Annotated in this window: 57 protein-coding genes (2 of these 57 only partly in view); 32 read left to right on the top strand and 25 right to left on the bottom strand. The window is 54.9% G+C overall.

What is annotated here, in order from left to right:
* The 14 genes from P0119_07290 to P0119_07225 all read left to right on the top strand — a co-directional run.
* Positions 1–1,786, top strand: partial view of a secretin N-terminal domain-containing protein gene (locus P0119_07290; protein ID MDF0665867.1) — the 3' portion only. It extends 560 nt beyond the left edge of the window; the window shows 1,786 of its 2,346 coding nt (coding positions 561–2,346); the start codon falls outside the window, past its left edge; its stop codon occupies positions 1,784–1,786.
* Complete coding sequence (locus tag P0119_07285) at positions 1,783–2,289, top strand: type II secretion system protein (protein MDF0665866.1); 507 nt, start codon at positions 1,783–1,785, stop codon at positions 2,287–2,289. The genes P0119_07290 and P0119_07285 overlap by 4 nt, the downstream gene beginning before the upstream one ends.
* A gap of 1 nt (position 2,290) precedes the next feature.
* Entirely contained in the window at positions 2,291–2,665 is a 375-nt protein-coding gene (locus P0119_07280) for a prepilin-type N-terminal cleavage/methylation domain-containing protein (protein ID MDF0665865.1), read from the top strand.
* 83 nt (positions 2,666–2,748) lie between these two features.
* Entirely contained in the window at positions 2,749–3,477 is a 729-nt protein-coding gene (locus tag P0119_07275) for a LysM peptidoglycan-binding domain-containing protein (protein ID MDF0665864.1), read from the top strand.
* A gap of 80 nt (positions 3,478–3,557) precedes the next feature.
* Positions 3,558–4,772 (top strand): type II secretion system F family protein, encoded by a 1,215-nt coding sequence (locus tag P0119_07270; GenBank protein ID MDF0665863.1) that lies wholly within the window; start codon positions 3,558–3,560, stop codon positions 4,770–4,772.
* A gap of 64 nt (positions 4,773–4,836) precedes the next feature.
* Positions 4,837–6,564: an ATPase, T2SS/T4P/T4SS family gene (locus P0119_07265; GenBank protein ID MDF0665862.1), complete on the top strand. Its 1,728-nt coding sequence runs from the start codon at positions 4,837–4,839 to the stop codon at positions 6,562–6,564.
* A 169-nt stretch (positions 6,565–6,733) separates the two neighbouring features.
* On the top strand, positions 6,734–7,564 hold the full coding sequence (locus tag P0119_07260) for a hypothetical protein (GenBank protein MDF0665861.1): 831 nt from the start codon (positions 6,734–6,736) through the stop codon (positions 7,562–7,564).
* Between the two features lie 10 nt (positions 7,565–7,574).
* On the top strand, positions 7,575–8,195 hold the full coding sequence (locus P0119_07255) for a PilN domain-containing protein (protein MDF0665860.1): 621 nt from the start codon (positions 7,575–7,577) through the stop codon (positions 8,193–8,195).
* Between the two features lie 3 nt (positions 8,196–8,198).
* Positions 8,199–8,771 carry a type 4a pilus biogenesis protein PilO gene (gene pilO, locus P0119_07250; protein MDF0665859.1) on the top strand — a complete coding sequence of 191 codons (573 nt, stop codon included), beginning with the start codon at positions 8,199–8,201 and terminating at the stop codon, positions 8,769–8,771.
* Positions 8,772–8,773: 2 nt separating this feature from the next.
* Entirely contained in the window at positions 8,774–9,388 is a 615-nt protein-coding gene (locus tag P0119_07245) for a hypothetical protein (GenBank protein MDF0665858.1), read from the top strand.
* A complete protein-coding gene (locus P0119_07240; protein ID MDF0665857.1) occupies positions 9,388–10,101 on the top strand; it encodes a type II secretion system protein in 714 nt (237 codons plus the stop codon). The genes P0119_07245 and P0119_07240 overlap by 1 nt, the downstream gene beginning before the upstream one ends.
* Before the next feature lie 138 nt (positions 10,102–10,239).
* The gene (locus P0119_07235) at positions 10,240–11,550 is read left to right on the top strand and encodes a glutamate-5-semialdehyde dehydrogenase (protein MDF0665856.1); all 1,311 of its coding nucleotides are present in this window, start codon (positions 10,240–10,242) and stop codon (positions 11,548–11,550) included.
* Positions 11,551–13,341 (top strand): hypothetical protein, encoded by a 1,791-nt coding sequence (locus P0119_07230; protein MDF0665855.1) that lies wholly within the window; start codon positions 11,551–11,553, stop codon positions 13,339–13,341. It abuts the gene before it with no gap.
* Positions 13,342–13,510: 169 nt separating this feature from the next.
* Positions 13,511–13,687 carry a hypothetical protein gene (locus P0119_07225; protein ID MDF0665854.1) on the top strand — a complete coding sequence of 59 codons (177 nt, stop codon included), beginning with the start codon at positions 13,511–13,513 and terminating at the stop codon, positions 13,685–13,687.
* Positions 13,688–13,725: 38 nt separating this feature from the next.
* On the opposite strand, the gene P0119_07220 is transcribed toward P0119_07225, so the two are convergent.
* Positions 13,726–14,292: a metal-dependent hydrolase gene (locus tag P0119_07220; protein MDF0665853.1), complete on the bottom strand. Its 567-nt coding sequence runs from the start codon at positions 14,290–14,292 to the stop codon at positions 13,726–13,728.
* 30 nt (positions 14,293–14,322) lie between these two features.
* The gene (locus P0119_07215; GenBank protein MDF0665852.1) at positions 14,323–14,787 is read right to left on the bottom strand and encodes a tRNA (cytidine(34)-2'-O)-methyltransferase; all 465 of its coding nucleotides are present in this window, start codon (positions 14,785–14,787) and stop codon (positions 14,323–14,325) included.
* A 110-nt stretch (positions 14,788–14,897) separates the two neighbouring features.
* On the opposite strand from P0119_07215, the gene P0119_07210 reads away from it, so the two are divergent.
* The 5 genes from P0119_07210 to P0119_07190 all read left to right on the top strand — a co-directional run bounded on the left by P0119_07210 (position 14,898) and on the right by P0119_07190 (position 22,937).
* Entirely contained in the window at positions 14,898–16,841 is a 1,944-nt protein-coding gene (locus P0119_07210; GenBank protein ID MDF0665851.1) for a sigma 54-interacting transcriptional regulator, read from the top strand.
* Between the two features lie 288 nt (positions 16,842–17,129).
* Positions 17,130–18,287 (top strand): efflux RND transporter periplasmic adaptor subunit, encoded by a 1,158-nt coding sequence (locus tag P0119_07205; protein ID MDF0665850.1) that lies wholly within the window; start codon positions 17,130–17,132, stop codon positions 18,285–18,287.
* A gap of 10 nt (positions 18,288–18,297) precedes the next feature.
* Positions 18,298–21,597 carry an efflux RND transporter permease subunit gene (locus P0119_07200; protein MDF0665849.1) on the top strand — a complete coding sequence of 1,100 codons (3,300 nt, stop codon included), beginning with the start codon at positions 18,298–18,300 and terminating at the stop codon, positions 21,595–21,597.
* Positions 21,598–21,936: 339 nt separating this feature from the next.
* Entirely contained in the window at positions 21,937–22,371 is a 435-nt protein-coding gene (locus P0119_07195; GenBank protein ID MDF0665848.1) for a hypothetical protein, read from the top strand.
* Between the two features lie 431 nt (positions 22,372–22,802).
* Positions 22,803–22,937 carry a hypothetical protein gene (locus tag P0119_07190; protein MDF0665847.1) on the top strand — a complete coding sequence of 45 codons (135 nt, stop codon included), beginning with the start codon at positions 22,803–22,805 and terminating at the stop codon, positions 22,935–22,937.
* Between the two features lie 199 nt (positions 22,938–23,136).
* Here the strand turns inward: P0119_07190 and P0119_07185 are convergent, their stop codons facing one another.
* On the bottom strand, positions 23,137–23,550 hold the full coding sequence (locus P0119_07185) for a hypothetical protein (GenBank protein ID MDF0665846.1): 414 nt from the start codon (positions 23,548–23,550) through the stop codon (positions 23,137–23,139).
* A 466-nt stretch (positions 23,551–24,016) separates the two neighbouring features.
* Positions 24,017–25,450: a toll/interleukin-1 receptor domain-containing protein gene (locus P0119_07180; GenBank protein ID MDF0665845.1), complete on the bottom strand. Its 1,434-nt coding sequence runs from the start codon at positions 25,448–25,450 to the stop codon at positions 24,017–24,019.
* A 553-nt stretch (positions 25,451–26,003) separates the two neighbouring features.
* Between P0119_07180 and P0119_07175 the strand changes: the two genes are divergently transcribed.
* Entirely contained in the window at positions 26,004–26,960 is a 957-nt protein-coding gene (locus tag P0119_07175) for an IS5 family transposase (GenBank protein ID MDF0665844.1), read from the top strand.
* 173 nt (positions 26,961–27,133) lie between these two features.
* Here the strand turns inward: P0119_07175 and P0119_07170 are convergent, their stop codons facing one another.
* The 11 genes from P0119_07170 to rplU form a co-directional block, all read right to left on the bottom strand.
* Positions 27,134–27,292, bottom strand: coding sequence for a hypothetical protein (locus P0119_07170; GenBank protein ID MDF0665843.1), 159 nt, complete (start codon positions 27,290–27,292; stop codon positions 27,134–27,136).
* A complete protein-coding gene (locus tag P0119_07165) occupies positions 27,289–27,819 on the bottom strand; it encodes a zeta toxin family protein (protein ID MDF0665842.1) in 531 nt (176 codons plus the stop codon). The genes P0119_07170 and P0119_07165 overlap by 4 nt, the downstream gene beginning before the upstream one ends.
* Positions 27,820–28,116: 297 nt before the next feature.
* Positions 28,117–28,344: a type II toxin-antitoxin system MqsA family antitoxin gene (locus P0119_07160; GenBank protein MDF0665841.1), complete on the bottom strand. Its 228-nt coding sequence runs from the start codon at positions 28,342–28,344 to the stop codon at positions 28,117–28,119.
* The gene (locus P0119_07155; GenBank protein MDF0665840.1) at positions 28,341–28,622 is read right to left on the bottom strand and encodes a DUF4258 domain-containing protein; all 282 of its coding nucleotides are present in this window, start codon (positions 28,620–28,622) and stop codon (positions 28,341–28,343) included. Before P0119_07155 ends, P0119_07160 begins: the two co-directional genes overlap by 4 nt.
* A gap of 102 nt (positions 28,623–28,724) precedes the next feature.
* Positions 28,725–29,717, bottom strand: coding sequence for a biotin synthase BioB (gene bioB / locus P0119_07150; GenBank protein ID MDF0665839.1), 993 nt, complete (start codon positions 29,715–29,717; stop codon positions 28,725–28,727).
* Between the two features lie 117 nt (positions 29,718–29,834).
* Positions 29,835–31,235, bottom strand: coding sequence for a tetratricopeptide repeat protein (locus P0119_07145; GenBank protein ID MDF0665838.1), 1,401 nt, complete (start codon positions 31,233–31,235; stop codon positions 29,835–29,837).
* Positions 31,236–31,238: 3 nt separating this feature from the next.
* Positions 31,239–31,661, bottom strand: a complete 423-nt coding sequence (gene rsfS, locus P0119_07140) for a ribosome silencing factor (GenBank protein ID MDF0665837.1) — start codon at positions 31,659–31,661, stop codon at positions 31,239–31,241.
* 742 nt (positions 31,662–32,403) lie between these two features.
* Positions 32,404–33,525 carry a glutamate 5-kinase gene (gene proB / locus P0119_07135; GenBank protein MDF0665836.1) on the bottom strand — a complete coding sequence of 374 codons (1,122 nt, stop codon included), beginning with the start codon at positions 33,523–33,525 and terminating at the stop codon, positions 32,404–32,406.
* Entirely contained in the window at positions 33,507–34,532 is a 1,026-nt protein-coding gene (obgE, locus tag P0119_07130) for a GTPase ObgE (protein ID MDF0665835.1), read from the bottom strand. Before obgE ends, proB begins: the two co-directional genes overlap by 19 nt.
* A gap of 121 nt (positions 34,533–34,653) precedes the next feature.
* Positions 34,654–34,917 (bottom strand): 50S ribosomal protein L27, encoded by a 264-nt coding sequence (gene rpmA / locus P0119_07125; GenBank protein MDF0665834.1) that lies wholly within the window; start codon positions 34,915–34,917, stop codon positions 34,654–34,656.
* A gap of 21 nt (positions 34,918–34,938) precedes the next feature.
* The gene (rplU, locus tag P0119_07120) at positions 34,939–35,253 is read right to left on the bottom strand and encodes a 50S ribosomal protein L21 (protein MDF0665833.1); all 315 of its coding nucleotides are present in this window, start codon (positions 35,251–35,253) and stop codon (positions 34,939–34,941) included.
* A 210-nt stretch (positions 35,254–35,463) separates the two neighbouring features.
* On the opposite strand from rplU, the gene P0119_07115 reads away from it, so the two are divergent.
* The 4 genes from P0119_07115 (at position 35,464) to P0119_07100 (ending at position 37,591) form a co-directional block, all read left to right on the top strand.
* Positions 35,464–35,808: a PilZ domain-containing protein gene (locus P0119_07115; GenBank protein MDF0665832.1), complete on the top strand. Its 345-nt coding sequence runs from the start codon at positions 35,464–35,466 to the stop codon at positions 35,806–35,808.
* A gap of 134 nt (positions 35,809–35,942) precedes the next feature.
* Positions 35,943–36,857, top strand: coding sequence for a branched-chain amino acid transaminase (locus P0119_07110; protein MDF0665831.1), 915 nt, complete (start codon positions 35,943–35,945; stop codon positions 36,855–36,857).
* A 312-nt stretch (positions 36,858–37,169) separates the two neighbouring features.
* Entirely contained in the window at positions 37,170–37,370 is a 201-nt protein-coding gene (locus P0119_07105; protein ID MDF0665830.1) for a type II toxin-antitoxin system HicB family antitoxin, read from the top strand.
* Positions 37,370–37,591, top strand: a complete 222-nt coding sequence (locus P0119_07100; protein MDF0665829.1) for a type II toxin-antitoxin system HicA family toxin — start codon at positions 37,370–37,372, stop codon at positions 37,589–37,591. Before P0119_07105 ends, P0119_07100 begins: the two co-directional genes overlap by 1 nt.
* Before the next feature lie 169 nt (positions 37,592–37,760).
* On the opposite strand, the gene P0119_07095 is transcribed toward P0119_07100, so the two are convergent.
* Both P0119_07095 and P0119_07090 read right to left on the bottom strand, forming a co-directional pair.
* On the bottom strand, positions 37,761–37,979 hold the full coding sequence (locus P0119_07095; protein MDF0665828.1) for a hypothetical protein: 219 nt from the start codon (positions 37,977–37,979) through the stop codon (positions 37,761–37,763).
* Between the two features lie 183 nt (positions 37,980–38,162).
* Entirely contained in the window at positions 38,163–38,804 is a 642-nt protein-coding gene (locus P0119_07090; GenBank protein MDF0665827.1) for an HNH endonuclease signature motif containing protein, read from the bottom strand.
* A gap of 355 nt (positions 38,805–39,159) precedes the next feature.
* Here P0119_07090 and P0119_07085 point away from each other — a divergent pair, with 355 nt between their 5' ends.
* The 3 genes from P0119_07085 (at position 39,160) to P0119_07075 (ending at position 39,955) form a co-directional block, all read left to right on the top strand.
* Positions 39,160–39,381, top strand: a complete 222-nt coding sequence (locus tag P0119_07085; protein MDF0665826.1) for a transposase — start codon at positions 39,160–39,162, stop codon at positions 39,379–39,381.
* A 77-nt stretch (positions 39,382–39,458) separates the two neighbouring features.
* Complete coding sequence (locus P0119_07080) at positions 39,459–39,740, top strand: hypothetical protein (protein MDF0665825.1); 282 nt, start codon at positions 39,459–39,461, stop codon at positions 39,738–39,740.
* Entirely contained in the window at positions 39,728–39,955 is a 228-nt protein-coding gene (locus P0119_07075) for a DUF2283 domain-containing protein (protein ID MDF0665824.1), read from the top strand. Before P0119_07080 ends, P0119_07075 begins: the two co-directional genes overlap by 13 nt.
* A 352-nt stretch (positions 39,956–40,307) precedes the next feature.
* On the opposite strand, the gene secG is transcribed toward P0119_07075, so the two are convergent.
* From secG to gap, 4 genes are all read right to left on the bottom strand, one after another.
* Positions 40,308–40,673, bottom strand: a complete 366-nt coding sequence (secG, locus tag P0119_07070; GenBank protein MDF0665823.1) for a preprotein translocase subunit SecG — start codon at positions 40,671–40,673, stop codon at positions 40,308–40,310.
* A gap of 9 nt (positions 40,674–40,682) precedes the next feature.
* Positions 40,683–41,465 (bottom strand): triose-phosphate isomerase, encoded by a 783-nt coding sequence (gene tpiA / locus P0119_07065; GenBank protein ID MDF0665822.1) that lies wholly within the window; start codon positions 41,463–41,465, stop codon positions 40,683–40,685.
* 39 nt (positions 41,466–41,504) lie between these two features.
* A complete protein-coding gene (locus P0119_07060) occupies positions 41,505–42,704 on the bottom strand; it encodes a phosphoglycerate kinase (GenBank protein ID MDF0665821.1) in 1,200 nt (399 codons plus the stop codon).
* Between the two features lie 93 nt (positions 42,705–42,797).
* Positions 42,798–43,811: a type I glyceraldehyde-3-phosphate dehydrogenase gene (gap, locus tag P0119_07055; GenBank protein MDF0665820.1), complete on the bottom strand. Its 1,014-nt coding sequence runs from the start codon at positions 43,809–43,811 to the stop codon at positions 42,798–42,800.
* Between the two features lie 143 nt (positions 43,812–43,954).
* On the opposite strand from gap, the gene P0119_07050 reads away from it, so the two are divergent.
* Positions 43,955–46,375, top strand: coding sequence for an endonuclease MutS2 (locus P0119_07050; protein MDF0665819.1), 2,421 nt, complete (start codon positions 43,955–43,957; stop codon positions 46,373–46,375).
* Positions 46,376–46,626: 251 nt separating this feature from the next.
* Here the strand turns inward: P0119_07050 and P0119_07045 are convergent, their stop codons facing one another.
* Both P0119_07045 and P0119_07040 read right to left on the bottom strand, forming a co-directional pair.
* Positions 46,627–47,007 carry a hypothetical protein gene (locus tag P0119_07045; protein ID MDF0665818.1) on the bottom strand — a complete coding sequence of 127 codons (381 nt, stop codon included), beginning with the start codon at positions 47,005–47,007 and terminating at the stop codon, positions 46,627–46,629.
* Positions 46,974–48,884, bottom strand: coding sequence for a C1 family peptidase (locus P0119_07040; GenBank protein MDF0665817.1), 1,911 nt, complete (start codon positions 48,882–48,884; stop codon positions 46,974–46,976). The genes P0119_07045 and P0119_07040 overlap by 34 nt, the downstream gene beginning before the upstream one ends.
* 479 nt (positions 48,885–49,363) lie before the next feature.
* Between P0119_07040 and P0119_07035 the strand changes: the two genes are divergently transcribed.
* Positions 49,364–49,531, top strand: a complete 168-nt coding sequence (locus P0119_07035; protein ID MDF0665816.1) for a hypothetical protein — start codon at positions 49,364–49,366, stop codon at positions 49,529–49,531.
* 318 nt (positions 49,532–49,849) lie between these two features.
* On the opposite strand, the gene P0119_07030 is transcribed toward P0119_07035, so the two are convergent.
* Together P0119_07030 and P0119_07025 are read right to left on the bottom strand one after the other, a co-directional pair.
* Positions 49,850–50,239 (bottom strand): hypothetical protein, encoded by a 390-nt coding sequence (locus tag P0119_07030; GenBank protein ID MDF0665815.1) that lies wholly within the window; start codon positions 50,237–50,239, stop codon positions 49,850–49,852.
* 342 nt (positions 50,240–50,581) lie between these two features.
* Positions 50,582–52,606 (bottom strand): caspase family protein, encoded by a 2,025-nt coding sequence (locus P0119_07025; GenBank protein ID MDF0665814.1) that lies wholly within the window; start codon positions 52,604–52,606, stop codon positions 50,582–50,584.
* 746 nt (positions 52,607–53,352) lie between these two features.
* Between P0119_07025 and P0119_07020 the strand changes: the two genes are divergently transcribed.
* The 3 genes from P0119_07020 to P0119_07010 form a co-directional block, all read left to right on the top strand.
* Entirely contained in the window at positions 53,353–54,951 is a 1,599-nt protein-coding gene (locus P0119_07020; protein MDF0665813.1) for a PLAT/LH2 domain-containing protein, read from the top strand.
* A gap of 290 nt (positions 54,952–55,241) precedes the next feature.
* Complete coding sequence (locus tag P0119_07015) at positions 55,242–56,636, top strand: autotransporter outer membrane beta-barrel domain-containing protein (GenBank protein ID MDF0665812.1); 1,395 nt, start codon at positions 55,242–55,244, stop codon at positions 56,634–56,636.
* A gap of 863 nt (positions 56,637–57,499) precedes the next feature.
* On the top strand, positions 57,500–57,671 hold the 5' end (the start) of the coding sequence (locus tag P0119_07010; GenBank protein MDF0665811.1) for an autotransporter outer membrane beta-barrel domain-containing protein. The gene runs 1,178 nt beyond the window's last position; the window shows 172 of its 1,350 coding nt (coding positions 1–172); it begins with the start codon at positions 57,500–57,502; its stop codon lies off the right edge, out of view.

The following is a 57,671-nucleotide window of genomic DNA, read 5'->3' as shown; positions in this document are numbered from 1 at the left end:
GCCTGTAACGCTAAAATTCAAGAACGCCGGCATCAAGGAAGTCTTGGAGAGTGTGGCGAAGGTTGGCGGGTATACGTTGGTTTTCGACAAGGATGTAAGGAACGACCGTATTTCTATTTCGATTCAGGACACGTCCTTTGATGAAGCACTACGCCTGATTCTCAATAGCAACGGTTTGTTTTCCCGTCAGATATCTCCAACTGTCTTGATCGTCAGCCCTGATACCAAGCAGAAACAGGAACAGTATCAGGATTTGATGATCCGAACCTTTTACCTTTCGAACGCCAAATCCAAAGACATGTTGTTGCTCCTGAAAAGCATGCTCGATTCGAAACGCATGCATGCGAATGAGCAGTTGAACACGATCGTAATCCGTGATCAGCCTGAAAAAATCCAGATGGCTGAAAAAATTATCCTGGCCAACGATCGCCAGGAAGCAGAAGTGCTTTTTGACGTCGAAGTGCTGGAGGTCGACCGAACCGTCAATCAGACCTATGGACTGACATATCCGAAACAGGTCGCCTATGCCATGGTCCCCCCAGGGCCTGCTGGCCTTATTGCGGGGACACTTGCCCAGCAGTTCACCCTGCGTCAGTTGACCAACTTAGGCCCGGATAATTATCTCTTCAAGGTCCCAACGAATGTTCAGTTGGATTTTTTCAAACAGATAACGGACGCCAAGACGCTTGCCGCGCCGAAGATCCGGGTCGTGAACAATAAGAAAGCGGAGATCAACATCGGCGACAAACAGCCGATCCTCCTGTCCACGACGAACGTCCTGCCCGGTCAAGCCACCACGGGTGCCGTGCCGACGACATCGACCGTGACATCGATTGAGTTTCGGGATACCGGCGTCAAGCTGACGGTGGAACCTTCTATCAGGGTGGGGGGCGAGCTCGGATTGAAAATGAAGATTGAAGTGATTCGACTGGGCGAGCAGGTCACGTTGCAGGCGTCTCCGCCCATTACGCAGTTCAAGTTCGGCAATCGGTCTGCCGAGACGATGCTCAGCATCAAGGATGGGGAAACCATTATCCTGGGCGGGCTCTTGCAAGAGGAAGATCGGAAAACCAGAGTGACGATCCCGTGGCTTGGCGACCTTCCTTGGATCGGGAATCTCATCAGTTCGTTCAAGACCGACCGAGTTACCACGGAAGTGATTTTGACGATTACGCCGCATATTGTGCAGAACATGATCCCTCCGACACTCGACGCGCAAGCGTTCTGGTCCGGCACGGAATTCACCTATGCAACCGAGCCGATGTACCCGGTACCTGGGCGGAAGGTATCCACGTCATTGGGAACGGGGTACGGAGAGCATCCCGTCGCAGGCGACAGGGTGGCGAAAGACGCCGGAGAAAGGAACCTGGCCCGTTCCTTGGCTCAACTGGCTGTCTCCGATCCACTGCTGGCCATCCACCCGGATGAATCAGCTGTTCAAGCCGGTCGGGAAATCAGGTTATCGATCGTGGATGGCCGGATCGGTGCGTCGGACCGCAACCTATTCAGGTTCGAATATGACCCGAAGGTGCTTCAGTTCAAACGGCTTAGTGCGGCGGAACTTGTCACCTCGTCGGACCTCCCTCCTGGAGATCAGGGAAAAGCTGTAGGAAGTATCGCATTCCGGCTGGCCCGTCCGAACCAACATGCTCCGCGGTCCGTGAGCATTATCCTTGTCGCAAGGGCGCCCGGGGTGTCGCCGGTTCGCGTTGAACTGACTGATCCTGATGGTGCGGCACAGACATCATCCGGAATAATCGGGACAGGCGTGGTGAGAGTGCGGTGAGCGAGGGCGGGTTCACACTCATCGAGATTCTCGTCACCATGGCAATCATTGTACTCTTGGCTTCGGTCGCCATGCCGTTGAGCAAGATATCAACGAAAAGAGCCCAGGAGATTGAGCTGCGCCAACATCTTCGGACCATTCGCGGCGCAATCGATCTGTTCAAAATGGAATGGAATCGCGATGGAGATGTCTTACTTGGAGCGGTCTGTCTGAAGAATAGGTTGGTGTGTAAGGAAATCACAGGGCAGTACGGCTATCCGAAGTCCCTCGATACTCTGTTAGGAGTACAGCTGTCGGGAGAAGAGGCGACGGTTCGAGGCACCACGGTAAGGCGCTATTTACGGGTGATGCCAATCGACCCACTCACAGGTAAATCCGATTGGGCTCTGCGTTGTTACAAAGATCGTCCGAAGCCGTCTAGCTGGTGCGGTGAAGATGTCTACGATGTGATGACACAAAGAGAGGGGTTGGCACTCGATGGTACCAAGTACCAGGATTGGTAAGGTGGGTAGATGGAATGCAAAGGGTTTTACACTGGTTGAAGTTATGATCACCGTGTCCATTATCGGCATTTTGGCTACTATTGCCGTTCCGTCCTATCAATCATCCTCGATCAAAGCTCGGGAGACGGTGTTGCGGCAAGATCTTTTCACGCTGCGCGACTTGTTGGACCATCATCGTGCGGACAAAGGGAAGTACCCTCCGGCTTTGGATGGTCTGGTAACTGCAGGATATCTGCGAGCCCTACCTAAAGACCCCTTTACGAATTCGCCGAGTTCTTGGCAACAGATCGTTGAACCAACAGAGGGTGGCATCTTTGATGTGTATTCGGGGTCGGACCTTGTTGGGACAAACGGGACTCCATATAACCAATGGTGAACAGGCGCGTGAGATCGCCTCAGAGTAGATTCCGCCCCTGGCACGAAGCGTTTCGAGTGAGGGGAGAATGGGGGAATAGGTTCGTGGGGATCCTGTTGCTTGGAATGTCGGCCTGTAGTCAGCTCGAGCCCACCATCATGAAAGAACCGGAGATGTCGGATCTCCAACTCACGGTAGATACCCTCAAGACCTCCTTGCGGGATGCCCAGCGAACGGTTGCCGAGTTGAGAGCAGAGGCCGGCGCACGGCGTCAGGAATTGGCTGATGTGCAGATCGTCCGAGCGCAGATCGAAGGGCGGATTCGGGAGGCGGAACGTCGGTTGACGGAAGCTCGTCATGTGATTGATCTCCAGCGGGAAGAACTAAGCAGCGCTCGATCCGAACGGGAAGAGGTGGGGCGGACCAGAGCCGCACTGCAGAATCAACGGAAGCAGCTTCAAAAGCAGTTATCGAAAGTTGGGAGGCAGGTGAAGGGAAATGTGTCTCCCGTGACTATGGTTTCTCCAAACGCTGGGCAACTGGAGTTGGCGACTGTCGGCCCCCAGCAGGATGCTCTGTCGGCAGCTCTGGAGGAGGGCACACTGGTTGTCTCGGGATCGGCGCCCGAGGTATCGAGTTCATCCTCGGTCGACGATCCACAGCGGAGTTCTCCATCGGCAACTGTCGGATCTCGCATACAGGTAGTAGTCAAGTCTGGGGATACGTTGTGGAGTATCGCACGCCGACATCACACTTCTGTCAGACGCCTCATGGTTCGCAACGCGCTGCCGAACGACCGTATTCAAGTTGGTCAAGCTCTCTTGGCTCACTGAGCCCCCTAGTGAAGTGTCCGAGGGCGAACGAATGTGGTGGCGCACGATGGACTAGCGGCAAATCCTGAAGGTCCAGATTGATGGCAGTATTTGCGTATCGAGTCGCACGTCCTGATGGGTCCACAATCCATGGGCAGGTGAAAGGGGAAAATGAATCGTTGGTTCGTGCCAAGCTAGAGTCACAAGGGTTGTTGGTCTTCAATCTTCACCGTCGGGGAGTCACCTCCGTCAGGACGCAGCCGTCGTGGTCATGGGGAAAGCTTCCGCTGGGTCAGTTCTTAGTCTTCAATCAAGAGTTATTGGCTCTGGTCAAGTCCGGGCTACCCATAATGCGCATCTGGGATCTCCTGATCGAACGAGCCGGCCATGCTGGATTTCAGCGGATATTATGTGACGTACGAGAAGACATCCGAGGCGGAGCCTCTGCCTCGGATGCTTTAACTAAACACCCTGTATATTTCCCGGAACTCTATGTCGCTACGGTAAAGGCAGGAGAGCAATCGGGCAATCTTCCGGAGGTGCTACAGCGGTACGTTGCGTATCTAAAGCTGATGGTCGGGCTTCGTCAGAAGGTGAAGAAGGCGATCTCCTATCCCATCGTTCTCATCGGTATCGGCCTGGCCGTGGTCGGTTTCCTGTTGATCTATGTCATGCCGACTTTCGTATCGGTCTATGGAGAATCAGCGAAGACCTTACCATGGGCGACTCAGGTCTTGCTTGATATGGTCATGCATGCGGAGTCACGGATAGTGCCCGCCGTAGTCGCCGCGATCGGCATCATGATTGGAATCCATACCTACTACACCACCCCGGCAGGACAGCTGGCGATCGATCGGCTTGTACTGAATCTCCCCTTTCTGGGTCTGATTGCAGCCGAACACAATACCATTCAGCTTACGCGTACGCTCGGAACGATGCTTGCGGGAGGCATCCCGCTCATTGATGCCTTGCAAGGTGCACGAGGAGCCGTTTCAAATAGATGGATTTCACAAACAACGATCAGAGCCGTCAATGAGATTCGTGAGGGTGCGACACTGGCTGATGCATTGGATCGTTCCAGAGTGCTCCCAAGACTCGCGATCGAAATGTTATCGGTAGGGGAAGAAACGGGTTCGCTTGATACGATGCTGCGGGACGTCGCGGAGTTTTATGAGGCTGATCTGGATACGAAGCTTGCGGAGCTCACCGCCTGGATAGAGCCGGTCTTGCTGCTTGTTATGGGTGTGTTAGTCGGCGGGATTGTCATTGTGATGTACCTACCGGTATTTCAGATGGCTGGGACCGTCGGCGGTTAGAGTAGGAGCAAAGGGGGAGTGGGATCTAAGGACGTCGAGGACACGATGATGAGAGGGGTCGCGTATGCCGCGTAGGCTTTCGAGGCCATCACTTGCCGAGGTCCTGGTGGACCAGGGAATGCTCACACAGCACTCGGTCGAGGATATCTTGCGCCGATTGAACGGAGCGTCCGTCGCCTTAGGACAAACGCTGATTAGCGAAGGGCTTCTCTCGGAGGATCAATTGGCTCATGCCCTGGCTGTTCAATACGGTCTTCCCTATGATCCGCTGACGGATTTTCAGGTCGATCCACGATACTACGAAACCATCTCGATCAAGTTGATGCAGCGGTTCCCCTTTGTGCCAATGGCTGAGCGTTCCGGAACTCTGACGATCGCCCTTGCCGATCCACAAAACCTGCTCGCACTCGACGAATTGGAGCTCCTCATCGGAAAGCCGCTGGATCGAGTCGTCAGCTCCAAGCGCGCAATTCTGGCGGCGCTGGAACGCAGTGAAGGATCGAGGCAAGTACTCCGTGAGCTGGAAGCGGAGTATCGGTCGATCTTGCTGAAAGAAGATGATCGAGGAGAAGAAATTCCAAATCTCGATCATACGGGGGAAGAGCAGAGTCCGGCCGTGAAACTGCTGGATTCGATTTTGCTGAGTGCGATGCAGCGCCGCGCAAGCGACATCCACATCGAAGCTGCAGATCGTGCGACGAAAGTCAAGCTTCGTGTCGACGGCATTCTGATTCCAGCCATGGAGCCGCTGGATATTCGATTGCATGCTCCTTTGGTGTCTCGCTTGAAGGTCATGTCCGAGCTCGACATTGCGGAGCGTCGGGTGCCTCAAGATGGGAGCTTCCGCATGAGGCTGGATCGAAAGACGGTGGATTTTCGCGTCTCTATTCTGCCCAGCGTCTTCGGCGAGTCGGTCGTGATTCGAATATTGGACCGGGACTCGATTGCGACCGGAGTGTCGTCTTTGAAGCTCGAACGGCTTGGATTTAATCCGGAAGATCTGAAACGATTCAGGAAAGCCATTACTCGCCCCTATGGCATGGTATTGGTAACAGGGCCAACCGGAAGCGGGAAGACGACGACGCTGTACGCCGCGATATCCGAGATGAATACGCTCGAGGATAAGCTGATTACAATCGAAGATCCCGTTGAATACCAACTCTCAGGAGTGGTGCAGATTCCCGTCAATGAAAAGAAAGGAGTCACGTTTGCCCGTGGTCTCCGCTCCATCCTTCGTCATGATCCTGACAAAATTATGGTCGGCGAAATTCGAGACGCCGAGACGGCGCAGATAGCGATCCAATCGGCCCTGACCGGGCATCTTGTGTTGACAACGGTGCATGCGAACAATGTGTTCGACGTCATCGGGCGGTTCGCGTCGATGGAGATTGACACCTATAATTTGTTGGCCGCTCTCAACTGCGTGTTGGCGCAGCGGCTTGTCCGAATCCTATGTCCGTCATGTCGGACGCCAGGCAAGGTACAACAGGCCCTTATTGAGGAATCAGGATTGGACTATGAGCAATACAAGGATACGCCGTTCTACGAAGGAAAGGGGTGCCCACAATGTCATGGCACAGGGTATCGGGGGAGAAAATGCATCACGGAATTTCTTGATTTGACGGACGAGATCAAAGAAATGATTCATGCCGAGCGACCACTTTCAGAAATCCGATATCGGGCCGTGACCGATGGAATGATTACGCTGCGGCAGTCGGCGCTGAAAAAAGTGTTGAATGGGGAGACGTCGCTGCGAGAAATCAATCGTGTGACGTTCAGCGAGGAAGGGTGATGTGATGTGGCAATGGGCCAGCAGCCGACCACAGCGTTGCTTGAAATTCGGAACCGACTCGATCGCGTGGGCGGAAACCGAGCGCAATTGGCGTGGACAGCGTCGACATACGTGCGTCATGTCACCGCTTTCCGATGGCATGATCAAACCTTCTCCAACTGAGGAGAATGTGTCCGACCCGTCGGAATTGGCAAATCGTATTCGTGCCCTAACGGCCTCAGAGTCGGTTCACCATGCGGTCGGGGGAGCAATCTTCTCTGAGCTTCCTCGACGAATTGGAGTGTTGCTGCCTGACACGGCGGTGCGAGCGACGGTCCTGCAGCTCGAGAGGATCCCTGTCAGGCGCGAGGAACGCGATGCACTGATCCGCTGGCTGCTTGGTCAAGAGCAACTGTTCCCACTAAACGATGCGAGAGTCTCGTTCCAGGTATTTCATGATCGCTCGGGAGGTAAAGGACCAGCCTATACTGTGCTGGCGGTCGCGGCCCAGGAATCAGTGCTGGAGCAGTATGAGTCTCTGTGTGAATCTGTCGGGCTCATCCCTCAAGAAGTGGGGATGACGAGCCTACGGATCTTCGATCTATGGAGAAGGGCTTTAGGGAGATCTCGTTGGCGAGGCCGAGAGTGTCTGTGGATCAACCTAGCGGATCGAGCCTTGACGACCATGATTTGTCAACGAGGACGCTTGCTGTTCTACCGGTGCAAGCTGTTGGGGGTCGAGGTGGCTCAAGCGCTTGTGAAACCCGACATGCTGAACAAGATTCTTATGGAATGCTGCGCGTCATTAGAGATCTGTCAACAGCAACATCCCTCGGCGGTCGTTAAGGAAGCCGTGATTTGTGCAGACGGAGACATTTCGGCTTTTCAAGAATTGATTGAGGCAGAGCTCCGACTGTCCGTCGAACATCTAGGCTGGGAATCGATCGAGGTCCTTGGCCAAGTGGCCAAAGGGAGTCACCAAGGGATGACATCGTTGGCTGCGATGGCTGGGTTGTTCTAGCATGACGATCATGAGTTCCAGAGTCTCTCGGTTCGTTGAATCACTCAAGTCAATTCCATTGCTGCGCGGTGCCGATGATCAATTCCGGATGAATCTGAGCCGTCGTTATCGGCCGGTGGTCGCTCCGATTCGAATGCTCTTGATCGGAAGCTGTGTCCTGCTTCTGACAGGGATTAGTTGGGACTTCAGGCAAGTGATCCTCACCCATCAAGAATCTCTGACCATCCAAGTAGAATTGGATGCAGTACGGCAACAGGACCTAGACGTGATTGCAGAGGCCCGACAAGAAGGTATTGATTTGTCTGAAGAGGCGTTGAAGGGGCTGTCCCTTGAGGTTGAGTTGGCCAATCAGCTGCTTGAAAAAAGAACCTTTTCATGGACAAAGTTTTTGACCGAATTGGAACAGGCGATCCCTTCACGCCTTGCTCTCAACAGTGTTCGCCTCGATCAAGCCGGTACTATGGTTCGACTCACGGGAATCGCGATGAGCCTGGAAGACATCACGAGTTTCACCGTCGGACTCCAGGGGCACGCAACATTTAAGGACCCGATTCTGGCGCAGCATCGTGTCGGACCGAGCGGGTTGGTGCAATTCGACGTCACATTACAGTACCGGCATGAAGGCGCTTGAGTGATGAGAGATCGTCTGCTCTTTCTCTGGCAACATCCCTTCGCACCCTTGCTTCCATGGGTGGGGGTCGCTCTTGGTCTTCTTTTCACGCTGTTTCTCGTGCAGGACCTTGGTGTGGCAGGTGCCCAAGCCAGTCGGGAGCGTTTGGAAAAGGAATGGGCCGCGACCCGCCAGAAGTTGATGTCTCATCGAGAGGCAAGAAAAGCGAAGCAGGACCTGAACCGAGTATGGGCGCTGCTTCCAGCCGAGCGCGACTTTACTCCGTTAGCGCTTGGGATTTCAGAGGAAGCGAAGCGCGATCGTGTCACCTTGCCGGCCTTGTCCTATAAGACCGAGCCTACGCTCGTCGCAACTACGCGGAAAGGACTGTTACAGGGGCCGATGACTGGACGATACGAGGATCTCCGCCGATTCATCTATGGTCTCGAGACGGCGGAAGAGTTGGTGTTTATCGAGGATCTTGAGCTGACTCGGTCCGGAGGCACTCAGGACGAGTTGTTGACATTCAATATTAGGATTGCGACGTACCTTCGCGACGATGCTGGGGAGTCCGGTGGGCCGGGACCAGCACAGTAACCATGGATGCGAAAACGAAGACGATTCTTGCTGCCTCGCTTATCTTGCTCTGGGTAGGACTGGCTGTATGGCATTGGCGGTCGCAACAAGAGATTGTTCGTGTTCCGCTCACGAATGTCACAGGGCACCCGTCGTCCGTGGGGCGACATGTGGAGACGAGAGGGACGGGGTTGCGCGTCAATCTCGATTTGCTTGCTTCAATGAGCCTTCAACGTCAGGCGAATTTCACAGTGCCTCGGAACATCTTTTCCGTACCCCGTCCCGATGGCACGTTCGCAGTCGGGAATGCCCCAGCTTCCCTGGACCAGCCTGGTTCGGGTGCAGGCGAGACCCTGAGGCAACAAGAGGATGCGGTGGAATTAGAGCAGTATCGATACCTCGGATTTCTTCGCGTGGGCGAGAGTCGCCGGAAAAATAGAGATATTGCGGTGCTCAAGAGAAATGATGAGGTGCTGGTGCTCAAAGTCGATGATCGTGTCGACAACCATCTGATCCTCAAGGCGATCAATTCTGACAGTGTGACCATCCGAAACACCGTGACCTATACGGATCAAACGGTGTCGTTGTCGGAAGAATCATCGGCTGAACCACCGGAAGAACCAACGGATCAGGAGTGATGGATAATGGGAGCCTCTTGGCGCCGCTGAGGTGGCAAGAAACAGGGTTCTCGTACCTCATGGTGATGATTGTCATCACTCTTATGGGGCTTGCCATGACGGTGGCTGCTCGACAGTGGAAGACGATGGTGCAACGGGAGCTCGAAGCAGATTTGCTGGCCAAGGGGATAGAAATTCAAACGGCCTTGGCTCTGTACTCGGCCAGTGCGAAGGCTGGAAGGGTTGTATCTGGTGAGGTGTACCCCCAAACACTGGCCGAACTCACGAGACCGCCCAAGCCCTTCCTGAGGAAGGTCTACCTCGACCCTGTGGGACGTGGTGAGTGGGAATTGCTGCGGGCACCCATGGGCGGTATTATGGGAGTTCGAAGCAAGAGCAGGCACAAACCGATCAAGCAGGGTAATTTCCCGCTCGCAGTGCGTCATTTTGAGGGAAAGGCGACCCACTACGATTGGGTATTCCAGTATCCGAATCCGTCTACGGTAGCCTCGGCTTGGCCTGTCGCAAGGCCGTTTGCGGTTGCTCCACAGCCAACCATCCGTGATCAGCCGATCGCTCCAGTGGAACCGAGCTCACTGGGCCAATCGATCGATTTGGAAGAGATGAATTCGTCGGGCGATGCGATGAATCTGACTGGCCCGTCTCCGTCAACGGCCCCGACCTCGCCACAAGAACCTCCTGCGGATCCTCTTCCACCGGAAGCAACACCGTAGGTCATGCAAGGTCGGCATTGACCATTGCCTACACTTCGGGCTGCTACGGAGCGCAAGGATCAGACTCTTGACCCGCCTCTGACCCACACGGTATTGTCAACCATTAATCCAGACTTATTGAATCACTTGGTGCGAAGCGTGGAACCTCTCGACAAGACTGCCTCAGATCAGGAATTCGACGAGTCCAAGCCGTTGCCCGTTTTGGAGTATGTTTTTGAGCTGGTTTCCAAGGCTAAACAGGCGTCGAGGAGATTGGCGTCTCTGCCGACAGCGACCAAGGATCAGGCACTCCTTGCCATGGCGGAGGCGATCGAAGTTAAGTCGGACGAACTCCTCGCTGCGAATGAGCAAGATGTGAAAGCCTTTGGAATGGCGCCTGCAAAGCAGGCGATGGCAGATCGCTTGAGATTGACCGAGAAGCGGATCGCTGAAATGGCCGTCGGTATTCGTGAAGTGGCGAAGTTACCCGATCCTGTAGGAATGATGTCCGCTATGTGGACGAGACCGAACGGGATGCAGGTCGGGCGGGTACGTGTGCCCATTGGAGTGATCGGCATCATTTATGAGTCGCGCCCCAATGTGACGGCGGATTCGGCGGCACTCTGCCTTAAATCGGGCAACGTCTGTGTGTTGCGAGGCGGCAGCGAGGCAATTCAGTCCAACATGGCGATCGCCGCTATTTTGTCTGAGGCATCGGAAAAAGCCGGTGTTCCATCCGGTGCGATCACGTTCGTCGACCGTGCGGATCGTGAGGTGGTGCCGTTGTTGCTCCGGCAGGATCGGTTCATTGATTTGATCATTCCGCGCGGCGGGGAATCGTTGATGAAACTCATCGCGGAACACTCGACGATTCCGGTCGTGAAGCACGATGCAGGCGTGTGCCATATCTATGTCGATGCCGAAGCGGATTCGGCGATGGCGGAGGCCATTTGTATCAATGCCAAAGTGCAGCGGCCGTCCACCTGCAACGCGATGGAAACTCTGCTTGTTCACCAGTCGGTGGCGCGGGCTCTGTTGCCCTCGCTTGTCCAAACCCTCAGCGCGGCCAAGGTCGAGATTCGTGGCTGTCCAAAGACCTGCCAGTTGATTCCTGAGGCCAAGCCGGCAAGCGAACAGGATTATGGCAAGGAATTTCTTGAACTGATTCTTGCGGTGAAAATCGTAAAGAACATGGATGAAGCGATGGAACACATCGCACAGTATGGATCACGGCACACGGAAGCGATCGTGACGTCGGATTACGGACGTGCCATGCGGTTTCTCAAAGAGGTCGATGCCGGTGCCGTTCTTGTGAATGCGTCCACCAGACTGAACGACGGGTATCAGTTCGGTCTGGGTGCCGAAATCGGTATCAGCACTTCGCGTATTCATGCACGGGGCCCCATGGGGTTGGAGGAGTTAACCTGTTCCAAATTCATTGTCTTGGGGAGCGGCCAACTCCGCGAGTGAATGCCCTCGAACGCCATTGCATTTGCCCTGAACACTCCCGACCATCTCCTGTTTCCTTCCACACGTACACTCGCTGAAACCTTCGGCCAGGTCGGCGGGCATGTTGAAACGTTTCCAAACGGACACCTCGTTTTTTATCGGCCTGATGGACGGCGCTTTCTTGAGACAGACCCGACGGGCCATCCCTTGCACGAGTGCGAATGGGAGTCAACCGGCACCGGGACCGTCTTTCTGACGCGGACGCGAGTCAGACTTGATTGGGGCCGATGGGTCCTGATTAAACCAGGTGGGCTGGTGAATGAGACCAGACTGAATCTAGCCTCGAGGCCCAATTGGCAAGGGATCACTCCGGATGATCTTCGTGCCATGGCTGCCGGGGCATTACGAGTCCCCATTGAGGAGGTACGGTGGTTTTATCGCGATGAGGATTTGGCTATCGATCCCAAAGGGATAGCCACGATTCGACAGCGAAAAGACGCCTTGTATGTTTTGGATGGTGGGGGATTTGAAGCGATGCGCTTCATGGCCTGCATGGGAGCCATGCATTGGGACGAGATTGACTTTCTCCCGGTGGTCGAACTGTTCAAATCGTTATTGCCGGGGACTGGCTCTGCCGTGTTCGAGCTGATTCGCGGATTGTATGACGATCAGAACAAGGGACGCTCAGCCCCGAGGGTCTTGCAGTATCGCGGGATTCCAACCTATCCATCCGAGGCGGCCTTTCGCTTGTTCGCCGGCTTTTTCACGCCTCAGCCGTTCGATAATGAGGACCCATTAGCAGCTTTCATGGATCCCTCAAAATCTCATCGCATTGCCTGGTTGCCGGCCCAATATCCTCCCGTTCGGTATTTTGACGAGAGCCAAGGGTTATGTCTGACGGTGAAAAACGGGATTGTTCAAAAGGCCACGCTGGCCGACGATCCCGCGGGTCTTCCATACGTCAGTTCGATCGGGCGCCCTGTGCTCCCGCTGGATCGCAGCCTCCGTGTCGAAGGGAGTCTGTTGATTTTGAGAGATCGTGAAACGGAAATATCCTTGCCGTTAAATCCCGATCTCCTGGTGAGGCCGTCGCCGCCCGACGAATGTCCGGTCAGTCCGGTCGATTGGCGAACAGTATTCGCGGAAGGGGTCCCGAAGATTCCTGCTGCCGAAGCCTTCGAGGCGGTGCCTTTGTTTCCCGAGGACGACACAGAAATCAGCGAACTCGCCGCCCAACCCTTCGTTGCGGACTATCTTGACGATCTTGGGGAACAGGATCGCGAGGTGGGACGGGTACGGTCGCAGGCAGAGCGTGTGTTGATCGCGAACGGAGATGCCGTCATTTCCACTTGTATTCTCTTTGATCGGCCACGTGACTATACTGTGCATGTCCGCTACCTTGCCTATGCACAGCGTCAGGCTCAGCAGCTCTGGATTCAATCTGCTGAGGTGCAACGATGGGATTGGCTGAAGCGAATCCGAATGGTAGCAGCGGATACGTGGGAAGAGCCCTTGGCAAGCGGGGAACCCTATGACCTGATTTATCAATGGCTGCCGTATGACTCGTTTGATTCTTCGACCACCATGAAAACGATCGTCACGAGATTGGGTCACATGTTACGGCGAGGTGGCAATGCGTTTGTCGTTGGCCCGGTTCACCTGGGGGAGCATCTGACGCAGGATCGGTCGCGGCTGCTGGTGCATTGGGATCAAGCAGTTGCCTCTCTTCCGACCGTTCTTATGCATAAGACGATCTTGCCGAGGGCGAGAGTTAAACCAGGTCTGACGTTGTTCCATCTCGGACGATTGTAGGGTTACGTGCAGGGCTTGGATTCTGTCGGGGCCTTCTCCCGTGCAGGAACTGGCTAGTCTCTCGAAAGTTCTGTAGAATCCCTGGACAGCTGCTGCTACCTGGAAATCGCATCGTGCGGGCAAAGGCGCGACCGGTTGGAGACTCGTGTATGAATCGGGGAGGAGGATTATGCCAAGTGTGCTGGACCGAGTGATCGAAAGAGAATTGAGAAGAGAGTTGAAGGATGCATTGATTCGGTTTGAGCAACAACTGCTGCAGACCGGTGTCACGGAGGAAAACGTAAAAAATAGAATGCGCGGGGCCAAGCAATTTGTTGCCTTCTTGTACGGGCGATATCTCGGATAACAGCCATGGCGGTATTCGTCTGGCGAGGCTGGGCCTGATCAATCTTCCGGTGCTTGCCTTTTAGAACATTGAGCCGAACGTATAGATTGTAGTCCGCGAACGATGAGGAACCCCGCAATGGTTGGGAGCCAGACCCATTTCACCTCGCTGACAAGTACGTGAAAGGCATCCTCGCTAAAAAATGCACCAATGCCGATCGGAGACACCGCAACCGGTCGAGCCGCGAAAAAGTACCGGCTTGGATCGAACGGAGAGAAGAAGGCCACACCGAGTCCGCCATCGGTCAGTGCATCCAGCACACCATGTGATGCGGTGCAGAGGAAGAGATAGACGAATATGCCCACCCGCGCTGCCCTTGCTTTCTGTTTGTGCCACATGGCCACGAGAGCAGCGCTCAACAGGCCGGCAAATAAGAGGGAATGCGTCATGCCGCGATGGCCCCAGAGGTCGCCGTATTGGATGCCGAAGTAGAAGCCGAGGACATCCAGATCCGGCACAATCGAACAAGTCGTACCAAGGAGCAAAACCTGCCAAGTCATGATCGGATGTGAGGAAGCCTTGCCGAGCGCAGGGGCCACAAACGCATGGGAGAATGCCGATGCCATCAAGGCGGCCTTTCACACGAAGAATGAGCGTCAGCGTCCGTTCTCGAAACTGATCTGCCGCCACGCTTCATAGACGACCACTGCCGCGGCGTTCGAAAGGTTGAGGCTGCGACTCTCAGGGAGCATCGGCAAACGGATGCGTCTTTCTTCCGCAAACGATTCAAGCAGCGTGGCCGGCAGCCCGCTGGTTTCAGGGCCGAAAAGAAATGCATCGCCTCTGGTGTAGCTGGCACGATCGTAACGGTGAGTGTTGCGTGTAGAAACAGCGAATAGGCGGCGAGCCATGAAGTGTGCGGCGCACTCTGCCCAATTGCCGTAGACCTTGAGCGTGGCAAACTCGTGGTAGTCTAAGCCGGCACGCAGCAGTTGTTTGTCGTCCAGAGAAAACCCCAAGGGTTTGACGAGGTGCAGTCCCACACCGGTGTTGGCGCAGAGCCGGATGATATTGCCGGTGTTGGGGGGAATCTGAGGTTGATAAAGGATGACATCAAACATTGAGGCGCGAAGTGTATCACGGCCAGGGACTTTGTCACGATGCGGCATTGTGGAGTAGGGAGGTGTCCCCCCCTTGAATCTGATTCTCACCACGCCCCATACTTCCACCCATGGCTCTTTCGTCAGCCGATCCTTCCAAGCCGCTACAGGACCTTGAAACCGACGTCGCCTTACGCGCAATCCTCGAAGGTACCGCAACGGAAACCGGGCAAGAGTTTTTCACGGCTCTGGTCCAGAACCTTGCCAAGGCTCTTGGCACGCACGGCGCATGGGTGACGGAATATTTCCCCGAGACACGTCGGCTGCGGGCATTCGCTTTCTGGCTGGATGGCCAGTGGGTCAAGGACTATGAAATGGACATTGCCGGAACGCCTTGTGAGCGGGTAATCGATACAGCCAAACTGGTACATTTTCCCGATCGTATGCTGGAAATTTTTCCTCACGATGAGGAAATGAGGACGACCGGTGTGGTGAGCTATATGGGCGTGCCGTTGCAAGACACGGACGGGAAGATTCTCGGCCATATGGCTGTGATCGACCGGCGACCCATTCCGGAGGAACCGCGTGTCCATGCAGTGTTTCAGATCTTTGCCGGGCGAGCAGCGGCAGAATTGCAGCGACTGCGGGCCGAAGCGGAAGTGCGTGAGCGGGAGGAAAAAGTCGGGCGGCTCTTGGGCACCGCGATGGACGCGATCATTGAATTAGACGATCGGTTCCACATCTCCCACGTCAACCCTGCTGCAGAAAAAGTCTTTTGCTGCCGTGATGACAGTATGGTCGGACGGGATTTCCGCCAGTTTGTCGTCGAAACGGATAGCCGGCGTCTCACGACATTGATCGATGAGCTGGACGCGCGGCCGGAAGGTGACCGTTCTCGCTGGATTGCAGGGGGACTCACGGCTCGTTGTCCCAATGGGGGTTCCTTTCCGGCCGAAGCCACAATCAGCCGGTTTGAGGTGCACCACCGAAAGTACACGACGCTGATCCTCCGAAACATCCACGACCGTGTAGAAGCGGAGCAGAAAATTCAATCTCTCACCGTCGAAACTGAACTCCTACGGGAAGAAGTCCGAGCACTGCATCAAGACGGAACGATGATCGGTGAGAGCCATGCTCTTAAGCAGGTGCTCCGAGATGTTACGCAAGTCGCTGGAACCGACACCACCGTCTTGATTATGGGCGAAACAGGCACCGGCAAGGAACTGGTCGCGCGCGCCATCCACGCTGCGAGCATGAGAGATGAGAGGCCGTTGATTACCGTCAACTGCGCGAACATTCCAGCCACTTTGATCGAGAGCGAGCTGTTTGGCCATGAATCAGGCGCCTTCACCGGCGCGACCAAGAAGCGCGAAGGTCGGTTTGCTCTGGCCAACAAGGGCACCATTTTCCTGGACGAAATCGGTGAATTGCCGCTCGAGTTGCAGGCGAAATTGCTCCGCGTGCTGCAAGAGGGTGAGTTCGATCCGGTCGGTAGTTCGAAAACGAGGAAGGTCGACGTTCGAGTGCTTGCCGCTACCAATCGGGATCTTGCAGCAGCAGTAAAACAGGGCATATTCCGGGAGGATCTCTACTACCGGCTGAACGTGTTTCCGATCAGGCTGCCGCCCTTGCGTGAGCGGGGCGACGATGTGGTGAAGCTTGCCTCCGTCTTTGCCAAACGGTTTGCCGCGAAGATGGGACGGACGCTTGCGCCGTTGACAGCCGACGACGCTCGCCGGCTTTTGACATATAATTGGCCGGGGAACGTGCGGGAACTCCGGAACGTGATCGAACGAGCCGTCATTACGGCAGAGGCCGGCAAGCTGAACCTTGATCGAGCCTTGCCGGAGACGCTATCAGTTCATGGAGTTCCAGCAAGTAGTGCCGCTTCTCCTCCCGACGCTATTCTTTCAGCAAAGGAACTCGAGGAACTGGAACGAACCAACATTCTAAGAGCCCTTCAGACTGCGAAATGGAAAGTGTCCGGTGAAAAGGGTGCGGCATCATTACTTGGACTCAATGCCTCGACACTCTCATCGCGTATGAAAGCCTTAAAGATTCAGAAACCCAGCTGAGCCACATTCTCTCTCGAATCATCACTGCTCTTTCACCTCATGCTGGCGTAGTTGTCTTCACGGGGACTTGCGAAAATTCACAAATCCTCTCGTGAGATTTCACGGATCGTGAAACCTCACAGACTCCACTGTGGCCCCTTCACCATCCAACATGTTGCAATTCCTTAACATTATCGATTTATCGCTCTGGCATCGATGCTGCTCTAGGGATTCAGCATCGAGTCAATCACGTACCGTAAGAAGCTGAACATCAGGCTCGGGTTTCTTTGAGTTGAAGCAGGAGCTGACATGATCGCCACACGATGCTTAATCCTCACGACGTTTCTACTGGTCGGTTGCGGATCCAAGGGGGAACCAGTTACGGCAGTGGTTTCAGCCGCTTCACAGGAGGCGATTCAGGCTGAGGTCGTCGAGGTCAAACACACTCCGGTGCCGATTCGAATTGAAGTGACCGGTCAGGTGGTGGCGACCTTCCAGGCTGCGCTATCCAGCCGTATCCAAGGAACCATCGACACCGTGTTTGTTCGAGAGGGCATGCCGGTCGCCAGGGGACAGACGCTTATTCAGCTGGATAACCGCGACGTACGGGCCGACTTGGCGCGCGCCTCGGCGGAGGTGGAGAACACCAAGGCACAGCTCGACCGGATGAACCAGTTGTACACCCAAGATGCAGTTTCAAAACAAGAGACGGAGAACGCGACTCGTGCCTACAAGGTGGCGGAAGCCAACCGTACGACAGCGCTTGCCCAGCTGAGTTATACGATTGTCAAGGCGCCGTTCGACGGCATTGTCACCGAGAAGATGGTGGAAGCAGGTGAATTGGCTTCGCCGGGGCAGCTCTTGTTGAAGATGGAAAATCCCCGGCAACTACGGCTTAAGGCGACGGTGGCGGAGGGAGACTTGAGGTCGGTATCTCTCGGAGACAAGATTTCTGTGGTGATTGACGCCCTGGATGAACGAGCGCTGGACGGCGTCGTCGGTCAAATTCTGCCGGCCGGCGATTCGCAAACCCACACGTTCACCGTGAAAGTGGACTTGCCTGCTGAACCGGGGCTGAAAACCGGCATGTTCGGACGATTCCAATTGGATAAAGGAACGAGCAAGACGATTCTCGTGCCAGGGACCGCCGTCGTCGAACGCGGTGAACTCACGAGCGTCTTTGCCGTTGGCTCGGATCAGATCGGCCGCCTTCGCTGGGTCAAAGTCGGTCGGCGGCTCGACCAACAGGTCGAAATCCTGTCCGGTGTGCATGTCGGCGAGTCCGTGCTGCTCGATGCGACCCGCGGTATCGATGGCATGGCAGTCAAGATCGTCGATACGACAGCCTCACCAGCCGTTCCGACACCCTGTACCGTGTCTTGTCAGTCACCTTGGTCAAAAGGTGGGAGTTCTGTCGCTCAGGTTTCTGATAGCGGGCTCTCTTACGTGAAACCTTCAACTCAATAAGGGTGAACGAATGACGAACTATCGTCCCGGCCTTTCGGGCCGCATCGCCGCCCTCTTCATCGGGAGCAAGCTGACGCCGCTCATTATGGCGGGGGCATTGTTGCTGGGCCTGTTTGCGGTCGTCGTCACGCCGCGTGAAGAAGAGCCTCAGATCGTCGTCCCCATGGCCGACGTCTGGCTGCCCTTTCCCGGCGCCTCCGCCAAAATTGTCGAAGAGCAGCTGACCAAGCCCTTCGAGCGCAAGATCTCCGAAATCAAGGGCGTGGAGTACGTGTATTCGATCTCGCGGCCAGGGGGCGCGCTGATCATCGTCCGCTTCTACGTCGGCCAGCAGATGGAGCAGAGTCTGGTCGATCTCTACGATAAGCTGATGTCGAATCAGGATCTGTTGCCACCGGGGGCCGAACCCTTTGTGGTCAAGCCGAAGGACGTGAACGATATCCCGATTGTGACGATCACCCTGTCGAGCGAACAGTATGGCGAATTCGAACTGCATCAATTGGCCGAGCAGGTGTTGGAGGAAGCCAAGAAGGTTGCCGGCACATCCGGGGGCTTCATCGTCGGCGGTCGGGCGCGAGAGCTGCGGGTGCAGATAGACCCCGCAAGGGTGAAGGCCTATGGGCTGACCCCCTTGCAAATCGCGGCGGTCATTCGCGGGGAGAATCGAGCCTTGCCGACGGGCCGCTTCGACAGCCGCAATCAGAACTTCCTTGTGGAGACCGGTCGGTTCATTCGGTCGCGCGAAGACCTGGAAAGCCTGGTCGTCGGAGTGAGCGATCAACGACCGGTCTATCTGCGGCAAGTGGCGGAGATCATCGACGGGCCGGCCGAAGCGACGAACTATGTCTGGTTCGGTCTCGGTGCCGGTGATGCCTCGTCTGATCCCTCTCGACGGACGTCTCACGAGTCCCCGGCTGTGACCGTGGCCATTGCCAAACAGGGTGGCGTCAACACGGTGACCGTCGCTGAGCAGGTCATCCGCAAGGTCGAAGACATGAAAGGAGTGACAGTTCCGTCGGATGTCCGCGTTACCATCACGCGCGATTACGGGGAGACCGCGCAAGAGAAGGCCAACGATCTGTTGTGGCACCTGCTCATCGCCGTCGTCGCCGTGGTCCTCTTCCTCGGCGTTGCGCTCGGACCGCGCCCTGCCCTCGTCGTGTCCGTCACGATTCCGCTCACCCTGGCCTTGACGCTGTTTACGTCCATGCTCATCGGCTACACGATTAACCGAGCAACGCTCTTCGCCCTGATCTTCTCCACCGGCATTCTAGTGGACGACGCCATCGTCGTCGTCGAGAACACGTATCGACACCTGCGGCTGCGCCTTCGTCCCCATGATGAAGCGGCTATCTATGCCGTCGATGAAGTTGGAAATCCGACGATTCTGGCGACCTTCACCGTCATCGCTTCGCTCCTTCCGATCGCGTTCATATCCGGTTTGATAGGCCCCTACATGAGGCCGATTCCCATCAATGCCTCCATCGCCATGTTCTTTTCCCTGCTCGTCGCCTTCGTGGTGATTCCGTGGTTCTGCCGAACCTGTTACCGTCCAGGGGTTGCCGTCAAAGGCGTTGATCACAAGGAAAATGAAACGGGCTTAACGGCGCACTTCTATCGCTGGGCGCTCTCACGGTTGTTGCTCCGGCGGTACTTAGCTTATTCCTTCTTGAGCGTGATCACCCTCCTGCTGGTCGGATCATGCCTCTTGTTTTACACGCGTCACGTCGTCATGAAAATGCTGCCGTTCGACAACAAAAGCGAGATCCAGTTGGTGATCGATATGCCGGAAGGGACGACGTTGGAGGAAACCGCCCAGGCCGCTAAGGCTCTGACGCGATATGTCCGCACCCTTCCAGAGGTGCGGGACTACCAGGCCTATGTCGGCACGGCCTCCCCCTTCAACTTCAACGGCCTGATGCGCCACTACTTTCTGCGGTCGTTGCCGCACGAGGCGGATATTCAGGTCAACTTGGTACCAAAGGCTGAACGGCGGACTCAGAGCCATGACACCGCACAGCGGATTCGTCCCTCTATTCAAGAGATCGCGCGTCAGTATGGCGCGAATATCAAGGTCGTTGAAGTGCCGCCGGGTCCGCCCGTGCAATCGGTGTTGGTGGCGGAAATTTACGGTCCCGAGTATGGGCGGCAACTTGCCGTTGCGAACGAGGTTCGAGCATTGTTCGAGTCTACGCAGGGGGTTGTCGATGTAGACGACTCTGTCGAGGCGGATCAGGTGAAGTACGTCTTCACGGTCGATCAGGCGAAAGCGGCGCTCGTCGGAATTTCTTCCGAGGAGATTGTATCCACGTTGCACATGGCATTGGAGGGAACGAAAGTCGGGCTCGTCCATACTCCCCGGGAGAAGAGCCCGGTGCAAATCATGCTGCGCCTTCCCCTGGCGGAGCGAACGGGGCTCGAACATCTCGGGGAACTCGGATTGAGGACGAAGAACGGCGGGATCGTCCAGCTCTCCGAACTGCTCACGGTCGAACGGACGGTGCAGGACAAAGCCATTTACCATAAGAACCAAAAACCCGTGGTGTATGTGACGGCCGACGTGGGAGGACCTGGCGCGGAGAAGGCGGAGAGTCCCGTGTACGGCGTGCTCGGAGTTGGGAAGAAACTGAAAGACTATCGGCCGATCGAAGGATATCGGATCGAACAACACTACGTCTCCCAACCCTGGTCGGAAGATAAGTTCGCGATGAAATGGGACGGGGAATGGCAGATCACCTATGAGACATTCCGCGACATGGGCATCGCCTTTGCCGTGGCGATGTTGCTGATTTACCTCCTGATCGTCGGGCAGTTCCAATCCTTTCTCACTCCGCTGATCATCATGGCTCCGATTCCACTCACGCTGATCGGCATTCTACCGGGGCATTGGCTGACAGGATCATATTTCACGGCCCCGTCGATAATCGGCTTCATCGCGCTCGGCGGCATCATCGTTCGGAACTCGATATTGCTCGTGGATTTCATCCAGCTTCAAGAGCGTACGGGTGTTCCATTGCTGGAGGCGGTCATTAAGGCCGGCGCGATCCGTACCAGACCGATCCTCTTGACGGCCGCCGCGCTCATGGTGGGCGCCTTCGTGATCATATTCGATCCGATCTTTCAGGGGCTGGCTGTATCCCTCCTTTTTGGCGTAGGGGCTTCGACGTTGCTCACGTTGTTCGTGATCCCCTTGCTCTACTACCGCATTGTTGGACAAGCGCCCCAATCGGGCCGCCCTTCCGCGGACATTGCGATGGGAAACGGAGCAGCGGTGATCCATCACGTGCAAGCAGAGGGAGTATCGGTCTGAGCGAGTGGATATGGCCTTCTGCAAGCGACTGAGTTTTCACCTGTAGTACATGGAGAGCTGTGGTCGTGTTTCTCCAGAGGAAAAGAGTGCGTCGTCGCTCGATCCGATTGCTTGTTAGTTCTGCTATCCCACTTTGTCACAACTGTCTTCGCGTGGATTTGCCAAATTTCACAAATCCTCTTGTGAGATTTCATGAGTCGCGAGGTTTCGTGAACGGCTCGTTTCTCCTTTCCCACTCCAATCTGGATGATATTCCTTCAGTTTCTCGAAGTTGCTGCCCTTGGCATCAATGCTGCTCCATCCATCTGCATCGGTTTGAACAACAGAAAGGAGCAAGCGATGGCGAAAACATACGATCTCGGCTGGTGGTATTGGCTTCTGACTGCGGCGCTGTTGGCAGCAGGGCTTGCCGGCTGGCAGCTGGGGATCTACCTGGCGATGGCGCTCTGTGTCATTCAGATCATTCATGTGAGGAGCCTTACGCATGAACTCACTGCCTTTCCCGTACAAGTGCGGATAGCCTACTTGCTGTTGTTAGCGGCCGGGCTGTGGGGGCCATTGGCGTGGCTCCATTGGATGCAACTCGTCGGAACAAGCGCTCGTGTCTTGGTCGGGTACTGTTTTCTGGCACGAACCCTGTCGCTGGCACCGTGGAATCGCAGGGAACCCCTGACCCTTGTGCTGGTCAGGAAAACCTATCTCTCGCGACAGGAGACCGTGCCGCCCTGTGGTGCGGTGTTTGCTCACATGTCATTGGAACGGGGGCAGGGATGAGCCGGAGAGCATCGTGCCGGAATGCCGACCAGGTTTTCTTCCCGCAATGCCTCATTCACCGCAGCATATGGGCGGGGGAGTTATGGGACAGGCAATTCTGAGCGGAATCATCACCCGCGTCGCTGTGGGATCGGTTAAGGGCAGACGGTCCAGGCTGTCCAGCAGAATCCAAGGTTGGAGGGCTCGCAGTTCCGAGCCCTCAACTGCCTCTCTCGTATTCGTTCCGATACAGTGGTTGAAGAAACAGATACAGTTCATTCGGTTGTCGGCTGACAACGTTCTAGGCCGACCAAGCAGGCTCCTATCCTTCAACTTCAATTCCCCAAGCAATTCCAGCAGTCTTAGCCCGTCAATTCCGATCAATACCAATCTTTTTGCTCAGCAATTCCTGGCCTGGGAGTTGCTCCTCCCGATGGTGTACGAGGTCTTCGATGATGCAGCTCCTCTTACATAAGCTTGGACACCTGATGGCCCTTGGCACCAGAACAATGGTCCAAATTGGAATGACCCTGTTTCTGACGAAACAGTTGATCCTGCGAGACTGGTTCGAGAAGGCGATCTCGTAGCCTGTGTAGAGCAAGCTATTTCGAGGGCAAGAAATCAACTACTGTGAATGAGTTGAGTTCCCATATGAATTTGCTGAGTAGAACTGTCATGGGGTGATTGCCGCAGCGGTCGCAAGGCTTGCGCCGGCTACATCGCTTCTATGCAAATGCCTGGAGGTCGCGTGCGGGCGAGCCAAAGCGCGTCTTGCAATCCGCCAGCCTATCCCGTGCCTAGGACTTTGGCGGCTTTTTTGATATCCCGCGTCTTGACCCACAGAATGGCGCCGAAGCGTCCCTGACCGGCCGTCGTAGCAGTCACAGCAGTCAGGTTGATTTTAGCTGAAGCAAGTTGGTCAGTCAGAGCCACCAGCGCTCCTGGACGATCATCACCATACACCAAGAAACATACTTTCGGGCCCCGCATTTTCCACTTCAGCGGCTTCACAATATTTTTGAGCGAAGTGGGATCTTCCGGCACCACATCCACTTGTGTGCGACGATTCCGAGGAAACGCATGCACCGCCAGCAGGTTGACTCCGGCGTCGTGGAGTGGCCTCAGCATGTGAGCCAAGGTTCCTGACTTATCTGGAATGGTCACCTTGAAATAGTGGGCAGTGCGAATCAGATCGGCCATCGGGCCCTCCTTCCGCAGCAAATTCGTAAAAATGGAATGGAGAGAATCAGCTATAACCTAGGCGCCTACCCTGAAGAATGCAACCAGGCAAAGACATCGCTTCATGGGATGGTTCAGGGACTCCAAAGCCGGCTTGACCAGTCAGCTTTTGGCGCGGACGGGATGATCAAAAAAAGTATAATGTCCGACTTTTGGTCCATTGTGGGGTTCAGGCTTGGTCCAGGATCACTTCATGACTACCATGGATGATCGATCCGGCTATTTTCTCCGCACCCTCAGAAATCCGGCTGGGCATCAGGTTTCTACCGCTGCGGCCTCTTCGCCGGGGAACAGACCTCAGCCTACTCCTTTGTCGATGAAGTCCAGTTCCGGGTCAGCGATTCAGGCCGACCGTGAAGACCTGGTAGGTAGGAATTTCAAAATGTTCATTCGACGGCTTGATGAGAGATTTTCACTCTCGGATCTATCATCTATTGTAGTATTCCCTCCTGGGGAGTTTGAGAACAGCACTGGCTAGTTCTTCAACAGTGGCCTCGGCGCGAAGAATCCGATTGAGCAATTCAACTCGTGTTTCATCAAATTCATTGTTGTTGATTGGGCTCTCGTGAGGAGCAATTATGAGATTGTACGGGGTAAGAAATATTTCTCGAAGTTGTGCTTCGCCGTCTAACTCAACGACGCGGCCATCAATGACGGCAGCTCCGTCGTCATACTGGGCTCTTGTGATTGGTCTTCCTCGAAACCGTGCGAACTCCTCTCTAGCGTAACCCCAAAGTGCAACCTGATCCGAGATGGAAGAGATGTCATATAGCCCTGATGGCTGCGATGGTTGGGTCTTGATGTACAAAAACTCTTGATAATAAGAGCCTGCATTCACCGCAGCTAGCTCGTCGACTGTGAGTTCTTGATGGTCAAGCAGGATTGTATCATTCGACAAGATGGAGAAGTCGTGGATGTGCATATCACCTGAACGCCACCACCAAATAGGGTGGGCGCCACTGAACACGAAGGGCTTAGTAAAGAAAATTGCAAGGCGTTCGATTGCTTCAGTAGAGTTGCGAAACCACTGAGTTCCACGAACACCGGGGAATGCTCTGGCAAAGCGCTCGCTGAAAAACTGCGTTGAGGTTTCATGTTTCATCACAGGCAAACCATCTTGTTTAGATGGGTGAATGGAGATTCGATTGGGGTCAGGATGCGAGGTGCTTTCCGCGCTGGTTGATTCAGCCGGAGTTGAGATCGTAGCCTTCTTTCCGGTATCAGTTGATGACTGAACCGCTTGGATGATCTGTTCTGCCAACTTTGGGATACTATGCTCAGTAGAAATGGCCATTTTGTCCGCTAGTGGGGCGGAATACTTCAGTATCTCAGCATGGGTTATTTTGTGCCAAACAGGCAGAATAACTTTCCCCTCGCTGAGCTCTCTTTGCACTAGCCCGTCGAGTTCTCGCTGGGGCCAGCTCTTGGTAAGGAAGGCTTGACTAAGCACGACCACTCCGAAACGCGAACCTCCTAAGCCGTCATCAATCTTTCGGCGAAGGCTATCCCCAATTGTTAATACCGAGCTGTCAAGCCAAACTTGTAGTCCGTGCTTTTCCAATTCTTTTGCGAGCGGATTGACAACTGTGTTCTTGTCCTCGCTCGCGTGGCAGATAAAAACATCCCATTGTTTCTCTTTGTTTGGCATATCAACTTCAGCTCCCAGAAGCGATGGCATTGCTAATGGGTTCTGATTGGCGTAATCCCACCCGTCATGTGTCACGAGCAGGTGTGTCATGTCATGGAACTTGATCAACCCCTTTGTCTTCAGTTCCCTAACATGAAACATGGCTTCTTCAGAATTCTGCGCAGTTGCTAACGGATAGTCCCATTCTGAAGAGAACGCTACAGGGGCGCCCACATGACTCGTCCGCCTAATGAGCATTTGTAGTAACCCAGTAGCCCTATCTTTGGGACTGGTGTTGTGCATGGCTTGGCCCAATGCATGGATGTTCGATGAGACTAGCATTTCAGTGAGCTTGCTGTGTTCATGACCTTGACGAGTATAGGCAGATAGCCAAGGTCTCACAGTAGTAGGAATATCGCGAGATGTGTAAAGAGTGCCTGATATGGAAAACTTCCCACATCGTCGACATTCCACCTCATAGGCATCTTTGTCAGTCTGACGAGTAGCTGAAATCGGTTCGGCATCACACAGGGGACATGGGGAGGGTTTCACTTTACCCATATTTATTTACTGGCTAGTCAAAATGAAGTGCGGAAGTATTCTACTACTTGAAGATCTACATGGTCTACTCATGTGCAAGGGAAAAGAAGGTTTGGCGAAAAGGTATTGAAAGAATCTGGTGACAAGAATTTCCACGTCTGTAAGGGAGACTATTAGGGAAGGTCTGATTTATTCCTCTCGCGGAATGTGCTACGGGTAGCGCAGCACTGAACGGGAGGCGTACCCCATGCAGCAGACCTTTGCGGAAACGAGCTTTGAACAGTATCGCAAGTCCACCCGCCGCGAGCGGTTCCTCGACGAAATGAATCGTGTCGTACCGTGGGCAAACCTGGTGGCCGTGATTGAGCCGGTCTATCCCAAGGCCGAGGGCCCCGGGCGCCCGCCGGTGGGTGTCGAGCGGATGCTGCGTCTCCACTGCCTGCAACAGTGGTTCAATCTCTCAGATCCGGCCGTCGAGGAAGCGCTGTATGACTCGCGCGCCATGCGGCAGTTCGTGGGCATTGACCTGGGCCGCGAGCCCGTGCCCGATGAGACGACGATCTGCAAATTTCGACATCTCTTGGAAGCGCACCAACTGGGCGAGCAGCTCTTTGCACGGATTGGGGCGCATCTGGCGACGCAGGGGCTGCAGGTGAACCAAGGAACTATTGTGGATGCGACCATCATCAGTGCCCCCAGTTCAACCAAGAATCGTCAAAAGGAGCGGGATCCCGAGATGCATCAGACCAAGAAGGGCAACCAGTGGTACGTTGGCATGAAGGCACATATTGGCATCGACAGCCAGACGAAACTGATTCACTCCGTAGCCGCGACCGCCGCCAATGTGCATGACAGTCAGGTATTGCCGCAGTTGCTGCATGGCCAGGAGACACGGGTGTGGGGTGACTCGGCCTATAGTGGGCAACGCGAGGTGATCCGGCAGCACGCGCCCAACGCCAAGAGTTTCGTCCAGACGAAAGCCCATCGGCATCGGCCGCTAAGTGAGGAGGAGCGGGCCCGGAACCGGACGAAGTCGAAGGTGCGGGCCAAAGTCGAACATGCGTTCTTGGTCATCAAACGGATCTTCGGCTGGGCCAAAGTCCGGTACCGTGGGCTGGCGAAGAATACCCACTGGCTGTATATCAGCTGCGGGTTGGCAAATCTGTACGTGGTGCGACGGCAGCTGCTAGCGGGAGATTTGTGACCGTGTGTGTGCGGAGGGGCATGGGCGCGGCTTGATAGCGGGGCCATCTCGCAAGAACGACACTCCCAGACCAGCAGATACCCAACTGATGACCCGTGTTGGTCCACTCAGAAACGGAGTTCTTCGTGTAAACGTGAATTAATCAGACCTTCCTTAGATAATGGTCGGAAGGCTCAGGGCTTCTTTGCCACTACCTTGCCGTTTTCCCACACATAGATCGGCGTGCCATACATCTTGGCGGTTTTCCGAGCCGCCTTGGCAGCCCGACGAAGTGCACGTCCGACATCTTGTGAAAAGGCACTGGCACGCTTCTTCTTGTGTAATGTCTTCATGAGGATTCCTCGATTAACTGGGGAGCATTACCAGAATTATCGTAAACCGACCACTTGTCAGCCAGTGGGCTATATAGTCTTTGAAAATTCTCCCAACCGCGCTGAAAGCGTCTGCGCACATCGCCGTGCGCCACATTGTGTCCTCCCTGACGCACTCGTGCCGCAATGCGCTGAAGCGCAAGATGTACCGATGACAGCGATAAGAAGACGATTTCGACCCGGTACCCGTCGGCCTTCCATCGGTGTAGAAGCCGAAGGTACGTGCGGCCGCTCAAGGTGCTCTCAAAGGCAAAGCTTTTCTGTGCCCTAGTTAAACGAGAAAGCTCAGTCAAAACAAGCCGTCCCGCCTGTCGTGCTGCCAACTCGGGGTGGAGGGGAGAGAGGCCACCCGCGATCAAGTCTGCGTTCACAAAGTGAACCATGTCGGCCTCGCGCGGAAGGAATTCTCTGGCGAACGTGGTCTTCCCCGAGCCGTTTGGTCCGGCGATAATAATGCAACGAGGCTGTCGAATCGGTCGGTCATTCACTGTAATCAAAGTTAAAATTGAATCTAGCTATGCGACTTTCGCCTGTGTGCCGACCGTTGTCGAGCTAAAACGGGCATGTGCATGATTGGGCGGTCACTTGTTTGAGCTGTCTTCGAGTGACCAGACGGTGACATGCTTGCCGCGAGCGCGCAGGACAGGCGCAGCCATTCGCTGCAATTGTACGATCGTTCGTACCTTGTCAGGGAATGGCATATCCACAAGACGACTCCGGCGCTTCTGTTTGGCACAAAAGAGTCTTCCGATTTCCGGTTTGATTACGTTCATCCATGCACCGAGTCATGCTGCTTCGTACGATCGAACATCTACCTGAACACCTCTTTGGGCAACCTCCTCTGCGGTTTTCAATAACTGCGACGCCGCTTTACTATCCACGTATTCTTCTCCGCAGTTCGTGCACACCTCAGCAGGGACGTTCTTCACCACCAGTGTCGTTTCTTGGCGCTCCAGCGTGACCGTTGCCTTTCCAGGTTTCGTGTGTCCGTTCTTGCAGATGACGCATCTCATCGAGGCTTCCTCCGTGCAAATCCAGCTTCCCACTCGTGAGGATGAGGTTGATACACTGTGATCACGACAGTTTCATCATTATCTGTATTATCTGCAGCTACGATATGCAACGGGCGATTTCCCCGCCAACCCAACAATAACTTGCTGGGATACGGAATATCGTTGGGATAGCTTTCGATAATTTCTCCGGTAGCCAAGACCTGCTTCACGTCTTCCTCAGAAATCCGTCGTTGGAACATATGCTTGACGGCATGGATGCGGAAAACAATGCGGCTCAAATAATACTCCGGCTTCGGGCGTTTATCGAGGGACGATAGGAGCGTTACCCGCCACGGACATCGGACGGCAACAGGCTACTTATACGGCAACAAGGAAGTCAATCAGCCAGTCACAGGCTGCTGATAATCCACTTCAATCGTGAAGCCGAGATCCTTGATCATGCTCCAGACCTCGGGAGCGGGAGCGCCTGGTGTCGTCAGGTAGCCGTTCACGAAGACTGAGTCGGCCGGATAAAGTGCCAACGGTTGGAGGCTACGGAGATTATGTTCCCGCCCGCCAGCGATGCGGATTTCGGTACGGGGATGGAGGAACCGGAAGAGGCAGAGGACTTTTAAGCAGCGCTGAGGAGTCAGATGATCGCACTTCTCCAACGGCGTGCCGACGACTGGATGAAGTGTGTTCAAGGGAATTGAGTCCGGCTTCACATCACGCAGGGCCATCGCCAGCTCAATGACATCCTCATCTTTCTCACCCATCCCCACAATCCCACCTGAACAGATTTCCAGTCCAGCCGCGCGGGCATTTCTAATGGTCGCCAGTCGGTCTTGGAAGGTGTGGGTGGTGCAGATCGAAGAATGAAAGGCTTCGCTTGTGTTCAAATTGTGATTCACCCGGTCGACGCCGGCGGCTTTCAGACGCTTGGCTTGGGATTCACTCATGAGGCCGAGCGAACAACAAATCTGGATAGGAATCTCCTGCTTGATCGAACGCACCGCCCCGGCGATTGCACCGATTTCCCGATCCAACGGGCTGCGCCCGCTGATGACGATGCAGTAACGTTGGGCCTTGGCGGCAGCAGCCTGTCGCGCGCCTTCGATCATCTGCTTTTGTGGAAGCAAGCTATAGCGCTCGATCGGCGCGGTCGAGATGGAAGACTGTGAACAGTAATGGCAGTCTTCTTGGCAGGCTCCGCTCTTGGCATTCTGTAACATCTGGAGGCGGACGGTCTGGCCGAAGTACTTGGATCGGACTTGAAAGGCTGCATGCAATAACGCGAGCAATTCGTCATCCGGTGTCGTCAAGACGGAGCGGCACTCTTCTTTGGTAAGGAGTTCGTCGTGCAGCGCCTTTGTGGCCAGGGTTGCGTGGTTCATGTGAGCCTCAAAAAGGGAACGATAGAATCGTCTGATGACCTGGTGATCAGTCGATTGGCCGGATGATATTCGACAGATCCGCAGATCAACAGATTCATAATTTTACGAGGGAGAAACCTACACGGTTTCAAAGGGAGAAGCAATGCCTTGATAGGGAACCGCACGCACGGAGCTAGGCTCTGCGGCTGAGCCGGTAGCGGTGTGCCCGGCTTCAAGCCAGGGGAGGGCGGTGAGCGTGTTCCACTTGGCGCAGCGGCGGCAACGGCCTGTCCACTCGACCGATTCCTGCTGACACTGTGTGCAGATATAGGGGACGACGACGCGCTTCTTGTAGCCGAGGGCTTTCTTCAATTCAACGATCGCCTCTTGGAAATGTTGCTTCCGTAAATAAAGATTGGCCATGATCTTGTGATAGTCCAACAGATGGTCTTGTGGCCCTTCGATCGTTGACAGCAGGTCGAACGCTTCATCCACCATTTCCAGCCGATAGTAGAGCTTGCCTAGATAGAACTGGAGGACAGGATTCTGCGGGTTTTGCTGTAAGGCTTCCTGGTAGACCCGAATGATTTCACTCGGCTCGCCCTGATCCAAGAAGAGTTCTTCCAGCCGATGGAGAATAATCACGCTTCGAGTCCGTGAGTAGACCTTCTTGAGGATTTCGACGGCATCTTTCGTCTTGCCTTCGTGGAGCAGGATCTCGCCCATTCCGATATAGGCGGGGAGGAAACTGCGATCCTTCTTGATGGCACCTCGGAAGTATCGACGAGCTTTGTCGGGATGTCCACGTTCGAGCAGGTGACGGCCGACTTCATACATGCATCCGACCAGCAGTGCCGCTTCCGCCTGCTTTTCAGGAGTGGGAAGATTGGCCTTGAGCAAGCGGTGTTGAATCTCAAGCGCTTCACTCCACCGCTCCATACGGATATTGAGATTACGCTTCCGAATGAGCGCGGTCAGGTTATCTGGTTCAATGTTGAGAATTTTCTGGAGGGTCTGAAGCGCCTCCTCGTAACGCTTGGCTTCTTCCAAATCCTTGCCCAATTCCAACAAGATTTCGATGTTCCGATCGTCCACCCTTTGCGCATGGTGATGGAGTCGGATTGCCTCGGGATAATTCTGCTCCGATCGGTGGATGTTCCCCAACCATAGGAGCGAATCGACCCTGTTGGGATCGATCGCGAGTGCCTTCTCCAAGAGAGTGATGGCCTCGATGGTGCGCTTCGACATGAACGCATGGGTTCCGTCTCGGTGGAGTGTATCGACCTTCTCCTTGCGACGGACGAGGCGGCTACTACGCCAGTTGAGGATCAAGTGCGCCGTTTGCTGCAGCCCCACCACAAGAGTCGCGATCACCGCTCCCAATGCCATGGAAATCAGCACAAGTGTGACAGGGCTGAGCTCAAACTCGGCGCCAGGCGCGGTATGGACTACGACCGTTCCCGGGTTCAACTCGCGGAAATAGCCATAAATGAATACGCCGGCGCTGATGAGAAAAATGGTGACCAGCAGTTTGAACATGGCCTAGACCATCTTCCGTGAAGTCGTTTTCTGGATCACCTGTCTCTTCGGTGCGGGAGCCGAAGCCGACGCATGATCTGGAACCGGGATAGACCGGGCGTCGCTCCACAGGCGCTCAAGGGCATAATGCGAACGCGTGTCGTGTCTGAATACATGGGCGACAACCTCGCCAAAATCAATCAGGACCCACTGGCCCGAGGCTGTGCCTTCGAGACTCAGCGGACGTCGGCCCACGCGCGAGAGTACTTCACTGACGAAATCAGCGATGGCGCGTGTTTGTCGGTCGGATTCAGCCGACCCAATGACCAAATAATCAGCGATTGAAGTAAGCGGGGCGACATGGAGGACTTGGACATCAAGGGCCTTCTTGTCGAGCATCGCTCTGGCTACGGCGAGGGCGGTGGCCTTAGATGCGCGTGCGATCACTCTCCTCCTGATAAAGGCTATGTCGAAGTATATAAGATTCTACCGAAGGGGGCAACATACCTGCCAGTGGTAGTCCATCCCGAACTCGCCGCCTAATTTCTGAGGCCGAGATCGAACAGGGTGGAAGGGCCAGACAGGTGATCCCTGGGCAGGACGGGAGTACGATGTCGAGGCGCTTCTGAACGCCGGTGTCGAGCTGGCCAAGGGCCTGTGGATCCAGGTTTGGAAACAAGGGCATTTCGGCCAGCGCCTGGAACGATCGCTCACGCCGAGGCACCACCACGAAATGACAGATTTTTAAGAGCTCGTGCGGTTCTCTCCATGTAGGGAAGTCAAGAAATGCGTCAAGACCAATGACGAAGAACAGCTCCGTGGATGGGCCATAGTGGGCTTGTAATGAGCGGACGGTATCGATCGAGTAAGACTTTCCTGTTCGCTGTATCTCGGTATCCGATACCATGAAAAGCGGGTTGTCGGCGATCGCAAGACGTACCATGTCAATGCGAACGTTCGCCGGCGCCAGTGAGCCGTCCTGTTTATGAGGTGGGTCACCGGTCGGGATGAATAAAATCTGGGAGAGCTGTATACATTCATGTACGTGATGAGCAATGGTCAGATGGCAGTTATGAATAGGATTGAAGCTTCCGCCGAGCAGGCCCAGTCTTAGTCGTGAGTGGCGAGTGGCGAGTGGCGAGTGTTTGGATTCCGGAAAACTCATACCGCAGCAGTCACAGCTCAACACTTAGAGAATGACAAGGTTGTCTCGATGGATGACTTCCTCATACTCTTGGAGGCCGAACTGCTCATGAATGGCCGCTGTCTTGAGGCCTTTCATCTGACCTAATAAGTCGGACGAAACGTTCACCAGGCCTCTGGCGAATTCCTTTCCATCTGTATCGAGACAACTGACCGGATCACCGGCATCAAATGATCCTGTCACCTGAAGGATGCCCGATGCCAACAAACTTTTCCCTCGTTTGATCAAGGCATCGACCGCCCCCTGGTCGAGATGGACCTGACCGCGGGAGCGAAGCGTAAAAGCGATCCAATGTTTACGGCTGTTCAGCCGACGTTCCCGGGCGAGAAAGAGACTTCCCCCGGGCCCACCTCCAAGGACCGCTGGGAGGAGTCCGGCCCGCTCGCCATTAAGAACTAAAGTCGAGATTCCATACTCGCCGACTTTCTTGGCTGCTCGAAGCTTGGTTGCCATTCCGCCTGTCCCTTCGAATGTGCTGGAAACTCCTGCCAGACGATCGATATCCTGGGTAATCTCCGTAATCAGGGGAATCAATGTCGCCGATGGGTTCTTCCTCGGATCTTCCGTATATAGTCCGTCGACATCGGAGAGAATCACCAGCAAGTCCGCATCGGCCAGGTGAGCCACTTCGCTCGCGAGGGTGTCGTTGTCGCCGACCCTGATTTCATCGACCGCGACGGTATCATTTTCATTGATGATGGGCACGATGCCGAACCCGATGAGGGCCGCGAGTGTATGGCGAGCGTTAAGGAATCGGCGGCGATCAGCGAGATCCTGATGGGTGAGCAGTATCTGCGCCACTTGAATATTGAGACGTTCAAACGCTTTTTCATAGGCCCACATGAGCCGGCTCTGCCCTACGGCTGCCGCTGCCTGCTTAACAGGGAGGCTTTTCGGGTAATCCTTCAGCTGCAATTTTTGGATACCGGAGACGATGGCACCGGACGAGACCACCAGGATTTCTCGACCCTCTGTTCGGAGCCCGGCGATTTCATCAGCCAATCGCTCGATTTGTTGCGGACGCAGCCCTTCTGCGCGCGAAGCGATCAGGCTGCTGCCGATCTTGATGACGATTCGCTTAGCCTGTATTAAGAGTTTGTCTCGCATGGCGTCTTGCGCAAACGCTCTACCTGTTTCCCGAGGTAGGTGACCAAGTCATTAAGTCCGTTGTTCGTGGCGGCGGAAATCGGCAAGCAGGGATAGTCGTTGAGGTGACAATAGGACCGCAGCTGGGCAAGTCGTTCGCTCGTGCCGATCACATCGATCTTGGTCGGGACAACAGCCGATGGACGTTTGGCCAGCTCCAGGTCATAGGCGGCTAGTTCCCGCCGTAAGGTCTCAAGAGCGACCACTGGATCGTCAGGAGCCCATTCTGACACATCGATCAAGTGGAGCAAGAACGCGGTGCGTTCGATATGGCGGAGAAACTGTACGCCCAAGCCTTTCCCCTCGTGGGCGCCCTCGATCAGGCCGGGAATATCGGCCACGACAAAACTTCGGTCGGATCCCCACCGGACCACGCCGAGATTGGGGATTAGAGTGGTGAAGGGATAGTCGGCGATCTTGGGCCGCGCCGCCGATATGGCGGCGATGAGCGTCGATTTGCCGGCGTTGGGGAAACCAACCAGGCCGACGTCGGCGAGTAGTTTCAGTTCAAGCCGCAATGTTCGTTCTTCACCCGGAGTGCCCGGGGTACATTTCGTCGGCACTCGATTGACGGAGGTGGCAAAGTTACTGTTGCCTTTCCCGCCTCGCCCTCCTTGGGCGATGACGGCCGTTTGGCCGTCTTCGATGAAATCCGCAAGTGTTTCTTTCGTCTCATCGTCATAGACGATGGTGCCGACCGGAACGGCGATGGTCAGATCTTTTCCGGAACGGCCCGTACAATTGGATCCCCCGCCGGCTCGCCCGTCCTGAGCCTCATAATGGTTCTGGTAGCGAAGATCGAGCAGAGTGGTCAATCGATGAGAGGCGATCATGATGATGTCGCCACCATCGCCTCCATCCCCGCCGTCCGGGCCTCCGCGTGGAACAAACATCTCCCTCCGGAAACTGCAGATGCCGTTTCCACCACGACCGGCTTGTACCGTGATGTGTACTTCATCGACAAACATAATCTATCAACGTTCTCCAGGCGGCTCAGGAACTACGGTGGGAAAGTATACCCGACCCTGACCCGAAGGGGGAGCGAGAATTTATCCGGTGTGATTGGAAAGAAGGAGGTAGAAAAGAGAATCAGGATTTGGTCGGGACAGGATACACGCTGACCTTTCGTCTGCCGCGTCCACCCTCAAACTTCACCACACCACTCATTTTGGCAAACAGGGTGTGGTCTCTTCCAAGGTCCACATTGAACCCAGGGAAAAACTTGGTGCCACGCTGACGGACGATAATGCTGCCGGCCGTCACGGTCTGACCACCATAGGCCTTCACGCCCAAATATTGGGGATTGCTATCACGGCCGTTACGTGATGATCCGCCGCCTTTGTTTGTTGCCATGGGTAAGCTCTTCCTGTGTCTTTAGGCCGTCGTAATATTCCTAATCAACAACTGGGTGAATCCTTGTCGGTGGCCACGAGTCCGGCGATAGTTCTTGCGCCGCTTCTTCTTAAACACGGTAATCGATCGGGTCCGCCCTTGTCGCACGATTTCAGCTGTGACCTTGGCTCCGTTAATGAAGGGCTGTCCAATCAGCATATCGGCATCGCCATGTACGAGACAGACCTTGCTGAGTTCAACCTGGGCTCCGACATCTCCTGGCAGCCGCTCGACCTGAATCGTCGTGCCGGTTTCAGCTCGATATTGTTTGCCGCCTGTTTCAACGATCGCGTACATAATCTCTTCTCCGAACTTGAAGAACGGTTCATTTAACATGGAGATATGAGAGGTGTCAAGCGAACGAGGAGCGTTAAGAGCTCATTGACCACGCATGAGCCCCTCTTTAGAAGGCTATGAGGATGGCCGTCCTGATAAGTATGCTTGGCGTCATCATCGCGACGGTACGTTCCAATTTCGTGATACCAACCGGGAGATGGCAACGAGCACATGTTTCACGCGAGCAAGTTTGTGATCCGCACCTATCATCGGATTCCCGTTCGCTGTGAAGTGTACTACCTGGGCGGAGACTTTCTCGGGAAGGGAACGGTGATGAACATCTGTCGTAACGGGTTCCGGGTCTTGGGAGACCATCAAGTGGTCCCTGGGATGGGGTTGGTTGTCCGGCTCACTCTTCCCGACAAAGATGAGCCGGTCGAAATTCAGCGCGTCGTTGTGCGATGGGTGCGCGGCCTGTTGTTTGGTGCCAAGGTCGTGACCATGAGTCCGGAGGGAGAAGATCGAGTCGGAACGTTCCTGAGTTCCCGCCTGCGTGCCTATTGCGCCTCCACGTAGGTTTCCTATCAGCGGTCGAGTAGGTTCCGAGTCAGCCGCTGCCGCTTGCTTGACCCACGTTCGACCTCACGCTATAGTCCCTCACGCCCACGGAGGCGGAACTGATGCTATCCCTTTGATGGAGATTGCCCTCAATGTTGGAACCGGTCGAAAAAATCTGGATGGATGGGAAATTGGTGGGGTGGGGGGAGGCCAACGTCCATGTGCTCACCCATTCGCTGCACTATGGCCTTGCGGCGTTTGAAGGTCTTCGGTGCTACAAGGGTAAGTCAGGATCCGCCATCTTCCGGCTTCGGGAACATGTCGATCGACTGTTTGATTCGACTCATATCGGCATGATGACCATGCCGTATGACAAGAAGCAGATCTCCGACGCCATCGTCGAGACCGTTCGTGCCAATCGTCTTGAGGCCTGTTACATTCGTCCGTTGGTCTACATCGGGTATGGGGCGATGGGCGTCCATCCAGGAGACAATCCGATTCGGGTGGCCATCGCTGCTTGGAAGTGGGGCGCCTATTTGGGGGACGATGCATTGGCCAATGGGATGCGTGCCTGCGTCTCGTCTTTTACGAGGCACCACGTGAATGTATCCATGACCAGAGGAAAAATATCCGGGTACTATGTGAACTCCATCATGGCCAAACAGCAGGCGAAGGCCGATGGATATGACGAGGCGATTCTTCTCGATCCCGAAGGCTATGTTGCCGAGGGAACGGGTGAGAATGTGTTCATCGTGCGGCGGGGGGTCTTGAAAACCACACCCTTGACGTCCGTGCTCGAAGGGATTACGAGAAATTCCGTCATTGAGTTGGCTCGAGAACGGAACATCACCGTAGTGGAAGAGCGATTCACGCGCGATGAAATGTACATCGCCGACGAAGTGTTCGTGACAGGTACTGCTGCTGAGTTGACCCCGGTCCGAGAAATAGACAACCGGCGCATCGGAAACGGCACGCCCGGGCCGATGACACGCACCCTCCAAGACACCTTCTTTTCAATCGTGCGCGGAGAAGATCGCGCCCACGAGTCCTGGCTCACTCGTATCTAGCCCACATCATTCCTGAGCGCTTCTACCGCATCCCCCGAGATGCCGTTGCGAAGGACGCATTGGCCCGACATCGGGCCGAGGCTAGGATCGCCATGAGGCCTCCGTGCGATCGGCTCGGTGCTGATGGGGCATGTGTATAACTTGTGCCGTGTGATTCCGAGATCAGTGGTTGTGCCGCATCTGGGTAGGGCTCCGCTATTTCGGAAAGGTTGTTGACGGCAGGCAGAGCAAGACATCAAGTGGTTTGCTTGACCATGATGAGGGTCTTCACGATAATAGCTCAAGAGTTCCGGTGAGGAAGGAGAGTGAGGCATGAGATTGCACGTGATTGTGGAGCAGGATGAGGCAGGTTATTTTGTCGCCGAGGTGCCTGCGTTGCCTGGGTGTCTGTCGCAAGGGAAAACGCACGACGAGGCCATCGCCAACGTGAAAGAAGCCATCGAAGGCTGGCTTGAGGTGATGGAGGCCAAGCATGTGGTGGATGCAGAACGGACGGTTGAGGTTGTGGTCTGATGGCGCAACGCCTCCGGTTGTGTTCAGGGTCCGACGCTATACGGAAGTTTCAACGAGCAGGTTGGAGCGTCGTGCGACAACGAGGCTCTCATGCGATGCTGGTGAAATCCGGTTATGAGTACACCCTTTCTATTCCCCAACATGACGAGTTGGGCCCTGGATTGCTGCGTAAGTTGATCCGCCAAGCTCGTCTCACCGTAGAAGCATTCAACAGTCTGTAGTCAATAGATTCATTTTTTATGGCGACGCGAATAGGGTGTCGGGCCGCAATTCCACTTCAGCCACATCTCCAACACAGACACTGATAATACATAAGTCCGTACTCATGTCTGACGCTTGTAACTGATATTTAGATTAGCTTGATGGCAGGTTGCATTAGGAATGAGAAATCTAACCTTCCTCCACCGTCTCTTCCTCGAAATGCATCATCGCCGCATTCAATCTCTCGTGGAATTTGAGTCCAAGATCATGTTCTCTAAACGCTGTATGCATAAGGTCAGCTAGCACATCAGTCAGGTTAGCAGTCGCGTCATACGGATCTCCGAATTTGGCCGCATAAAAGTCGAGGATCATCCTTCCACGCTCTGCCCTTTCATCGTTGGTTGGCATAGAGACTCCTTTTGCGCAAGGTGCTTTATTTTCTGAAAAGATTTTGGCGGTGGTATTTCAAGAAGTGTTGTTCTGGCCTGAATTTATCGGGCATCCGGATCATTGTTCCAGAATACAACGCGAAGCTGGATTCCAGCGTCTTGTTTGGCAAATACGCTACTAACTTGGAAGACAATAGGACTTCTACGACTCATTGACGGTCCATAACCCACAGTCAAATGCATTGTGATGAAGACAACAGAGGCAAAGACCATTTCGTGGATTGGCGCGAAGATCTTCTCTGGCGGACCATGGAACAATATGTCCTGCAGTGAGAAGCTCGGGAACAGGATTGGAGCAAACACAACGGGTACTTCCATATGAAGCCAGAACGGATTCCGTGAAAAATTTCTGATGCAATCTCACCTTAACGAGACGTTCCGGCTCACTTGGCCCTGCAAGAATTTCTTCCAATTCTGATGATTCTCGACTGGCTGGACTTTCAGCTTGTAACTTGCTCTCAGACTTTCTCTCCATTCCTGCACCGAGGCGCTCAGCTGCTAACTCGCTCTCCATGGAAAGTTTGTCCCAATCTTGGTTGAACTCGTCCCAAATTTCACGATCAGCTCTACTTGCTCTGGATAATCCTGTAATCCCCTTACTCTGCAACGCAGGATCAAATGAACCGAAATTCCCAAGTTTCATAGCAACAGATGCAGGCGACCGATTAATTAGACTCGCGACGCGGACCACCGAAGGATTATTGGCTTTGGTTTTTGAGAAAGGCATTTTGCAATATAAATTAAAAGCAACCAAAAGCTGATCCCGCGTCCAAGTGTTATTCATGATCTATCTACCTACTGCAGCAGGCTTGAAGGCTCTTGAAATCAGGCATGGCCTGGAATGGCGCTACCTTGCCGAGACAGAAACATCTTCTCATTGCCAAATCATGTTATTAACTCGTATCGGCAATCGGGGATCGAATCAGGAATACTGTTCTATGACTTGAGTCAAGACCATCGTATCAGAACGCCACTCTTCTAACTACACGGGGGAGGTCCCCTCTGGGAAGGTGGAGAGGGAGCCGGGAGCCGTCTGGAGCTTGCCTGGTGTGGTGATGAACTTCATCGACAGGCGCCTGTGGTCAATAAGATCTAGGACCATGTGGCCTGGGGTAGCGTAGTACCGGTGGAACATTCTCATGCCCAGGATGGCGGAATATTTACAGAAGGTGCTCCGGGAAGTGCGGGAATTGCGCGCCGCGTCGTTTCTTAAGGAGATCGAGATAGACCGAAACCATTTCCATTTGCGCAGGGTGATTCCACCGACTTACGCGGTCTCAAGAGTGGTGGGGATTCTGAAGAACGTGACCTGTCGGCGGCTGAAAGAACAATTCCCGCACGTATTAAGCAAGGTGTATTGAGATGACGACGAGGGATGGGCGCGAGCATGTTTCGCCTCCACCGTGGGCATCAACATGTGCAATGATGATGTCACATCTTGCTCTGTTCATCGGAGCCGTTGTTCGATACGTTGGCCGCACGCCATCCTGAAATGGCAGATCAACAAGACCGCATTCTGGAAACAGTGAATCAGCCGGACTACGTTCAAGAAGGGGACAGCGAGACGCTGATTGCGGTAAAGTCGTATCCGAAAACGCCGCTGTCCCAGAAAGCTTGTGCTGTCATGTATCGAGAATTGAGCGATGGTGATGGTTTTGTGGTAACCGCGTATTTCACAAGTCGTCCAGCCGTCTGGAGGAGGATCATATGGAAGCTGTGAAGGTGTTCGAACGAAAAGATGTGCCTCTGGATTGGGACTACAATGACGACGCCGATACGCTCTACCTGAGCTTCGGCAAGCCGAAGGCCGCTGTGGGTCTTGATATCGGGGAAGGGGTTGTCGTTCGATATGACGAACAGGCCAAGGAAGTCGTAGGGCTCACAATTGTCGGCGTCGGACGCCGGTTGGAAGAATATGTGAAGAATAAGCCGTGAAAAATCAGGCGACGGCGACATTGCAGATAATCGTGCAAAGGAGCTGGCAAACCGAAGAAACCAACTTGTCGCGGCCTTAGCGACCGCCATTTTTGTGAGCCATGCTGAACCTGCCGGCAAGACGGAAGCGCTTTGTCGTCAAGTTCTTCACTGGGGGAAGCCGCTCTATACCCACCGGTCAGATCTCAATAAAAATCTTCTCTCAATGGGAGCTGTGCCTCTGGATTCCCTGCCTGGCCTCTGACCTATATGACACACAACATTCGCTCATCGCAAAAACGCTGATGCAAGTGATCCGTTTGCTTACGGATGGAAAGTGACTATGGCGTGGTCTGACCTGACGAAGAACAGGTCAATGTCCGGCCGCGGGAGTCTCTCCTGAAGGATGCGAATCCCCCGAAGATTGAGTGGGTGGGGCAGCCGGTGGAGCTGTTGGAGCTGTTGGAGCGCTCTTGGACTGCATATCGATGATGGTCGAAGAGACGTTTCGTTGCTTCGCTAAAATCGCCAGACTGAGCGACGTCGCCATGAACACCGCCGCCACAATGACCGTCAGCTTGCTCAAAAAATTGGCGGGGCCACGGCTTCCGAACACCGTCTGACTGGATCCGCCGAACGCGGCGCCGATCTCCGCTCCTTTCCCTGATTGGAGAAGAATTGCCCCGATCATCAGAAAGCAGATAAAGACATGGACGATAACAATCAGCGTATACAGCATGGGGTGATCTCAAACTCCTATTGATCGTGGGGCTGATGCGACCCTGGCAATTGTAGCAAAGGACTCGACTTGGAGACAAGCGCCGCCGATGAGTGCGCCGTCGATTTGGTCTGAAGCAAGGAGCGATTCAATATTCGCGGGCGTGACGCTCCCCCCATAGAGGATCCTCGTGCATTGGCTGATCGCGGGAGAAGCTATCGCGGCAAGGACTCGTCGAATAGTCCGGTGGGCGGCGACGACTTGCTCGGTCGTTGCCGACTTGCCCGTACCGATGGCCCATATCGGTTCATAGGCGATTGTGACATCGGTCAGTGCCTCGCTGCTAAAGCCGGATAAGCTCTCGCGCAGTTGTTGCGTGACCACGTCGTCGGTCGAACCGTTCTCCCGCTGCGTGAGCGACTCCCCGATGCAGAGGATCGGACGGAGACCGTGTTTGAGCGCTGCTCGGATTTTCTTCTGGATACTGTCGTTTTGTTCGCCGAAGAGTGTTCGCCGTTCCGAATGGCCCAGAATCACGTAGCGACAACCGAGGTCTTTCAGCATCGGAGCGGAGACTTCTCCTGTGTAGGCACCATAGTCCTCCCAAAACATGTCCTGCGCTCCGAGCTGAATCGGAGATGAGGTGCCCAGCGCCATACGAACGGATTCCAGCGCAGTAAAAGGGGGGGCGACGACAAGTTCAACGCCTGTGGAGGTATCAGGCAGACGTTGGCTCAGCTCCTGAACGAAGGTCACCGCTTCAGACGCGGTCTTGTTCATCTTCCAATTGCCGACGATCAGGACTGTACGCACCGTACTTCCAGGAGCTTGGGTTTCGTTGAGGAATCTTGATCAGTTTGGACGATCAGGCAGCGCTGCGAGACCGGGAAGTGTCTTGCCTTCCAGTAATTCAAGGGCCGCGCCGCCCCCGGTCGAGATGAACGATATGTTTTCAGATTCACCGGCCCGATGAACGGCCAATGAGGTCTCACCGCCGCCGACGATCGTGAGCGCGTAGGCGTCGGCGATTGCGTGGGCCATGGCCAAGGTGCCTCTGGCGTAGGCGTCGATTTCAAACACACCCATCGGTCCGTTCCACAGGATGGTTTTTGCATTTTGGACCGCCTCATTGAACAGTTTGACGGAGGCCGGTCCGATATCGAGGGCATACCAACCCTTGGGAATTTCCTGTACCGGAACAATCTTGGTTTCAGCGCCCACCTCTCGGCTGGCCGCGACGACGCAATCGACCGGCAAATAGAATTTGACTCCGCGTGAGAGGGCATGGTCTTCGATGCCTCTGGCAAAATCCAACATGTCCATTTCGCAGAGTGAATTGCCGATCTCCATGCCTTTCGCTTTCAAGAACGTAAACGCCATACCGCCGCCGATGATCACTTTATCGACTTTCTTTCCCAGGTTTTCGATGACGCCGATTTTCCCCGAGACCTTGGCTCCCCCGAGGATAGCGGCAAACGGCCGAACGGGATTGGCGACAGCACCTTCAAGATACTCGATCTCCTTCTTGAGCAGCGCGCCGGCCGCCGCGTCCTTTATATAGTGGGTGATACCGACGGTCGAGGCATGGGCCCGGTGGGCCGCCCCGAAGGCATCATTGATGAAGACATCGCCCAGTGAAGCAAGGGCCTTGGCAAAGCCATCATCATTTTTTTCCTCGCCGGCGTGAAAACGCAGATTTTCCAGAAGGAGCACATCCCCGTCCTTCATCTTGGCCACCAGTTTCTCGACGGCCGGGCCGATACAGTCCGGAGCGAAGATCACGTCCTTTCCGAGCAGTCGTCCCAATCGTTTTGCAACAGGCGCCAGGCTGTATTTGGGGTCGAAGGCACCCTTCGGGCGACCGAGGTGAGAGCAGAGAATGACCTTCGCTCCTTCGTCGACGACGCGATTGATCGTCGGCAGAGTTGAGCGAATGCGGGTGTCATCGGTAATCTGGAGCGATTCATCGAGCGGGACGTTGAAATCGGCGCGGATGATGACCCGCTTGCCACGAAGTTGCACATCGTCGATCGTTTTTTTGTGCAAATTCATGGGTAGCTCCTCCGAGAGTTCTATGACGCGGTGAATTCAGTGAGCGAGCTATATTCGTTTGAAGCCTGCCCGATCATATCTCCAACGCGGTCATCAGTGAGTGGTGGATTTCCCAGCCAGCACCTTGACCAGGTCGCGGACTCGGCATGAATAACCCCACTCGTTGTCGTACCAAGCCGTGACTTTGACGAGGCGCTTGTCCACGACGTTGGTCAGCGGGGCATCGACGGTGGCCGAATGATCATCCCCTTTTTGATCGATCGAAACGATGGGGTCTTCAGAGTACTTGAGAATGCCCTTGAGTGATCCATCCGCAGCCTTCTTGAAGGCGGCATTGACGGACGCTACGTCACAATCCTTCTCGGTTTCGACAGTGAGATCGACCAGCGACACGTTCGGCGTCGGCACCCGAATGGCCAGTCCATCCAACTTGCCCTTGAGTTCAGGAATGACGAGATGCAGCGCTTTGGCTGCGCCGGTGCTGGTGGGAATCATCGACATGCCGGCTGCACGGGCGCGTCGAAGGTCCTTATGTGGAAGGTCGAGCAGCTGCTGATCGTTGGTGTAGGAATGGATCGTGGTCATAATTCCATGCTTGATACCGAACGTTTCCAACAAAACTTTGGCAACAGGCGCCAGGCAGTTGGTCGTGCAGGAGGCGTTGGACACAATATGATGCGATTTCGGGTCGAACTTGTCGTCGTTCACGCCGAGTACGATGGTCACATCGGGATCTTTCGCCGGTGCCGAGATAATCACGTGCTTGGCTCCGGCAGACAGGTGTTTGCCCGCCGCTTCCCGGTCGGTAAATCGACCGGTCGATTCGATGACAACGTCGATGTTCAGCGCCTTCCAGGGTAATTCCTTTGGGTCTTTGATCGCGAGCACTTTAATAGGTTTCCCATCCACGAGGATGTGGTCTTCCTTGGCCTCCACACTTGCCGGAAGGGTGCCGTGCACCGAGTCGTACTTGAGGAGATAAGCGAGCGTTTTGGCGTCCGTGAGATCGTTGACGGCGACGATCTGCAGATCTTTGTCGCCCATCGAGGCGCGCAGCACATTGCGCCCGATACGTCCGAATCCATTGATTCCAACACGAATGGACATAGCGTAATCCTCTACATGCAAATATATTGGTTGAAGACACCCGGATGGTACAGCACGAACTGCGATACTATCGACGCGCTCTCCTCCTTGTCAAGACACTTGGTTAGCGTCCAAAATGAAGTCAGACGGGCCAGGAGGCTCACGTGAACGAGACATTATCTGAACATGCAGCACAGGCCTTAGAGTGGCCTCGGCTGTTGGACCTTCTCGCACAACATGCACAGTCGACGATCGGAGCTGCTCAGTGCCGGTCGCTTTCCTTATCGAGCGATCTGGCGGATGCTCGCCTGCGCCAACAAGAGACGACCGAGATGGCCGGTTTGCTGGACGGGAGTGATCCGATGCCTACGCTGTCATTTCCCGATATTCGTGAGCAGCTGACTCGATCCCGGAAGGGAGGAACGCTTGAGGCCGGTGAGTTGCGAGACTGTGCGGTTGTGTTCGCCCTCATGGCAGAGGTGGAGCGATACGCCGAGTCTCATAAAGATGAGACTCAAGCCCTGGCCCACGTCTTGTCTCCGCTGCACAGCACCACTAGAAGTTTGCGCGGAATCTTGAGGGCTATCGAGGGCGCGATCCAATCCGACGGCTCTATGAAAGACACGGCTTCGCCGGATCTGCGACGCCTGACTCACCAGGCTCAGGAGCTGAAACAGGAGATGCGGCAGCGTCTGGAGCAGATCCTCCATTCCAAACGCTATGAAGAGGTGCTTCAAGAGTCGTATTTTGTCCAGCGAGAAGGACGCTATGTCGTGCCGGTGAAGGCGGATATGCGGGGAAGAATCCCCGGGATTGTCCACGATGTGTCGGCCAGCGGGGCAACCATCTTTCTGGAGCCGCGGGAGTTGGTCGAACTGAACAATTCCATCAAGGTGGCGGATCTGGGGATTGAGCGGGAGGTGCATCGCATCTTGCGGGAACTCAGCGGATTGGTGGCCTCCAAAGCGGAAGACATCGACCAAGGGGTGGGGGCGTTGGCCGAATGTGATGTGATCAAAGCAAGGGCGGAGATGAGTCGCCGGTTGAAGTGCAACCCAGTTGCATTGAATGAAGATGGCCGCATCATGCTCAAGCGGGCGCGGCATCCGTTGCTGCTCATCGCGAAAGATCAGGTTGTCGCGAACGACCTTCACCTGGATGAAACGATCCGTGTCCTGGTGATCTCCGGGCCGAATACGGGAGGAAAGACTGTCACGCTCAAGATCGTCGGATTGTTTGCGCTCATGGTGCGGGGCGGACTGCATCTTCCCTGTACTCCGGACTCCGAGATGGCGCTGTTTATCGACCTGTACGCCGATATCGGCGATGCACAGGACTTGAGCCGCGATCTGTCCAGTTTTTCCGCCCACATGACCCATATGATCCGGATTCTTTCCGAGAGGGCCGCCCGACCGACATCAAACGACTGCTCCGCGCCCCGCTCGCTTGTGCTTCTCGATGAGCCGGTGACTTCAACCGATCCGCAAGAAGGGGCGGCTTTGGCAGAGGCACTGCTCTGTCGTCTAGCTGAATTGAACATGAAAGTGGTGGCGACCACGCATTACGGTGCGCTCAAAGAGCTCGCGCAGACGACCTCTGGCTTTGCGAATGCCAGCGTGGAATTCGACGTGGAGCAGTTGGCGCCTACCTACCGATTATTCATCGGGATCCCAGGCGGCTCGTCCGCCTTGGAGATCGCGGGCCGCCTCGGTATGGACGAAAGTATATTGGGCGAGGCGCGGAAGCGACTTCATCGCGATGGCCAACGGCTCGATGAGTTGATGGCTGATTTGCAGCGGAAGCAACGCCAACTGATTGAGGATACCGAGAAGGCTCAGCGAGCCAGGCAAGAGGCCGAACAAGCGGCCCGAGAAGCACAAGTCCTTCGGGCGCAACTGCAGGAAACGGAACAGGAAGCTCGACGAGGGCTCAAGAAGAAAATCGGCGAGCAGTTTCAACGGGCTCGGGCGGAAGTGCAGGCCACCGTTGACTCCTTGAAGCGCGAGCAGAAGCTCATCAAGGCCAAGGAGACGAAACAGCGGTTGCATGAGTTGGAGACGCAAACTAGGCAGGAGCTTGCTCCGGCCGGCAAGTCGATTCCGCTTGAGCAACTTGGTATCGGCGATACGGTGGAAATAGCCGGTTTGGGCATGACGGGGAGTTTATTGGAAACGCCTCAAGGGAAGAAACGCGTGCGGGTTAAAGTTGGAGAAGGAGAAGTACTGGCGACTGTCTCGAATCTCGTCGGTCTGGCGGGCGAATCGGCTTCCGAGGTATCCGCTGCACCGTCGGAAAATGCCCGCCGGTTTCCAACTGGTGGAGGGCTTGGACTCGACGAACAGACGGTGGTGGACGTGCGAGGGCAAGCGGCTGATGAGGCGCTCGATCAGGTCGTCGCGGCATTGGATCGGGCGACTCTTCATGGCGCTCCGTACCTCCGCATCATCCATGGGCATGGAACCGGTCGTCTCAAATCCGTCCTGCGCGAGTATCTCAAAGAGTCGCCTTATGTAGCCGAGTTTCGCCCAGGAGATCGAGCCGAAGGCGGGGATGGTGTGACGGTGGCGAAATTGCAGCAAACATAGGCCACGGGTATTTGGTCACAAGCTCCAGAGGAAAGTCTCTGGCGGATCAGGATGACTGATGCGTCTGTGAAAAATTGACGTCTAAGGCACAAGTGGAACCAGAGTCGCCATCACCTCGTGACGCGAGGTTTGGGTTGTGGCGCACAATGCTGGACAAGTCCAGCCGATACAGAATGCGGACGGACTCTCTCGCTCGGGCAGCGGAAATCCAGGGCGAAGGTCGTACGGAAGGGTTCTAAATGGCTAGGAAGTCATCCCTCACCGACGAACACTTCGATGACTTGGTCTACCAACGGATGATCGGGCATCCATGGTCGGAGGAGTCGAACTCTCCATCTGGCCGTGCCGGCATGTCGACCGCTTATCACCAGTTGTGTCGGCGGCGGTAGATTACTTGGTCTTGTGCCTTGCTCAGGAGCAGGACCCGATTCAATTCTGAGAAGTGCTGCTTCTTGGTCACCTGCAAGATAAGAGACTTGCCAGACATAACCTGACCCGGCTCGTGATTCCAGGGGAAAGCGACTTTCCGAGCCGACCACCATGTTCAGTCGGCTCGGAAACCCAGGGCGAAACTGTTCTTGGACCGTGTGTTCAGCACTCATGCCGGACCGATGACTGGGCCGTCGTGCCATCCGGCTCCATCGCGCCAGTAATGTTGCAACTGAAGATCGCGCCGAAGTGCGATGACTTCCAGATTCATACCCCACTGCCCCTCACACATACCTGCAACCGCCAGCACATTATGGCCGAAGGTTGCACTGTGACGCCACTGCATGTCTCCCCCGTTCCAGCGCCACCAATGCTGCACTTGTCCGCCGACTGCCACACACAATTCAAAATTTCCATGAGGTCCGCTCTCATTCTGCATTCCATATTGTCCCTGGATCATCACCGGTGGGCTTGCTACTGCGGCGCCGAACACCGCACCGGTATTCCAGATGCCCGTCGCTTCATGCCGCCAGAAGTGTTGCATCGTACCATCAGATCTGACTGCTACGCACTCGAGGTTTCCGTGGGGGGATCCATAGCTTCCTTGAATCAGGGTTGCGCCCGAATAGGCTAAACCGCTTCCGAATCGAACGCCGTTGTGCCATCCTGCGCCATTGCGCCATAGGTGCTGAAGTTGACCGCCGCCTACTAAGACTACGACTTCGAAGTTTCCTGGAGCCCCGTAATCGCCTTGCATGAAACCGGGGACTCCGCGACAATCGCCAGGTCCAAAGATCCCGCCGTCATTCCACGGCCCGCTCCCGCCACCGGGGCCCCACCAATGGTGGAGTCGCCCACCAGTGGTCAAGTAAACCAATTCCATGTTGCGATTGAACGTCGTACCGGTGAAGGTGGGACAGACTGCCGCGTCCGTGGCGAAACTCTTGCCTGCGCCCCACGTCCATGGCGGTCCTCCCTCGCGCCAACGATGCTGAATCCGGCTGCCGTTCGAGCCCATGACTTCAAGATTCCGGTTCATGGCTCCATTGCCGCTCTCGTACAGATTTCCGTTATGGAGACGGCGCTTGGTCCAGGGATCTGGGTTGACGTTTCTCACTCCGGCTTTGGCATATTGATCAATTCCTGAATCTCCATAAGCAACCCAGCAGTAACCGCTCATCCCCCAGCTGGTCCCCCAAGAGTTCTTGCAGAGCCAAGCTTGGAGAGAGTCGCTATAGCCCACTACCAACATGAAGTGGGTCCCAGCCAAGGTGTTAGAGGGCGCAGTGCTGCGGCGGTAGACTCCCGAACCATAGCCGAAGAAATCATTGTACACTTCCAGCCAGGTGATGAGCGGACCGACAGTATCGATCCAATCCTTGACCTGCTGGAAGCTGCCGACCCACTGAAAGGCCGGCCCTCGCACAGTCCTGCCGTTGCGGTCGGGAGTCGGTTGGTACGGTGGATTGTTGGTCGCCCAGGGGAAGCATCCCGGGTCGGCAAATCCGTTGTTGGCAAAGAAGTTCGACACATTACCGATGTTGCCGTAATCGCCGCATTGGGCACCGATGCCACCGTGGACGTCGCCCTCGGACAACCTTGTCCACAGCGAATCTTCGATACGCACCATGGCTTCAACGAGAGCCACACCGGCGAAGGCCCAGCAGGCGTTACAGGGATTCTGATCACGAACGGTCGTAATGAAATTGATTCCCCATCGATTGCGCCAATCAACCGACGTTGCTGCACCGCCCTCAGGCGGTTGAGTGCGATCGAGAGATTCGGCAAGGTCGGCAAGTCCCATCCGCAGCAGTTCACTCTTCCGAAATCGTTCTTCGAGGGTTTCTCGTCTAATAAACCCACGTTCAAGCCGACGAATTGCAAGGCGAGGGTTTGTGCCCACTCCAAGGAGTTCCTTGAAATCGATCGCTTGGACGGCCTCCGGCTTTTTCAAACCCGTGACGTCGCCGCCCAAACCTCTGATCGGAATCTGGTCAACGTCTGGCGCCTCAGGCAGAGGCTGCCAGGTGAGTGCCTCGCTGGCGATTGCCTCGCGCAATTCACGAAATGTGAGTCCCATGGTGACGTCCTCCTTCACGCTGTTGGTGCCCATTCACCGCCTCGCATACGTCTGCCTTGGTGCGGCGGGGATCGCAGCGGAAGCGGCCCTACTTCAATAACTGAGGTGTGTGAGCAAAAAGCGCGCCATTGCGCGAGTAGGTATAGAGGAAAGCTTTTGCACGGAGGTCAAATCCGGTAGCAAGGCGTAAATACTTATCTTGCTTCTCGCAGAACAAGCGAATCATGTGGATTGCAGTGTTCTACGTGTTCTATTGGTTCCGGCTGTTGACTCCGTTGCACTTCAGGCATTCTTTTGAAGTATCCTTTCTGATTCACCACAGTATCTGACTGGATACGCATAGAATTCGAGCATCTGAACATTTGGCACACTTGGCGCGTTCTGGCCACATCCCAATCCTGGAATCAAGTTTGCAGCACCGTTGAGTATCAGTCTGTGACAGCCCACGTCACGACTCATCTTTATCCAGGAGGTCCGTTATGCGTACCTTGAAAATCATCGAAACGGAGTGCGTGAAGGCATCCGACACGAAACGCCTGAGAGAATTGCAGTCCGAGAACGATTTGCTCAAGCTTCTCTATACGGATCTGTTGGCGAAGACTGTGGTCATAAGGGGCGGTCTCGCAAGAGGGATGAGGGACTGTTGAGCGACACGGAACATCAATTACGTAGTGATGACACTCTTTCAGCTAGTCAGTCCTAGAGCCTGCTTTGAGAATGCCGCCGCTGTCTCTTCGGAGACTGGTTCGTGGACATCCCGATGGTCCAAGCGCTCCAACTGTTTGACGTGCCGGAGTGGGGCGTGCTCTCGATCACGCTGGTCGAAACATGTGGCTCCCAATTCCTTATACCGGAGATGTGATACGGGACGTGGTCTTTGAGGGAAGATATCGATTAGAGCTTGGTGGTGCAGGACCGGTCGGGTGTCAGCGCCGAGTGCTTAGTCAGACATTCAGGGACGTTTCTCAGTTTAGCTGCTTTCCCATGACCTCTTCCCCGCCGCGGATGGTGCAATCTTCTTTGGTCGTGCGAATGGAGCGCCGTTCAGAGACATAGGTCATTTGCGTGCCGAGCTGGCGGACTTGTCCAGGCAACAGGCAATCAACCGTTTCGTTGGATTTCGGTCCATCCGGTACATTGATCACCTCGGCTCCCGGGGTCTCCGAAGCGACTGACGAGGAGTCCGAAGCGCAGGCCGACAGTCCAACCAGAAGCGTCACTGCCATAAAGGAAGAGACGAGAATCCTTTTGCATGAGATGGCTATGTCATGAGATCGCCCCGCTCGGATCGTGATCGGTTTATCGCAAAGTTTTGAGGGAATGTTTATGGCGGAAGCATGCTTCCGACTGATCATGATCGCTCCTTGTGTTGAAAGTTGAGCGTTCAGTGTCACTGAGAAGTGTAGCAGGCCTTATTGAAGCGTCTGCGGTGACCAGGTTGGTTTTGTATTCAAGCGCTTAGCGGTATGAGCTTTATTGCGACAGGCCGAGTTGGTGGAGGAGGCGGTTCAGTCACGCCTATTACTGAGGGGATCAAAGAGAAGATGATGACGAAATAGCAATGAGCTTTTAGGAGAGGTGTGCACCGATCACGAGATTGTTTTGGGTATGCGTTTGGTCATCCTCCTTTCCGTTGCTTCCGTCCGGTTCGTTGCCAGGGGATGACAGCTCAACAGCTCTCTGTGGAGGGGATGTTTTCAGAGTGCCTGCGGGACGAAGATAAAATCACCGATACTTTCGTGCCCAGCCATGTGGATAGGATCGTACGTGGGAACTTGCTCCGTGTGCATTTGTTGTGACGTGCTGACAACGCGGGAGCGGATGGCCAAAAACAATCGTTCGGCCTCCAGAACGGCGTCGTTCTCCTCCAGCACTCCAAGAAAGGCCTCGGCAAAAACCGAATGTCCGCTGCCCCCCGCATCCAGGACCGGGTTGACTCCACCCGAGGTCATAGCAGTACGCACCCGCCGTTTCGCAAGCTTTTTCAAGATGTCTAATCGTGCCTGGGCAGTCAAGCCCGGTTTTAACTGCGCCAATGAACTCCTCGTCAATTTTCCGCTAAAGCAGGAATCCGCCACCACCATCACCTGTTTTGCAGAGATAAGTTGTAGAAGGTCGATTACGTCGGAGAGATTCACCCATTCGGAATTGTTGTCGATCTCGGCATTAACGGGAATCCAGTACCCTCGATCGATGTCTTGTTCAAGATGTCCGTGGCCGGCGTAATAAATCAGCAGATTGTCGTTTTCGGTGAGGGTTTTCCGGTACTCATTGAGCGCATTCATGATATCTGAGCGTGTCGAGTCTTTGATGATCGTGACGTGGAAACCATAGCGCTCTGTCAACGTCTTGGCGACGGCAGTGGCATCAGAAATTCCATTCTCCAACTTCTTCCAGTGCTTGTAATCGTTATTCCCAATGGCAAGGGCATGGTAGTGCCCGAATGCTGACAGATCCTGCCTGGGCACCTGGGGATCGGGCCGTATCGTACCTGTGGCTTTGAGGACGAGTTTCAGTGAGGCACGCTTGTTTTGAGTATCCACGGCGAGAACCTGGAGGACCCATTCATCGCCGGCTGATTGAAGGGCTCCGAAGGTCGCCGTGAACACCCCGTCTTCGTTAACCTTCTTCTTCTCTCCATTCACCATCAGCGACCGGAGTCCGGCTGGTGCCAGCACGCGACCTGTGACTGAACGCTGGGAACCGGTGTTGATGAGAATCGCCAGCTCCTCTTTGCTACGGGTCTTGGCGAGTGGCGGGTCGATAATCTCCAACGTGGGCCCATCAAAGCCAAGATCAATGGAGTTGGTTTCGAGTGAGGCAATCTTCTGCTGAAGTTGCACGATGTCTGTATTCCTGGCGTCGAGTTCTCTCTTTGCTCGGTCCATTTCCTCCTGGAACTGCTTGACCTTGGCATCGGCTTTGGCGATGGCTTCGGACTGGTCAGGTCTCCCGTGAAGTTGGTCCAGCTCTGCGCGCGCCGCTTGGTACCGTCGATCGGCATCCTGGCTCTTTCGCCGATCGGTTTCTGCGAATCGTTGTAATTCCTGAAGTTGACTGTTTTGCCGGATAACTTCCTGATTTTTCGTAGCGAGCGCCTGCTCCAGTTCGCGGATGCGTGTCGAGGCTTGGGCGTTGGGGAGATGTTGGTTGGTGAGGAGGGATAGCGAGGCGTCGTCCAAACCGGACGCTTTCGCGAACCACGTGAAGGCTTGCTCCGGATCTTTCGGCACACCCAAGCCCTGTTCGTACAGCCGGCCAAGGCTAACTGCCGCTCGTTTTTCCCCCTGCTCAGCGGCCTTGCGGTACCAGTCCGCCGCTCGCTGATAATCAGGTTGTCCGCCTGCACCCCTTTCGTACAGCGTTCCGACATAATACTGAGCTTCTGCAGACCCTTTTTGAGCCTCATTCAGCCAGATTTTTAGAGATGTCCCATAGTCTGCCCGATCTCTCGCGACGTATTCGCCCCCACGGATGGCACAATCTTCCGCGGTTGTGCGAACAGGGCGCCGCTCAGTGACGTAGATCACCTGTGTACCGAGCTGGCGGATTTGCCCTGGTAACAGACAATCAACAATCTCGTAGGATTCCGGTCCGCCCGGTGCATTGATCGCCTTCACCGTATCGGCTGACGGCGGATCGGAGGCACAGGCCGAGAGCACGACCATGAGAGTTGCCGCTTTGTGGCACGAGGAAGGAATATTTTTCCACGTGGTTTCCATGGTGTGAGGTCGCCCCGCCGAGCCCGTAATCAGTTGTCGGCAAAACGGCAGTTCTTGCTGCAGGTAATCGCAGGAGAACGAGGTCGCGTGCAAAAAATGGACGTGGCCTGCGTCGGAAGCATGTGAGCCAAGGCTACGGTCTCTACGTAGAGAAATCAAGCCGCTAAGTCGTCCTCTCTTCAATTGCTCTGCCCCACGCGATCTGGCCGTTCCATCTGGGATCTCCGCTCAGGTAGTCAACTCAGGCGACCTTCTACTTCATAAAGGTTTCATCGCCCAGAGACCTGTGAGGCGTATCAGTTTAGATACATAAGTTGAATCTATTTAGATACTACGCGTTTGGGCATTTCAACGTTCGTCTTCCGCTCGTCATGCTCAGTATCTCCAAAACCTAAGAAACCGAGTGATGGGATCATGAAATATGAGGAAACTACCTAGCATTGCTCTTGCTTATTATTGTAGAGCATAGGTGCTTGCGATGTTTACGAGCCGAATCGCTGACGCGTTAGCCTGAGTGGCGATTTATGGCGCTCAACTTGCCGCTACTCCCTAGCTGAATAGTTCGACAACTTTGGGACTGACAGGGTTAATGGCGACCACACGAGATTGTCAAAGCAGATGCAATCCGGGCGCTGCCGCCACTGCAAAAGCGTCCGGCAAACCAACTCAGCACAAGAACCAGTGAGGGATTACCATTCAAAAAAGCGGTGTAATTATTGGCGATCCACTCCTGGGAGGAGGACCATATGCCGGCACTCGATCAACTTCGAATGGGTGAAGAGCTCGGAGGGTGGGACGATCAGAGCGGTAGGGCTGCTCAGTACCAAGACGCCGGGAGTGACTATCGTACTTACAAACCGTCGGTGAGTAACACGCCGGAAGGAGGACTGCTTGTCTCGACGAAAATCGACCATATCCGCGGGGGTGATTGGGTGGGCTTGGGCCAGGATGACCATTGTCTACTAACGGTGAAATTTGATAGCGAAGGGGAAATCGTAGACGCATCGGCTACGATGAAGTTCGCGGACATACCCCGGTTCGACCCTGTCTTAGTGGAAAAAGCCGTAGTAGCCGCCGGCCAAGCGAAGTATGCAGCAGCTGCTAAAGTAGCCGCCGAGGTTGCCAATAGCCTTGCCAAGTTCATCACGAACATCACGGATCATGGAGGACGCCTGAACTTTCCAGCCGTGGTCCAACGCAATATTAACATTATGTGGAAGTGTGTGGCGGAGGATCCGGCGAAGCTTACCCCTTATGAAATCAGAGTTGTCACAGGTCAATTGGAAGGCGCTGGGACTGATGCCACTGTGTATATCATTCTCTTCGGAGAATACGGGAACAGTGGACAGTTTGAGCTTGACAATCCCTCCAACAATTTTGAGCGAGGCAAAACCGATACGTTTGTTTCACCTCCGGTTTCGCGCCCTGACATGAAGGACTTAGGTGATTTGCAGAAGGTTAGAGTTTCACACGACAGTGGGGGGGAAAGCCCCGAGTGGTATCTTGATACCGTTACCGTGCAGAATCAAACAACAGGTCAATCATGGCTCTTCCCATGCCACCGTTGGCTAAATTCGGTTCAGGGTACTAGCGTGGAACTACTTCCGGACACGAAGCTAACCACCTATGAGATTACGGTTGTAACTGGTGATGTTGAAGGTGCCGGAACCAATGCTGGTGTCTACATAAGGGTCTCTGGATCGAAGGGGGCTAGCGAGTATGAGCTCGATAATCCCCGCGACAACTTTCAACGAGGCCAGACTGATCGATTTGAGTGGAAAACAAGGGACCTTGGCGAGCTGAAGGTACTGCACATCCGTCACGATAATAAGGGAGACACCCCTGGATGGTTTCTCGACCGAATTCTTGTCCGTAACCAAACCACTAACCAAACATGGCTCTTTCCATGTGGACAATGGCTTGCGGTTGACTCACCCGACGGTCGAACCGACCGACACCTCATGGCCGAACCACAGCCAGCCAAGCTTAACGACGGCCTTCTCATCAAAGGGAGTGGCGCCGCAGTCTATCTGATTGAAGCTGGAGAGCGTAGGTGGATTCCTGATCCCCAAACTTTTAATTGCAGAGAATTGGATTGGAATGCCATTCAAACGATCACGGATGCCGACTTGAATTCGATTCCACGAGGGCAGGACTTTCCTTCAAGGGCGGACGGGACCTTGTTGAAGGGGGCCGGACCAGCCGTCTTTTTAATGCAGAGCTGTGAACGAAGATGGATTACGAGCCAGGAGGTGTTTAATCGTCTCGGCCTAAACTGGGGTGCCGTTCAAACAGTTTCGGATCGAGACTTGGATGCGATTCGGCGAGGTCCGGACCTGTCATGACAGGTTTGTGGTAGAGGTCAATCTGGCGCTAGGTATAGTTTTCGCCCCCATCAAGGAGAGACACTTAGCAGGCTGCGGAAAAACTCGATTTGTGTGCTTCGACCGGCTCAGCACGAACGGAAAACCTGAGTAAATTCAATGCCCGCTCCGTTCGTCCTGAGGCTCTCGAAGGAGGAACGGAGGGTTTTTCCGCAGCCTGTTAGAGATGACTATGGTGCTTCGCCGAACTCATTCCAGCTAGACAGTGAATAGCCAGGCCCACATCACACACTTGCCGAGGAGGTATGACAATGAAGAACACCTTGTCGATTGGCAAGAATGGGTGTCTCGTACTTCTCCTGATCGCGATTCTTCCATCCAAAGCACCGGCACAGGTCCTCAACGACAAGGTCAATTCTCTGCTCGATGCGAAATGCGCCGGTCTTGGTCTTCCCTTGGATGGGAATGGGAATCCGATTACGACTGAGCTCGGGAGAAACCTGGCAAAGATCTGCGACAATCAAGTCGGCGCGTCCGAGGGCGCTATTACAGGCGGCGGTGGAGCTGCTTCTTTCCAGGGCTCTGCTGCATCGATTTTGAACAGATTGCTGCTCCAACGGTTGGATGAGACTGACGAAGAGGAAGGCCAAACACAGACACGATCCTCCTCCATGAGGCTCAACCCCTTTGGCTCGCTATTGTCCGGATCTGCAGGCACCTCATCCCTGTCATCTCCGTTTTATGCTGCCACGACAGCCGACGGTGGGTCAGCTGCGACATTCACCAGTAGCAGCCAGAGGCGTTGGAATGGGTTAGGATTGTTTGCCAGCGGCCTGGTCGAATCCCTCAACCGTGACATTACGACCTTTCAGGATGGGTTTAAATCCACAATCTTTGGCTTCTCAGGCGGAGCAGACTATCGGTTCAGCAGAAAACTCGTTGCCGGGCTGGCCTTCAGCTATTCCAACAGCGATGGAAACTTCAGCAGCGGCGGTAATTTCAGCACGAATTCCTATGGGGGCCTCTTGTTCGCCTCCTATCTGCCGACGGACCGGACGTTCATGCAGGTGAGCGGTGGTTATACACGAAATAATTATCTGATCTCTCGACTGGCCACGGCCAGAATCGGCACGGACCCATGTAGCCCTACAAGCATGAATTGTGTCGCTGGCGATGCGTCAAGCAACTCCAATGGCAACCTCCTCACCCTCGGACTCTTGACTGGGTACGACCATCCGATTGGCCGATTCACCATTGGTCCACGCGCGGGGGTGACCTACAGCAATACCCACATTGGCGGCTACACCGAAAACGGCAGCACAGGAATCGAACTCAAGTACAACGATCAATGGATCAACTCTCTGCAGAGTGTCCTCGGGGTCCAGGGATCAGCTGCTTTCAGTACCAGTTTCGCTGTTCTGGTTCCACAGTTTAATGCGGACTACATCCATGAGTTTGCCAACAACCAGCGCTTCATTAATGTTCAATTCGCGCAGGACTTGCGAGGGACTATGGGCTTTCCCGGGGCTCCGACCAAGTTCACATTCCAAACCGATGTGCCCGTTCGAAACTATTTTAATCTCGGCACCGGCCTCGTCATGGTCTTGCCGAATGGGTGGCAATTGTTCGGAAATTTCCGAGCGATGGTCGGAAACGAACAGTTCAACAATTACGCCGGCACATTTGGGTTGCGGCGAGCGTTATAGGCGCCGCTGATGAATAGGCAGTAATTAGGTGAATGGCTAGTTCAGCCACCTGCGATACAGGCCGAGAGCACGGCCATGAGAGCTGCCGCTATGAAGCATGAGAAAGGAATGGTTTTACACGTGGTTTCCATGTTCCGAGGTCGCCCTGCAGGGCCCGTAATCAGCTGTCGGGAAAACGGCAGTTCTTGCTGCAGATCACTGCAGAAGAGCGAGGTCGTGTGCAAAACATGAACGTGGCCTGCGGCGGAAGCATGTGAGCCAAGGCTACGGTCTCTACGTAGAGAAATCAAGCCGTCAAATCGTCCTCTCTCTAATTCCTCTGACCCACGCGATCTGGCCATTACATCGGAGATAGGTAGTCGGCCCAGGCGGAACTTCTACTTGGCAAAGGTTTCATCGTCCAGAGACGGGGCAGAGCGTATCGGTTTAGATACATAACGTGAATCTATTTAGATACTAGCTGATCAGGATCTCGTGTTCCGTCTTCCGTTCGTCCTGCGCAGTAGTGCTGAAACCCAAGAAACCGAGTGATGAGTCCTCGCAACCTTAACCGCACCACTAAGCATCGCTCTTGCTTAGCATGCTACATGGGTAATTGAGATGGTTAGCGACAGGGTGGTGACACGTTAGCCTGGGAAGCCGCATTTAGGCCCATGCGAAATGGTGAGTAGGGCCATGAGACCTTATTCATAGATCCGAATGGACTCATCCTCACTGGTGATTGGCCTAGCAGGACTGAACTTGTAAAGTCCTCGCCCTCAATGGTGATGCCTATGGTGCTTGGGCAAGCTCACTCCACTCATTCCCTGAACAGCCTGTCCCAGGTCAGAGACTCGTCGAGGAGCCACAGGATAAAGAACTCCTTGTCGACCGGCAAGAAGGCGTTGCTCGGGCTCTTTCTGATCGCGATGGTTTCCCCGTCAGAGGCATCCGCGCAGGTCCTCAATCAACAAGTCGATGCCCTGCTCGCCAACAACTGTGCCGGCCTCGGTACGGGAGGATTTCCCACACCCAATCTGACGGGGCTTGGTCCAG

It is taken from the genome of Nitrospira sp. (assembly GCA_029194665.1).
Lineage (GTDB): Bacteria > Nitrospirota > Nitrospiria > Nitrospirales > Nitrospiraceae > Nitrospira_D.
Note: the sequence above shows the minus strand (reverse complement) of the source record. Positions and strands in the feature narration are given on the sequence as shown.

What these genes read in the sequence shown, in the direction of transcription:
- bioB (MDF0665839.1), bottom strand. Translation starts at nt 29,717, where the DNA reads ATGAACCACGCAACCCTGGCCACAAAGGCGCTGCACGACGAACTCCTT.
- P0119_07220 (MDF0665853.1), bottom strand. Translation starts at nt 14,292, where the DNA reads ATGGCATCGGCATTCTCCCATGCGTTTGTGGCCCCTGCGCTCGGCAAG.
- P0119_07035 (MDF0665816.1), top strand. Translation starts at nt 49,364, where the DNA reads ATGCGTACCTTGAAAATCATCGAAACGGAGTGCGTGAAGGCATCCGAC.
- P0119_07230 (MDF0665855.1), top strand. Translation starts at nt 11,551, where the DNA reads ATGCCCTCGAACGCCATTGCATTTGCCCTGAACACTCCCGACCATCTC.
- rpmA (MDF0665834.1), bottom strand. Translation starts at nt 34,917, where the DNA reads ATGGCAACAAACAAAGGCGGCGGATCATCACGTAACGGCCGTGATAGC.
- P0119_07085 (MDF0665826.1), top strand. Translation starts at nt 39,160, where the DNA reads ATGCCCAGGATGGCGGAATATTTACAGAAGGTGCTCCGGGAAGTGCGG.
- P0119_07100 (MDF0665829.1), top strand. Translation starts at nt 37,370, where the DNA reads ATGGCGCAACGCCTCCGGTTGTGTTCAGGGTCCGACGCTATACGGAAG.
- P0119_07090 (MDF0665827.1), bottom strand. Translation starts at nt 38,804, where the DNA reads ATGAATAACACTTGGACGCGGGATCAGCTTTTGGTTGCTTTTAATTTA.
- P0119_07225 (MDF0665854.1), top strand. Translation starts at nt 13,511, where the DNA reads ATGCCAAGTGTGCTGGACCGAGTGATCGAAAGAGAATTGAGAAGAGAG.
- P0119_07240 (MDF0665857.1), top strand. Translation starts at nt 9,388, where the DNA reads ATGGATAATGGGAGCCTCTTGGCGCCGCTGAGGTGGCAAGAAACAGGG.
- P0119_07040 (MDF0665817.1), bottom strand. Translation starts at nt 48,884, where the DNA reads ATGGGACTCACATTTCGTGAATTGCGCGAGGCAATCGCCAGCGAGGCA.
- obgE (MDF0665835.1), bottom strand. Translation starts at nt 34,532, where the DNA reads ATGTTTGTCGATGAAGTACACATCACGGTACAAGCCGGTCGTGGTGGA.
- P0119_07075 (MDF0665824.1), top strand. Translation starts at nt 39,728, where the DNA reads ATGGAAGCTGTGAAGGTGTTCGAACGAAAAGATGTGCCTCTGGATTGG.
- P0119_07205 (MDF0665850.1), top strand. Translation starts at nt 17,130, where the DNA reads ATGATCGCCACACGATGCTTAATCCTCACGACGTTTCTACTGGTCGGT.
- P0119_07145 (MDF0665838.1), bottom strand. Translation starts at nt 31,235, where the DNA reads ATGTTCAAACTGCTGGTCACCATTTTTCTCATCAGCGCCGGCGTATTC.
- P0119_07255 (MDF0665860.1), top strand. Translation starts at nt 7,575, where the DNA reads ATGAGTTCCAGAGTCTCTCGGTTCGTTGAATCACTCAAGTCAATTCCA.
- P0119_07195 (MDF0665848.1), top strand. Translation starts at nt 21,937, where the DNA reads ATGGCGAAAACATACGATCTCGGCTGGTGGTATTGGCTTCTGACTGCG.
- P0119_07045 (MDF0665818.1), bottom strand. Translation starts at nt 47,007, where the DNA reads ATGGCACGACGGCCCAGTCATCGGTCCGGCATGAGTGCTGAACACACG.
- P0119_07020 (MDF0665813.1), top strand. Translation starts at nt 53,353, where the DNA reads ATGCCGGCACTCGATCAACTTCGAATGGGTGAAGAGCTCGGAGGGTGG.
- P0119_07060 (MDF0665821.1), bottom strand. Translation starts at nt 42,704, where the DNA reads ATGAATTTGCACAAAAAAACGATCGACGATGTGCAACTTCGTGGCAAG.
- P0119_07210 (MDF0665851.1), top strand. Translation starts at nt 14,898, where the DNA reads ATGGCTCTTTCGTCAGCCGATCCTTCCAAGCCGCTACAGGACCTTGAA.
- P0119_07200 (MDF0665849.1), top strand. Translation starts at nt 18,298, where the DNA reads ATGACGAACTATCGTCCCGGCCTTTCGGGCCGCATCGCCGCCCTCTTC.
- proB (MDF0665836.1), bottom strand. Translation starts at nt 33,525, where the DNA reads ATGCGAGACAAACTCTTAATACAGGCTAAGCGAATCGTCATCAAGATC.
- P0119_07185 (MDF0665846.1), bottom strand. Translation starts at nt 23,550, where the DNA reads ATGGCCGATCTGATTCGCACTGCCCACTATTTCAAGGTGACCATTCCA.
- P0119_07190 (MDF0665847.1), top strand. Translation starts at nt 22,803, where the DNA reads ATGATGCAGCTCCTCTTACATAAGCTTGGACACCTGATGGCCCTTGGC.
- P0119_07270 (MDF0665863.1), top strand. Translation starts at nt 3,558, where the DNA reads ATGGCAGTATTTGCGTATCGAGTCGCACGTCCTGATGGGTCCACAATC.
- pilO (MDF0665859.1), top strand. Translation starts at nt 8,199, where the DNA reads ATGAGAGATCGTCTGCTCTTTCTCTGGCAACATCCCTTCGCACCCTTG.
- P0119_07030 (MDF0665815.1), bottom strand. Translation starts at nt 50,239, where the DNA reads ATGATCAGTCGGAAGCATGCTTCCGCCATAAACATTCCCTCAAAACTT.
- P0119_07025 (MDF0665814.1), bottom strand. Translation starts at nt 52,606, where the DNA reads ATGGAAACCACGTGGAAAAATATTCCTTCCTCGTGCCACAAAGCGGCA.
- gap (MDF0665820.1), bottom strand. Translation starts at nt 43,811, where the DNA reads ATGTCCATTCGTGTTGGAATCAATGGATTCGGACGTATCGGGCGCAAT.
- P0119_07110 (MDF0665831.1), top strand. Translation starts at nt 35,943, where the DNA reads ATGTTGGAACCGGTCGAAAAAATCTGGATGGATGGGAAATTGGTGGGG.
- P0119_07245 (MDF0665858.1), top strand. Translation starts at nt 8,774, where the DNA reads ATGGATGCGAAAACGAAGACGATTCTTGCTGCCTCGCTTATCTTGCTC.
- P0119_07265 (MDF0665862.1), top strand. Translation starts at nt 4,837, where the DNA reads ATGCCGCGTAGGCTTTCGAGGCCATCACTTGCCGAGGTCCTGGTGGAC.
- P0119_07170 (MDF0665843.1), bottom strand. Translation starts at nt 27,292, where the DNA reads ATGAAGACATTACACAAGAAGAAGCGTGCCAGTGCCTTTTCACAAGAT.
- P0119_07160 (MDF0665841.1), bottom strand. Translation starts at nt 28,344, where the DNA reads ATGAGATGCGTCATCTGCAAGAACGGACACACGAAACCTGGAAAGGCA.
- P0119_07175 (MDF0665844.1), top strand. Translation starts at nt 26,004, where the DNA reads ATGCAGCAGACCTTTGCGGAAACGAGCTTTGAACAGTATCGCAAGTCC.
- P0119_07015 (MDF0665812.1), top strand. Translation starts at nt 55,242, where the DNA reads ATGAAGAACACCTTGTCGATTGGCAAGAATGGGTGTCTCGTACTTCTC.
- P0119_07115 (MDF0665832.1), top strand. Translation starts at nt 35,464, where the DNA reads ATGTTTCACGCGAGCAAGTTTGTGATCCGCACCTATCATCGGATTCCC.
- secG (MDF0665823.1), bottom strand. Translation starts at nt 40,673, where the DNA reads ATGCTGTATACGCTGATTGTTATCGTCCATGTCTTTATCTGCTTTCTG.
- rplU (MDF0665833.1), bottom strand. Translation starts at nt 35,253, where the DNA reads ATGTACGCGATCGTTGAAACAGGCGGCAAACAATATCGAGCTGAAACC.
- P0119_07105 (MDF0665830.1), top strand. Translation starts at nt 37,170, where the DNA reads ATGAGATTGCACGTGATTGTGGAGCAGGATGAGGCAGGTTATTTTGTC.
- P0119_07095 (MDF0665828.1), bottom strand. Translation starts at nt 37,979, where the DNA reads ATGCCAACCAACGATGAAAGGGCAGAGCGTGGAAGGATGATCCTCGAC.
- P0119_07215 (MDF0665852.1), bottom strand. Translation starts at nt 14,787, where the DNA reads ATGTTTGATGTCATCCTTTATCAACCTCAGATTCCCCCCAACACCGGC.